59 protein-coding genes (1 of these 59 running past the window's edge) are annotated in these 56,561 nt (G+C 49.9%); 27 read left to right on the top strand and 32 right to left on the bottom strand.

What is annotated here, in order from left to right; translation table 11 throughout:
• The 4 genes from A8707_RS29655 to A8707_RS10985 all read left to right on the top strand — a co-directional run.
• Nucleotides 1-851, top strand: partial view of a U32 family peptidase gene (locus tag A8707_RS29655; RefSeq protein WP_231948021.1) — the 3' portion only. The gene continues 385 nt to the left of window position 1, outside the view; only the last 851 of its 1,236 coding nucleotides appear in the window; its start codon lies off the left edge, out of view; it ends in the stop codon at nt 849-851.
• An 11-nt stretch (nt 852-862) separates the two neighbouring features.
• Entirely contained in the window at nt 863-1,654 is a 792-nt protein-coding gene (locus tag A8707_RS10995) for a DUF6816 family protein (protein WP_068816915.1), read from the top strand.
• Nucleotides 1,655-1,662: 8 nt separating this feature from the next.
• Nucleotides 1,663-2,256: a Uma2 family endonuclease gene (locus A8707_RS10990; RefSeq protein WP_068816913.1), complete on the top strand. Its 594-nt coding sequence runs from the start codon at nt 1,663-1,665 to the stop codon at nt 2,254-2,256.
• A gap of 308 nt (nt 2,257-2,564) precedes the next feature.
• On the top strand, nt 2,565-2,879 hold the full coding sequence (locus A8707_RS10985; protein WP_068816912.1) for a slr1957 family protein: 315 nt from the start codon (nt 2,565-2,567) through the stop codon (nt 2,877-2,879).
• Between the two features lie 22 nt (nt 2,880-2,901).
• Here A8707_RS10985 and A8707_RS10980 read toward each other — a convergent pair whose 3' ends face one another.
• Both A8707_RS10980 and A8707_RS10975 read right to left on the bottom strand, forming a co-directional pair.
• Nucleotides 2,902-3,348, bottom strand: coding sequence for a GNAT family N-acetyltransferase (locus tag A8707_RS10980; RefSeq protein ID WP_197484727.1), 447 nt, complete (start codon nt 3,346-3,348; stop codon nt 2,902-2,904).
• A 152-nt stretch (nt 3,349-3,500) separates the two neighbouring features.
• Entirely contained in the window at nt 3,501-3,884 is a 384-nt protein-coding gene (locus tag A8707_RS10975; RefSeq protein ID WP_068816908.1) for a hypothetical protein, read from the bottom strand.
• Between the two features lie 202 nt (nt 3,885-4,086).
• Here A8707_RS10975 and A8707_RS10970 point away from each other — a divergent pair, with 202 nt between their 5' ends.
• Entirely contained in the window at nt 4,087-4,749 is a 663-nt protein-coding gene (locus A8707_RS10970; protein WP_068816906.1) for an SDR family oxidoreductase, read from the top strand.
• An 88-nt stretch (nt 4,750-4,837) separates the two neighbouring features.
• On the opposite strand, the gene A8707_RS10965 is transcribed toward A8707_RS10970, so the two are convergent.
• Complete coding sequence (locus A8707_RS10965; RefSeq protein WP_068816904.1) at nt 4,838-5,287, bottom strand: hypothetical protein; 450 nt, start codon at nt 5,285-5,287, stop codon at nt 4,838-4,840.
• A 97-nt stretch (nt 5,288-5,384) separates the two neighbouring features.
• On the opposite strand from A8707_RS10965, the gene petN reads away from it, so the two are divergent.
• Both petN and A8707_RS30200 read left to right on the top strand, forming a co-directional pair.
• Nucleotides 5,385-5,474 (top strand): cytochrome b6-f complex subunit PetN, encoded by a 90-nt coding sequence (gene petN, locus A8707_RS26825; protein ID WP_073069140.1) that lies wholly within the window; start codon nt 5,385-5,387, stop codon nt 5,472-5,474.
• A gap of 18 nt (nt 5,475-5,492) precedes the next feature.
• Nucleotides 5,493-5,627, top strand: coding sequence for a hypothetical protein (locus A8707_RS30200; protein ID WP_269452705.1), 135 nt, complete (start codon nt 5,493-5,495; stop codon nt 5,625-5,627).
• Nucleotides 5,628-5,713: 86 nt separating this feature from the next.
• On the opposite strand, the gene A8707_RS10960 is transcribed toward A8707_RS30200, so the two are convergent.
• From A8707_RS10960 to A8707_RS10955, 3 genes are all read right to left on the bottom strand, one after another.
• Nucleotides 5,714-7,132, bottom strand: a complete 1,419-nt coding sequence (locus A8707_RS10960; RefSeq protein ID WP_231948017.1) for an ammonium transporter — start codon at nt 7,130-7,132, stop codon at nt 5,714-5,716.
• A 318-nt stretch (nt 7,133-7,450) separates the two neighbouring features.
• A complete protein-coding gene (locus A8707_RS30465) occupies nt 7,451-7,990 on the bottom strand; it encodes an ammonium transporter (protein ID WP_331711704.1) in 540 nt (179 codons plus the stop codon).
• Nucleotides 7,987-9,051, bottom strand: a complete 1,065-nt coding sequence (locus tag A8707_RS10955) for an ammonium transporter (protein WP_331711703.1) — start codon at nt 9,049-9,051, stop codon at nt 7,987-7,989. The genes A8707_RS30465 and A8707_RS10955 overlap by 4 nt, the downstream gene beginning before the upstream one ends.
• A gap of 427 nt (nt 9,052-9,478) precedes the next feature.
• Between A8707_RS10955 and smpB the strand changes: the two genes are divergently transcribed.
• Nucleotides 9,479-9,946, top strand: a complete 468-nt coding sequence (gene smpB, locus A8707_RS10950; protein WP_068816900.1) for an SsrA-binding protein SmpB — start codon at nt 9,479-9,481, stop codon at nt 9,944-9,946.
• A gap of 159 nt (nt 9,947-10,105) precedes the next feature.
• On the opposite strand, the gene A8707_RS10945 is transcribed toward smpB, so the two are convergent.
• Nucleotides 10,106-10,306: a chlorophyll a/b-binding protein gene (locus A8707_RS10945; protein ID WP_068816897.1), complete on the bottom strand. Its 201-nt coding sequence runs from the start codon at nt 10,304-10,306 to the stop codon at nt 10,106-10,108.
• A gap of 633 nt (nt 10,307-10,939) precedes the next feature.
• Between A8707_RS10945 and A8707_RS10940 the strand changes: the two genes are divergently transcribed.
• The gene (locus A8707_RS10940) at nt 10,940-11,266 is read left to right on the top strand and encodes an STAS domain-containing protein (RefSeq protein ID WP_068816895.1); all 327 of its coding nucleotides are present in this window, start codon (nt 10,940-10,942) and stop codon (nt 11,264-11,266) included.
• A gap of 118 nt (nt 11,267-11,384) precedes the next feature.
• Here A8707_RS10940 and A8707_RS10935 read toward each other — a convergent pair whose 3' ends face one another.
• The 9 genes from A8707_RS10935 to A8707_RS10895 all read right to left on the bottom strand — a co-directional run bounded on the left by A8707_RS10935 (nt 11,385) and on the right by A8707_RS10895 (nt 28,955).
• Nucleotides 11,385-12,239, bottom strand: a complete 855-nt coding sequence (locus A8707_RS10935; RefSeq protein ID WP_068816893.1) for an alpha/beta fold hydrolase — start codon at nt 12,237-12,239, stop codon at nt 11,385-11,387.
• Nucleotides 12,240-12,323: 84 nt separating this feature from the next.
• The gene (locus A8707_RS10930) at nt 12,324-13,592 is read right to left on the bottom strand and encodes an AAA family ATPase (RefSeq protein WP_068816892.1); all 1,269 of its coding nucleotides are present in this window, start codon (nt 13,590-13,592) and stop codon (nt 12,324-12,326) included.
• Entirely contained in the window at nt 13,589-15,388 is a 1,800-nt protein-coding gene (locus tag A8707_RS10925) for a tetratricopeptide repeat protein (RefSeq protein ID WP_068816890.1), read from the bottom strand. Before A8707_RS10925 ends, A8707_RS10930 begins: the two co-directional genes overlap by 4 nt.
• 68 nt (nt 15,389-15,456) lie before the next feature.
• Nucleotides 15,457-18,489 carry an excinuclease ABC subunit UvrA gene (gene uvrA, locus A8707_RS10920; RefSeq protein ID WP_068816888.1) on the bottom strand — a complete coding sequence of 1,011 codons (3,033 nt, stop codon included), beginning with the start codon at nt 18,487-18,489 and terminating at the stop codon, nt 15,457-15,459.
• A 219-nt stretch (nt 18,490-18,708) separates the two neighbouring features.
• Complete coding sequence (locus A8707_RS10915; protein WP_231948016.1) at nt 18,709-22,113, bottom strand: HEAT repeat domain-containing protein; 3,405 nt, start codon at nt 22,111-22,113, stop codon at nt 18,709-18,711.
• Nucleotides 22,114-22,572: 459 nt separating this feature from the next.
• Nucleotides 22,573-23,919 (bottom strand): guanine deaminase, encoded by a 1,347-nt coding sequence (gene guaD, locus A8707_RS10910; protein WP_068816884.1) that lies wholly within the window; start codon nt 23,917-23,919, stop codon nt 22,573-22,575.
• A 108-nt stretch (nt 23,920-24,027) separates the two neighbouring features.
• A complete protein-coding gene (locus tag A8707_RS10905) occupies nt 24,028-24,681 on the bottom strand; it encodes a hypothetical protein (RefSeq protein WP_197484726.1) in 654 nt (217 codons plus the stop codon).
• A gap of 121 nt (nt 24,682-24,802) precedes the next feature.
• A complete protein-coding gene (locus tag A8707_RS10900) occupies nt 24,803-26,497 on the bottom strand; it encodes a CHAT domain-containing protein (RefSeq protein ID WP_068816882.1) in 1,695 nt (564 codons plus the stop codon).
• Between the two features lie 139 nt (nt 26,498-26,636).
• Nucleotides 26,637-28,955, bottom strand: a complete 2,319-nt coding sequence (locus A8707_RS10895) for a PP2C family protein-serine/threonine phosphatase (protein ID WP_082906323.1) — start codon at nt 28,953-28,955, stop codon at nt 26,637-26,639.
• A gap of 161 nt (nt 28,956-29,116) precedes the next feature.
• Here A8707_RS10895 and pedR point away from each other — a divergent pair, with 161 nt between their 5' ends.
• From pedR to A8707_RS10865, 6 genes are all read left to right on the top strand, one after another.
• The gene (gene pedR / locus A8707_RS10890) at nt 29,117-29,395 is read left to right on the top strand and encodes a photosynthetic electron transport-dependent transcriptional regulator PedR (RefSeq protein WP_068816880.1); all 279 of its coding nucleotides are present in this window, start codon (nt 29,117-29,119) and stop codon (nt 29,393-29,395) included.
• Between the two features lie 63 nt (nt 29,396-29,458).
• The gene (locus A8707_RS10885; protein WP_068816878.1) at nt 29,459-29,719 is read left to right on the top strand and encodes a hypothetical protein; all 261 of its coding nucleotides are present in this window, start codon (nt 29,459-29,461) and stop codon (nt 29,717-29,719) included.
• A gap of 18 nt (nt 29,720-29,737) precedes the next feature.
• Nucleotides 29,738-31,021 carry a histidine--tRNA ligase gene (hisS, locus tag A8707_RS10880; RefSeq protein ID WP_068816877.1) on the top strand — a complete coding sequence of 428 codons (1,284 nt, stop codon included), beginning with the start codon at nt 29,738-29,740 and terminating at the stop codon, nt 31,019-31,021.
• 115 nt (nt 31,022-31,136) lie between these two features.
• A complete protein-coding gene (locus A8707_RS10875) occupies nt 31,137-31,607 on the top strand; it encodes a photosystem I reaction center protein subunit XI (RefSeq protein ID WP_068816875.1) in 471 nt (156 codons plus the stop codon).
• 146 nt (nt 31,608-31,753) lie between these two features.
• Nucleotides 31,754-33,817, top strand: coding sequence for a hypothetical protein (locus A8707_RS10870; RefSeq protein WP_068816873.1), 2,064 nt, complete (start codon nt 31,754-31,756; stop codon nt 33,815-33,817).
• A 132-nt stretch (nt 33,818-33,949) separates the two neighbouring features.
• A complete protein-coding gene (locus A8707_RS10865) occupies nt 33,950-34,078 on the top strand; it encodes a photosystem I reaction center subunit VIII (protein WP_068816871.1) in 129 nt (42 codons plus the stop codon).
• Between the two features lie 101 nt (nt 34,079-34,179).
• On the opposite strand, the gene A8707_RS26820 is transcribed toward A8707_RS10865, so the two are convergent.
• From A8707_RS26820 to A8707_RS10845, 6 genes are all read right to left on the bottom strand, one after another.
• Complete coding sequence (locus A8707_RS26820) at nt 34,180-34,299, bottom strand: photosystem II reaction center protein J (protein WP_074382496.1); 120 nt, start codon at nt 34,297-34,299, stop codon at nt 34,180-34,182.
• A gap of 69 nt (nt 34,300-34,368) precedes the next feature.
• Nucleotides 34,369-34,491: a photosystem II reaction center protein L gene (locus A8707_RS26815; protein WP_074382495.1), complete on the bottom strand. Its 123-nt coding sequence runs from the start codon at nt 34,489-34,491 to the stop codon at nt 34,369-34,371.
• Between the two features lie 9 nt (nt 34,492-34,500).
• Nucleotides 34,501-34,635: a cytochrome b559 subunit beta gene (gene psbF, locus A8707_RS10860; RefSeq protein ID WP_068816869.1), complete on the bottom strand. Its 135-nt coding sequence runs from the start codon at nt 34,633-34,635 to the stop codon at nt 34,501-34,503.
• Nucleotides 34,636-34,661: 26 nt separating this feature from the next.
• The gene (gene psbE, locus A8707_RS10855; protein WP_068816867.1) at nt 34,662-34,922 is read right to left on the bottom strand and encodes a cytochrome b559 subunit alpha; all 261 of its coding nucleotides are present in this window, start codon (nt 34,920-34,922) and stop codon (nt 34,662-34,664) included.
• A 164-nt stretch (nt 34,923-35,086) separates the two neighbouring features.
• A complete protein-coding gene (locus A8707_RS10850; protein ID WP_068816865.1) occupies nt 35,087-36,094 on the bottom strand; it encodes a photosynthesis system II assembly factor Ycf48 in 1,008 nt (335 codons plus the stop codon).
• A gap of 51 nt (nt 36,095-36,145) precedes the next feature.
• Nucleotides 36,146-36,481 carry a rubredoxin gene (locus tag A8707_RS10845; RefSeq protein WP_068816863.1) on the bottom strand — a complete coding sequence of 112 codons (336 nt, stop codon included), beginning with the start codon at nt 36,479-36,481 and terminating at the stop codon, nt 36,146-36,148.
• A gap of 265 nt (nt 36,482-36,746) precedes the next feature.
• Between A8707_RS10845 and ndhC the strand changes: the two genes are divergently transcribed.
• From ndhC to atpC, 5 genes are all read left to right on the top strand, one after another.
• Entirely contained in the window at nt 36,747-37,109 is a 363-nt protein-coding gene (ndhC, locus tag A8707_RS10840; protein ID WP_068816861.1) for a photosynthetic/respiratory NAD(P)H-quinone oxidoreductase subunit C, read from the top strand.
• Nucleotides 37,100-37,837 carry an NADH dehydrogenase subunit K gene (locus A8707_RS10835; protein ID WP_068816859.1) on the top strand — a complete coding sequence of 246 codons (738 nt, stop codon included), beginning with the start codon at nt 37,100-37,102 and terminating at the stop codon, nt 37,835-37,837. Before ndhC ends, A8707_RS10835 begins: the two co-directional genes overlap by 10 nt.
• Nucleotides 37,830-38,360, top strand: a complete 531-nt coding sequence (locus A8707_RS10830; RefSeq protein WP_068816857.1) for an NAD(P)H-quinone oxidoreductase subunit J — start codon at nt 37,830-37,832, stop codon at nt 38,358-38,360. Before A8707_RS10835 ends, A8707_RS10830 begins: the two co-directional genes overlap by 8 nt.
• Nucleotides 38,361-38,585: 225 nt before the next feature.
• Nucleotides 38,586-40,043 carry a F0F1 ATP synthase subunit beta gene (gene atpD / locus A8707_RS10825; protein ID WP_068816855.1) on the top strand — a complete coding sequence of 486 codons (1,458 nt, stop codon included), beginning with the start codon at nt 38,586-38,588 and terminating at the stop codon, nt 40,041-40,043.
• 77 nt (nt 40,044-40,120) lie between these two features.
• Entirely contained in the window at nt 40,121-40,534 is a 414-nt protein-coding gene (gene atpC, locus A8707_RS10820) for an ATP synthase F1 subunit epsilon (protein ID WP_068816853.1), read from the top strand.
• A gap of 327 nt (nt 40,535-40,861) precedes the next feature.
• On the opposite strand, the gene A8707_RS10815 is transcribed toward atpC, so the two are convergent.
• Nucleotides 40,862-42,256, bottom strand: a complete 1,395-nt coding sequence (locus tag A8707_RS10815; protein WP_068816851.1) for a type IV pilus twitching motility protein PilT — start codon at nt 42,254-42,256, stop codon at nt 40,862-40,864.
• A 270-nt stretch (nt 42,257-42,526) separates the two neighbouring features.
• Between A8707_RS10815 and A8707_RS10810 the strand changes: the two genes are divergently transcribed.
• Nucleotides 42,527-42,715, top strand: a complete 189-nt coding sequence (locus A8707_RS10810) for a hypothetical protein (RefSeq protein WP_068816849.1) — start codon at nt 42,527-42,529, stop codon at nt 42,713-42,715.
• A gap of 6 nt (nt 42,716-42,721) precedes the next feature.
• On the opposite strand, the gene ctpC is transcribed toward A8707_RS10810, so the two are convergent.
• The 3 genes from ctpC to A8707_RS10795 all read right to left on the bottom strand — a co-directional run bounded on the left by ctpC (nt 42,722) and on the right by A8707_RS10795 (nt 46,308).
• Nucleotides 42,722-43,987, bottom strand: a complete 1,266-nt coding sequence (gene ctpC / locus A8707_RS10805; protein WP_068816847.1) for a carboxyl-terminal processing protease CtpC — start codon at nt 43,985-43,987, stop codon at nt 42,722-42,724.
• Between the two features lie 115 nt (nt 43,988-44,102).
• The gene (locus tag A8707_RS10800) at nt 44,103-45,347 is read right to left on the bottom strand and encodes a hypothetical protein (RefSeq protein ID WP_068816846.1); all 1,245 of its coding nucleotides are present in this window, start codon (nt 45,345-45,347) and stop codon (nt 44,103-44,105) included.
• Nucleotides 45,348-45,639: 292 nt separating this feature from the next.
• Nucleotides 45,640-46,308 carry an L-threonylcarbamoyladenylate synthase gene (locus A8707_RS10795; RefSeq protein ID WP_068816844.1) on the bottom strand — a complete coding sequence of 223 codons (669 nt, stop codon included), beginning with the start codon at nt 46,306-46,308 and terminating at the stop codon, nt 45,640-45,642.
• 51 nt (nt 46,309-46,359) lie between these two features.
• On the opposite strand from A8707_RS10795, the gene larC reads away from it, so the two are divergent.
• Nucleotides 46,360-47,730 (top strand): nickel pincer cofactor biosynthesis protein LarC, encoded by a 1,371-nt coding sequence (gene larC / locus A8707_RS10790; protein ID WP_331711702.1) that lies wholly within the window; start codon nt 46,360-46,362, stop codon nt 47,728-47,730.
• A 57-nt stretch (nt 47,731-47,787) separates the two neighbouring features.
• On the opposite strand, the gene A8707_RS10785 is transcribed toward larC, so the two are convergent.
• Entirely contained in the window at nt 47,788-48,411 is a 624-nt protein-coding gene (locus A8707_RS10785) for a DUF6658 family protein (RefSeq protein WP_068816842.1), read from the bottom strand.
• Nucleotides 48,412-48,459: 48 nt separating this feature from the next.
• Entirely contained in the window at nt 48,460-48,852 is a 393-nt protein-coding gene (locus A8707_RS10780; protein ID WP_068816840.1) for a DUF6658 family protein, read from the bottom strand.
• Nucleotides 48,853-49,170: 318 nt separating this feature from the next.
• On the opposite strand from A8707_RS10780, the gene A8707_RS10775 reads away from it, so the two are divergent.
• Nucleotides 49,171-50,115: a putative bifunctional lysylphosphatidylglycerol flippase/synthetase gene (locus A8707_RS10775; protein ID WP_068816838.1), complete on the top strand. Its 945-nt coding sequence runs from the start codon at nt 49,171-49,173 to the stop codon at nt 50,113-50,115.
• A gap of 26 nt (nt 50,116-50,141) precedes the next feature.
• Here A8707_RS10775 and A8707_RS10770 read toward each other — a convergent pair whose 3' ends face one another.
• The gene (locus tag A8707_RS10770) at nt 50,142-51,644 is read right to left on the bottom strand and encodes a hypothetical protein (protein ID WP_231948015.1); all 1,503 of its coding nucleotides are present in this window, start codon (nt 51,642-51,644) and stop codon (nt 50,142-50,144) included.
• Nucleotides 51,645-52,615: 971 nt separating this feature from the next.
• Between A8707_RS10770 and ndhL the strand changes: the two genes are divergently transcribed.
• From ndhL to trpA, 3 genes are all read left to right on the top strand, one after another.
• Entirely contained in the window at nt 52,616-52,828 is a 213-nt protein-coding gene (ndhL, locus tag A8707_RS10765) for an NAD(P)H-quinone oxidoreductase subunit L (protein WP_068816836.1), read from the top strand.
• Between the two features lie 61 nt (nt 52,829-52,889).
• On the top strand, nt 52,890-53,204 hold the full coding sequence (locus A8707_RS10760; RefSeq protein ID WP_068816834.1) for a DUF3007 family protein: 315 nt from the start codon (nt 52,890-52,892) through the stop codon (nt 53,202-53,204).
• A gap of 83 nt (nt 53,205-53,287) precedes the next feature.
• Nucleotides 53,288-54,088, top strand: coding sequence for a tryptophan synthase subunit alpha (gene trpA / locus A8707_RS10755; RefSeq protein WP_068816832.1), 801 nt, complete (start codon nt 53,288-53,290; stop codon nt 54,086-54,088).
• 88 nt (nt 54,089-54,176) lie between these two features.
• On the opposite strand, the gene psaX is transcribed toward trpA, so the two are convergent.
• Together psaX and lipA are read right to left on the bottom strand one after the other, a co-directional pair.
• A complete protein-coding gene (psaX, locus tag A8707_RS26810; RefSeq protein WP_074382494.1) occupies nt 54,177-54,320 on the bottom strand; it encodes a photosystem I protein PsaX in 144 nt (47 codons plus the stop codon).
• Between the two features lie 94 nt (nt 54,321-54,414).
• The gene (gene lipA / locus A8707_RS10750) at nt 54,415-55,350 is read right to left on the bottom strand and encodes a lipoyl synthase (protein ID WP_068816831.1); all 936 of its coding nucleotides are present in this window, start codon (nt 55,348-55,350) and stop codon (nt 54,415-54,417) included.
• 178 nt (nt 55,351-55,528) lie between these two features.
• On the opposite strand from lipA, the gene A8707_RS10745 reads away from it, so the two are divergent.
• A complete protein-coding gene (locus A8707_RS10745; protein ID WP_068816829.1) occupies nt 55,529-56,071 on the top strand; it encodes a response regulator in 543 nt (180 codons plus the stop codon).
• A gap of 81 nt (nt 56,072-56,152) precedes the next feature.
• On the opposite strand, the gene A8707_RS10740 is transcribed toward A8707_RS10745, so the two are convergent.
• A complete protein-coding gene (locus A8707_RS10740) occupies nt 56,153-56,455 on the bottom strand; it encodes a DUF5615 family PIN-like protein (protein WP_331711705.1) in 303 nt (100 codons plus the stop codon).
• Nucleotides 56,456-56,561: the final 106 nt, after the last annotated feature.

Below are 56,561 nucleotides of genomic sequence, written 5' to 3'. Positions count from 1 at the left end.
TTCCTCATCGCACGGTGTCGGCTCCCAGTCTTCTCGTCTTAGTCCGCAGTTTGAGTCAACTTCGAGCCGCGTTAGAAACCGATATTCAGACGCTTTACTGTGAGTTTGAAGATCCGCGTGCTTATAAACAAGCGGTGCAGATGGTGAGAGAGAGCGGAGACAAAAAGATTTGGGTTGCGCCGCCGCGAATTACAAAATCTGGAGAGAATTGGATTTTGCAACAGGTGCGCGATTCTCAAGCCAATGGCTATCTGGTGCGGAATTATGATCAGCTTCAGTTTTTTAAGTCCGATCGCTGCATCGGAGATTTTTCGCTCAACGTTGCCAATGCCCTGACCGCAGACTATCTAATTCAGACCTTTGGATTGGAACGAGTCACCGCGTCTTATGACTTGAATATCGCGCAACTGCAAGACTTATTAACGAGCGGTTCGCCTGATTGGTATGAAGTGACCATTCATCAGCATATGCCGATGTTTCACATGGAACACTGCGTTTTTTGCGCCTTCATGTCCGACGGAACCGACTACACCAACTGCGGGCGACCCTGCGAAAAGCATGAAGTGAAGTTGCGCGATCGCGTCGGCACCGAACACATTCTCACCGCCGATGCTGGATGCCGCAACACAGTTTTTAACGGCAAAGCCCAAACGGGCGCAGAATATTTGCAATCACTTGCAAAACTAGGCGTGAATCACTTTAGGATTGAATTTGTCAACGAATCTGCCGAACAGGTCAAACACACGATCGAATGCTATCAAAAGCTGTTAAACGGAGAAATCAACGGCTCTCAACTTTGGCGATCGTTAAACCTACAAAATCAATTAGGGGTGACACGCGGCACTTTTTAGAGACATCTTTAATGAAATTTATCTATCCCCTACTGCTTCTCGTTTGGCTATTTTGCAGTCCTCCTGCCCAAGCAGAAACCCTAGCAGAGCGAGTTGCCGCATTTCCCGATTGGCAAAGCAAACCCACTGCACAAGCTGCCGAAGGAGATTTAGCCTACCCGGATTGGTTAGCCGGAACTTGGCACGTCAAAAGTACCCTCGTTGATTTGGTAGCACCGTTTGCACCCGACATCATTACTCCAGGATTTGAGAGCAATCGCGAGTATCTTAATCAGCCTGTCGCGTTCGATGTGCGGTTCGTCCAGCAAAGCATTGCGTCTAACAATCCGATTCTGAGAGCGCTGAAATTGCCATCAAAATCCAGTCAGACAGAAATCGTTGCCGATCGTGCCTTTAACGGCTTGAATTTAGCAAAAGCCTATCTGGGCGATCGAGCCGTTCTTGCCGTCAAAGTCGATCCGAGTTCTCCCAATCGTCAGATTACGTTGCTGCACGGCGATCGTCAGTTGATCTCGATCATCAATTCAAGAGCAGTCGAAACTCCCGCCCCTGATCAATTCATCACGACCGAAATCTTTCAGCAAGTCTTTCGCGGTACGTCTCAGCCTTATCTTAATCAAGTCGAGACCACGACGGCTTATCAGAGAGGAGATACGATCGAGGCTGACCAAATCACGGCGGTTTATCTCTCTCCTCAAGACCCCAGTTATTTCAAAGTTGGAGAAACCCCTGTCGCCCTTTATCGCTATCGTCTAGACTTTCTGCCGATAGATGAGAGAAAATACGAGACCATAAAGCGTTAGGAGTTGAAATGCAAGCTCAAGAGCAACGCTACTACACGCCTGAAGAATATTTAGACCTCGAAATTAACTCAGAAGAACGTCATGAATACATCAACGGTAAGATCATTCTAAGGACAGGCGGCACACCTAATCACAATACAGTTGCACTCAACCTCAGTGCTGCTCTAAACGTTGCTCTCAAGCGCCAGCCTTACGAAGTGTTTATCACCGATCAGCGTCTCTGGATTCCTGAAAAACGAATTCACACCTATCCTGATGTGATGGTGATGGCTCAACCGATCGAGTATTCAGAAGGACGAAGAGACACATTAATCAATCCAGTGGCGATCGCAGAAGTGCTATCGAAGTCTACAAAAAACTACGACAAAGACGAAAAGTTTGCTGCCTATCGCACGATTACAAGTTTTCAAGAATATGTCCTGATTGATCAATACACCCTGCACGTTGAGCAATATTGCAGAACTGACTTCAAGAAATGGACGTTTCTAGAATACGATCTTGAAGATGACACGCTAGAATTTGCCTCCGTTCCGTTTCAAGTCGGGTTAACAGATCTTTACGATAAAGTCGATTTTGCAACAGAAGAATCCGCAGAACCGTAACGCAGTGAAACAGCACGTTACAGAAGATTTCACAGAAGGGTAAGAAAGTAAACTTTATTGTCTTTGGCACCCATCACAGAGTTAGCTCTGCTATCGTCAGTGGAATAGCGGTATCGAATTTGGCATTTTCATTGGTTCACGAACGTATTGAAGAATGCGAGACTTTCTGAGTCACTAGCGACTCTCTCACATTCAAAGCAACCTCTCTAAATATTTCAACTATCAAAAAAGTTTTAGCCTTCTCGCTTAGTTCCTGCAAGCGACCTGAATTTTAGTCTTCCGAACCTACTACTTCTTTCAATTTAGATATGAATCATTATTGCGAACAATGGATTTCTGACTGGTGCCAAGACAACGGATGGACAGACTGGTTTCGAGAGCGATCGGGCTATTGGGCATTTCCTCCCAATGCAGTCATGCCCGTGCCGATTCCAACTCAAGTGTTAAGAGCCATCAAAGCCGAACGAGGACTCACCGTTAGCGAACGAGTCTGGGGTCTATCCGCCGTGGTTAGCACGATCGTCGCTGCCGCTTCGGGCTATTTCTTCGAGTCACCGATGCCGATCGTTTTAGCATTTGCCTTTTGTGCAGTTGTGGTTGCTCGGATGGAAGACGACGATTAACGCAAAATCAATATTGTCATATTTATATTTCTCTCCACTCACGCCGCAGGACGCTATAGATACAGTCGTCCCAGAGTTCTCCATCTAATTCATGGTGTTCTCGCAATACTCCATCTTGATGGAAATTTAGTTTCTCAAGTAGCCTGATCGATGCAGTGTTAAATGCAGCGGTTTGACAATATAACTTATTTAGGGTTGTTGTTGAAAACAGATGAGTGATGGCTGTGAGCAGCATTTTTGTACCGATTCCTCGTCGTCTAAATTTGGAATTGACCGAGTAGCCAAACTCAGCAGATTGATTACGAGCGTTGATATCAAAATATTCAAACCGTCCGACCAGTTCATCAATTCCATCCATCCCGAATGAAAACGTGACAACCTCATTGCTTCGAGGAACTCGCTTACCGTTGAGGATCGGGCGACAGGTTCGCTCCTCAAGGCGGCTAAACTGGCTCTCTGCTGCAAGCATATAATTATGCTCATCGGATGCTAGTTCAAAATGCATAACTGTCACAGATCTCTCAAACAGTTGCCCTACTAATTGCTTTCGACCAGCATAACGCTGACCGATCAATTGCGAACGGATATCACCACCCGTAACGCAAGCGGCATAAGTTGGGTTTAACCATCGTCGATCGTGGTTGCCGAGACCTCAACCGCATCGACATCGATCGTACCCGCCAGCGTCATTCGCTTAAAGTGTCCGTGTTCGACCTGCAAGGCTTCTCCGCAGTTAGGGCACTGAATCGCCGCCCCATTAAAGCCCGTAGATTCATGACTGCAAACCGGACAAGCATCCTGCACGACATTTTTTCGCAACCACCAGCGAAAACCCAAAAACGCCACGATCGGAGCAAGCATCAGCAGTGCCAGCAGCACAAAAAACGACTTGACTAACCAGCCCAGCCCCAGCGCCGCCAATAACCACGCAAACCCAATAATGGTTAAAATGCGCCCAAAGCCAGTAATACTTAATTGAAGATTGTTGAGGCTGTTCTGGTTCACAGCAAACTCCTATAAACTCAAAGTCACGATCGGTCTTCCTTAATCTAACCAGAGACAATCAATTTTAGTAGACGGCTTTCTCTACCTAGATCAGGTTTGATTTCCGATCTAGATGCCCTGTTGATTAAGAATAAGTGATCTCGCGAGTTTGCTGACCACTCTCCGCAAAAGTTTAATAACCACTAATCCCAGAAACCCAACTATGTCACACGTTTTTTTAGCCGGAGCCAGTCAGGGGGTTGGACGAGAAATTCTCAACGGGCTGCTGGCTCAAAATCACACCGTCAAAGCCTTTGTGAGATCAGAATCGGTAGCGGCTGAATTGCAGACAATGGGCGTTGAAACGGCGATCGGAGATGCCTTAAATCCTGAACAAATTACTCAAGCGATGTCAGGAAGCCCGATCGACCTCGTGATTAGCACGATCGGAGGCAAGCCCCAAGACGGAGAGCGCTCCGACTACAAAGGCAACCAAAATTTGATTGATGCTGCCGTCAAAGCGGGCGTGAAGCGATTTATTTTAATCACCTCGATCGGCAGTGGCGAGAGTGCAGCGGCTCTTCCTCCTCAGGCGTTTGCAGCGTTAAAAGACGTATTGGCAGAAAAAGAAAAAGCCGAACAGCATCTAATCGCCAGTGGCTTAACCTACACCATTATTCGACCCGGCGGACTGAAATCTGAACCCGCGACTGGAAATGGTGTCCTCACCGAAGATCCCAAAATTGCCGGAAGCATTCACCGGGCAGACGTGGCTCAACTGGTTTGCCGTTGTGTGAATAGCGATCGGGCGAACGATAAAACTCTCTCAGCGCTCGATCGTGCTATGACCTATAGCCCTGCCCCCTTTGAGGAATTCACTCCTTAAAGGGCAAAGTTGAGCCATCTCAGACAATCTTTTTCTCTGTCCTTTACGATATGGGACTATCAAAAGCTTGAGCTAGACCACAATCTGCTCAAGACTTGAAGGGTCTGACCCAGCCATTGCTCATCGTTCGATCGAGCACCACACGCGCGATCGCAAACAGCAAAATACTCTCTAGTGCCATCACCACAAATGGCAACAAAACGCCCTGCGTCATCACACCCACATCAATCTGCGCCAACCCGCGCACCAGCCCAAACGCCAAAACTACACCCGATTTGAGATGTGAGTTTTGGTCTTGCCGAATTACATAGCGGTAGGTGATGCCAAACAACACGCCTGCAATCACCGCGATCGCGCCACTCACTAAAAAACTAATCCCATCTGCCGTTTGCAGACTTGACAACGGCTCAAACCGAGTTGCCAAAATTAGGCGATTGATCAAAGATGCACCCGTGAACGCGATCGCCACCGCTAGCGATGCTACTACTCCCGCCTTGATTGACTCAATTCGCTCTACAAACGTCATGTCTGAATTCATGCTGCGCGGACGATTCTCAAACCCAAGGTAAAGCTATCACGCCTTTGAATTATGATAGTGATTAGCATCCTTTCGTAATGTTTTTACTATCGAAGCTATGGATATTTTGACTTTGGGTTGGGTTTCAATGCTGGCTGTGTTTACATTCTCAATTTCAATGGTCATCTGGGGTCGCAACGGCTTCTAATTACCGTGTGGGGGCATTGTGGAATCGACAGAATTTAGCGTTCTCGTGATTGTTGCGTTTGTGTTGCTAATCAGCGTCACAGGGGGAATTGCCTACCTGACCTTAAATGATTGGCGCGATCGCCGACGACAAGAAAAAGCAAGAGGCAAATAACCTCTTTAAAATCATCAAAGGCTCCCGATTTCAACGAATTGGGAGCCTTTGATTTTAATCATTCACCTTCTCGAAAACCAGACTTTTTAAGATTCGCTACGAGTCAAACCAAAGCCAGAAGAGAATTCCTCGCCATAGCCTTCCTCGCCGTGTTCACTGATATCAACACCCTGCAACTCAACATCAGGATTCACTCGCAGCCCGATCGTGGCATCGAGAGCCTTGAGAATCACAAACGTGCCGATTCCTGCAATAGCGTAGGTAATCACGATCGCAATTAGCTGAGTCCCCAGTTGACCCGGATTGCCATAAAACAACCCATCGCCGCCCGCAGAGTTAACCGCCTTGGTTGCAAAAAGTCCAGTCAAAATTGCGCCTACTGTTCCGCCAACCCCGTGAATTGGGAAGGTGTCGAGAGAGTCGTCAAACTGGATTTTTGCCTTAAAGCTAACTGCAAAGAAACAAGCCGTTGCCGTGATCGCACCAATCAAAATTGCGGCAACGGGGGTTACAAACCCTGCGGCAGGCGTAATGCCCACTAGCCCTGCAACCGCACCTGTCGCGATGCCAACTGCTGTAGGTTTGCCTCGCAGCACCCATTCTAAAATCACCCACACGAGCGCTGCTGCCGCCGCCGCCGTGTTAGTCGCCACAAACGCCACCGTTGCCAATGCGCCAGAAGCCAGTGCGCTTCCTCCATTAAAGCCAAACCAGCCAAACCACAGCAAGCCTGCACCCAGCAAAATGAAGGGGACGTTGTGCGGTGCAGCAGGTTGATCCGGATAGGTTTTGCGAGGACCAATCACCCAAGCCGCTACCAATGCCGACACACCCGAACTGATGTGTACGACCGTTCCGCCTGCAAAGTCGAGGGCATTTATGCCGCCATACAAGCCGAGGAAGCCGCCTTTTGCCCAAACCATGTGAGCAAAAATCGGGTAAAGAATGCTCGACCAAAGCACAATAAACCAGAAGTAAGCCTTGAAGCTAACGCGCTCGACGATCGCCCCAGAAATCAGCGCTGGGGTGATGATGGCAAACATCGCCTGATAAATCATGAATGTTTGGTGAGGAATCGTCGCCGCATAAGACACGACTGCATCGGGTGGAGTACCTTTCAGGTAGTCAGTGGTTTCTAGCCCGACCCCATTTAAGAACAACCACTGCAAGCCCCCAATGAACGGAGTTCCGGGTGCAAACGCGAGGCTATAGCCCCACAAGATCCACGAAGTGCCCACAATGCCCATGAGAATGAAGCTCATCATCATGGTGTTGAGGACGTTGCGCGTTCTGACAAAGCCACCATAGAAAAAGGCAAGCCCAGGAGTCATCAACAGCACGAGGGCTGCCGAGATCAGCATGAATCCCGTGTCTCCCGAAACTTGAGCCGCTGCTGCCGCATCTGTCGCTGCTTTGATCGGATCGTCAGCAGCCAAGGCACTTGAAATTAAAGGACCATTCAGCAGTGCTAACGCTGCCAGCCCCGTCATTAAGATTTTATTCAACACTAGACTTTCAACCTTCAACGCCAAGAACTCTAATTCGGCAATAGACCGAACTTAATTGATATGATTGAATTCCACAGCTTTACACCACTTAATTCTGTATAGCTAAATACTTTTTCATTTTTATCAACCGACTGTTACCTTTTTTACACCTCTTTAGAAAAGAGTTTATTGAAAGAATCGTTGGGTCACTTAGTCAAATGAATTTCGCTCAAACAACGACGGAAGGGGAGTATAAGTCGTCGAACCATACTCCCCTTTCTGACTTGATGAGCCAAAAATCTGCTCTTTTCAATTCTCCTCAGGCTTAGGAATCTCTTATGGGTAAGGATTTGTCACATTTGAGATGTCGCCAGACGAAACATTCGCTCGGCTCGAAGACATTCCTGACGTATCTTTCGCGAAGCCTGCGTATGCCTCCATCCCGTGTTCGCCAATGTCCAACCCTTCAAACTCCTCCTCAGCGCTGACACGAATGCCCAAAGTCGCCTTGAGCGCAAACCAGAAAATGCTAGATAGCAAAACGGTAGCCCCGCCCACAGAAATGGTTCCTAAAAACTGTATCCAAAGCTGACCGATGCCGCCCCCGAACAACAGTCCGGCGGCGGGTGCAGGTGCCGCCCCAAACTGTCCAGCTTGACTAAACAAACCAAGCGCTAACGTGCCCCAAACGCCATTAACCAAGTGAACAGAAACCGCACCAACCGGATCGTCAATGTGCAGCTTGTCAAAAAAGCCCACGGCAAACCCAACTAAGATGCCCCCGATCGTGCCAATAATCGCTGCCGAAGTGACACTGACAAACGCACAAGGAGCCGTCACTGCAACCAATCCTGCCAATAGACCATTGATAATCATTGAGAGGTCAGGGAGAGGTCAGGCTTGCCCAAAACCACCCAGGCAGTGATGGTGGCTGCAAGTGCCCCAAATGCCCCAGCAGTGTTGGTCGTCAACGCAATGTGAGCAATCAGTGAGCCATTGCCTACACCCATCGTCGAGCCGGGGTTAAAGCCAAACCAGCCTAGCCACAGAATCAGCGCTCCTAGAGTGGCAATGCTCATGTTGTGAGCAGGCAACGCATTTGCAGAGCCATCTGCGTTGTACTTGCCGATTCTGGGTCCAAGAAAGGCGGCTCCCATCAAGGCAGCCCAGCCGCCAACTGCGTGAACGACCGTCGAGCCAGCAAAGTCATAAAAGCCTAAACCTGCCAGCCAGCCGCCGCCCCAAATCCAGTGCCCGGTGATGGGGTAAGCGATTCCGACCAGCAGCAGGCTGAAGATCAAAAAGTCAAGAAATTTGATGCGCTCTGCCACTGCGCCCGACACGATCGTGGCGGCTGTTCCAGCAAATACGAGTTGGAAGAAGAATTTTGCGCCGAGCGGAACGCCCGTCCAGTTCAGCGCTGAGAAAATGCCCTGATAGGCATCTCCGATCGCGGGGCTGTTGTCTGCACCCGACAGGAAAAATCCGCCGCTGGCACCCAAAAAGCTATTGCTGTTGCTGAACATGATTCCAAAGCCGATCGCCCAAAATGCCACGGTTGAGAGCGCGAAGACGACTAGGTTTTTCGTCAGTACGTTGACTGCGTTTTTCTGGCGACACATGCCCGTTTCGAGCTTACAAAATCCAGCATTCATGAAAAACACCAGCATGGCGGCGATCATCACCCACATGGTGTCAATGCCGACTTTCAGTTCGGCAGTTGCCTGAGAAATACTTTCTAGCGTCGGCGGGGTTTGGGTCATTCCGGCGTAGCTCCACCCCAGCACGATCGTCAGTGCAATGGGAATGCAGGCTTGCCAGCTTGGAGTCAACCGTTTGGCATACCAGCTTGGAGAGAACCATTTAGAAAATCGACCGAATGACTGACGTTGCCGTGGGACAGGCTGAACTTTTTCGAGCATTGCTCGGTGCATCATGACAAGCTTTTCTGGGTGAGTGAACAGACGAACCTAGTAACAAAGAGGGGACAGTTCCACCTAAGACACTAGGGCGTACATAAAAACAAAGACATAAATGAGGGTCTTCAAGTTACTTCCAAAGAATTCAATTTTTAGATGAAGTTCTTTAGAATTAATCAAATAGTGAATGACTTAAAGGTTCTAAATTGTCTTAATTGCTACAGTCTGTGGGTCTTTAGAATTACGATTTGTGAGGACTAAGCATTGACTTTTCTCAATTGTTTAAGAAGCTACGATCGTGCTGAGTTATCAAATCTAGAAATGGGTTGACAAAACCGCTTTTGATAGTAAACTTGTACTAATCCTTGATTCATCACTCTTTAGAGAATGCTCCTACTGACCTCCAGGGGCATTTTTTTTTGATTTGACGGTTTAAACTGAGAGCATGAGTGAAAAGAGCGAAAGTTTCAAAATTGTTAGCGACAACCGTCAAGCTCGGTTCCAGTATGAGATTCTGGAAACCTATGAAGCTGGGATTGAGCTAGTTGGGACCGAAGTCAAATCGATTCGGGAAGGGAAAGTCAACCTCAGAGATGGCTTTGCCCTAATTCGTGATGGGGAAGCGCTGCTGTTGAATGTGCATATTTCTCCGCACCGAACTGCCAGCCAATTTTTTAACCACGATCCTCGTCGCACTCGTAAGCTCTTACTTCACCGAGAGGAAATCCGTAAGCTGCTGGGCAGAGTAGAGCAGCAAGGCTTAACGCTCGTGCCTCTCAAGATGATTATGAAGCGGGGTTGGGTGAAGGTCGATATCGGTTTGGCGCGGGGTAAAAAACTTTATGACAAGCGAGAAGACATCAAAAAGCGTGACGACCAGCGAGATATGCAGCGAGCGTTGAAAAACTACTAAAACAGTTCGCTTAGGTCAGTTCGATCGTCTAAATTCTGGCATTGCTGAATCAGCTACAAAACTCCAAAAAGGGATGACTTGTCCGAGACCGATCATCCTTATTTTTCTTACTTAATGTGAATGGCTGAAAAGCGCTCGATCGCCCGACCTGCGAAGCGCTTATTTGATTAGATGCAGCAAGTCGCGCAGCACGCTAAAGCCAGCTAGATCCCAAACCAGGTATGCCAGAAAGCCAAGCATGGCAAGTCGTCCGTTCCACAACTCGGCTTGAGGAGTCCAGCCGAACAGAAACGCATTGCGGTCTTTGCCGTTGTATTCAGTGGAGACAGGAGGTAAATCAGTACCAGAAGGAGTTTGCATTGTTAAGTTCCTAAAACTCTTTACACTATTAATGCTAGGCACTTTTTTCAGAGTTGCTGTCTATCTACAGAGGCAATCTTGATCCAGTTCTTAGGAGGAGAGAATCGCCAACTCTAAGTTTTAGATGGGTTGACTTCTCCTAACAACATCTATTGACTTCGTGAGGTTAAATGTCAAAGAAAGAAAAGGTAATTTGGAACACAAACTGTTAGAAAGTGTTAGTTTCAGCGATCGCTGTGAGTGCCTTTTAATGCTGTCAGAAAAATCGTCGTTTTTGTAGAGAGAATGAGCAACCAGGAAAAGTCAGACTTAGCCCCTACCAGAACGATATAAGCATTAGATAAGCCCTCACCTATATAAGTATCTTTATACACCAAAAGATTTCTTTCTCTAGATAGATGAGTTAACTAAAAAAATCAGCTTATTGTTCAGAGTGCTAAAAAACATCAATTCGAGAGTAAATCTATTGACATTTTGTTAGCTACTTATCAAACTTTTATTTTGAAGTCTGCCAATATTCTAATAACACTTTCAATCACCCATTTCGTACTTTGTAGCTTTAGATCTGCTATTAATGGATGAGCAGAATGTTTAGTTTCGTGAAGATAAACTTAGTAAATCAGGTGGTAGTGTATGGACTTCTTAACAAAAACTGTCAAATTTCCTGCCTCGATCGACGATGACGCGATCGCTCAGTTCCACCATCAAACCGATTTAGCATTGCAGTCTGATGTCGATGTCTTGCTAATTGACTTCGCAACCGTAGAGTCTACGAGCAGCCACGGGTTGATGGCTTTGGTGACGGCTTATAAGCGAGTTCGTGAGGCAAATAAGCGGCTCTTTCTCCGCTCAGTGAGTGAGCAAGTCAGAATGCTGTTAGAGCTGACTGGAATGGATGAGGTTTTTGAAGTTCTCACAGAGTCTGAGGACATAAACAGTCCTGCTCTCGTCGCCGTATAGCAGAGTTGATAAACTGTTGAAGCCCATCTCCCACAGTTCTTGGTTAGAAAACCGTGGGAGACAGTCTTTGGGTTACAAAGATTACTTGTTTCAGAAGGTCGATGTGAGTCGCCGCAATCTATTTGGGTAAAAACTCGCGGATGTATTGATTGACAAGCTGCGGCTGCTCTTGCTGCACCCAATGACTGCAATGAGGAATATATTTGATCTGAAAGTCTCGCACATAGGCTTCTGTGCCATAGGTCAACTCTTTACCCAAAGCGGTGTCACTCTCACCCCAAATCATCAGAGTCGGAACGTCTAATACGCTCCAGTCTTGGCTTGTGAGTCCTTGCTGAAAGATATTGCGGTAATAGTTGAGAGCAGCCGTCACTGCGCCGCGCTTAGCAAACGCATCTTTATAGGCATCTAGGTCTTCTTGAGTGAAAGCAGTTTTGTTGACCGCCATTCCCAAAAATGCCGATTCTAGCGCTTTATAGTCATCGAACTGAATCAGCATTTCTGGCACAAACGGAAGCTGAAACAAGAACATATAGGAACTGCGAAGAAGCTGCTGAGGAGTGCGAAGCCCTTGGGCAAATTTGGCAGGGTGAGGCAGATTGAGAATAATCAGTTTTTCGACCAGGTTGGGATAGGCATAGGCGAAATTCCAGGCGATCGCGCCTCCCCAATCGTGTCCCACTAGAATGCAGCGATCGTAGCCCAATCCTTCAATTACGCCCTTGACATCGGCGATAAACTCGGTCATCACATAGGCTTCTTTGTCGTCAGGTTTGTCGCTGTCGTTATAGCCACGCAGGTCGATTGCCACCACTTTGTGATCTTTGGCAAATTCGGGAATCTGCTTGCGCCAGGAATACCAAAATTCAGGAAATCCGTGCAGCATCAGCATTAGAGGACCTTCACCTTGAGTCACATAGTGTAGGTTGATGCCGTTGGTGTGAATGCAGTCATGTTGCCAAGTTTCGAGCATGAGGGATGAGTGATAAGGGTTAGTTGAAGTTTAGCGACTAATCCCGATCGGCGTTCCTATAGCTTTCGGACTAAATTATCGATTTTAACTCCCGCCGAGTGAAAGAAACTCATCGTCAGAAGGGGGCAAAGGAATCGGTGCAAATGCTTTGGCAGCGTCTTGATTTAACTGGTGAGCGAGATCTGCTTCTTCCAGTCTTTCTAAAATAAGATAGGCATCACTAAAACTGCGGAAGCCTATCTGTTCGAGATCATCCATCGTTATTGTGTCATCAGAAAGAGTACCCCGTTGTAGCAATAGCACACGAACCCGTTCTTCTTGCACAGTCAAAGCCGCTTGCTGATGTAAGGTCAAGGCAGCAGCCCGCAACCCTTGTTCTAGTACGTCTGGAGTAATCACCTTTGCCTGAAGGTCAGCAGCCGTTGACAGGACTGTGTTGCCCAAGCGATTAAAGAGACGAGGCTTGCCGAGAGAGACCTCACAGAATCGTTTTGCTGTTTCTGGCAGGAAGGGCAGAACACAACGCGGGTCTTTAGGATCAGTGCAATTATTGTTAATCCGGGCGCTACTGAGGTAATTAATCAGCATCTGATAAGTCGTTGGCAGATCCAGTTCTTCTAGCTTTAGTTGCAGGTCAAACAAGCCGCGTTCACTGGTCAGCAAGTCTCCAGTCATGCCCATTGGGTGTCCGGTTAGCAAGAACCAGGCTCGTCCCTTCAACATGCCCTGAGCATCGTGCATCAGTTGGCGCACGACGCTGGGGTTTTGCTTGTCGAGGTCATCAATGGCGATCACAACCCCTTCGGGATATTTTTCTTGTGCCCGCTCCAGCAGGGTTTCCAGGCTCACAGTGGGGTACTGCGGTTTGGTAATGGGTAAATCCTTCTCGCTCAACTCGGCACCAAAAACCATATTTGCAGAGGCTTTTGTGCTGCGTTCTTTCAGTGCCTGTTCGGTTGGAATACCCATTTGGTAAAGCTGACTCTGTGCCCAATTGTCGTCTGGCATGGCTCGTGCTACTGCAATCAAGGCGGTAGTTGCCAAGTCCAGATTTGCGGGGAGGGAGATGTAGGTCGTCAACATCTTCGGACGCTTCCGGCGCAAGACTGATAGGACTTCTAGTAAAAAGGCACTTTTGCCAATGCCCAGCCGACCATAGACAAGAATTCGGCGACGTTCACGGCTCTGGAACAGATTAAACATCTGACGCAGTTCATTCTGTCGTCCTGTGAAGATGCGCTGTAAGGTTTCGCTTCGCAGGTCGATCGGGCTTTCGGTGAAGGGGATTTCCTTGAGTCCTAATCGCTGGATGTTGCTAGACGATTGATCAAAAATGTCGTCGGCAGTGGTCATACGTATGCCTCGGTCGTTTGCCGTTCCATTGCGCGTTGGGCAGCTTGGTAAATAATATCGACTTCAGCCGCTTTATCGGGCTGTTGCAACTGATGATAGCTTTCACGCGCTTTATCGAGTTCGGCGAGACCTTTTTCTAAATATCCTTGCGACACGAGGACACTTCCCAGTCCGGCACGGCTTTTGGCGATGCCTAGTTCATTTTTGAGGTGGTCGTAGAGACGGAGAGCATCTCGATAATAAAGACGGGCGTTGTCCCAATCAGAGAGGGTTTCGTGAGCGCGTCCTGTTTGGAAAAGGGCGTTAGCGTGAGCTAGAGGATCGTCTCCGGTGCTGAGTTGCCGGACGCTGTTGAGCAAAAGCTGGAGTCCTTCTTGCCATTTGCCTTCGCGCACTAGGCGACTGCCCAAAATGGATTGAGTGGTCGGTAGGGCTTGCCAGATTTGTTTTCTGTCGTAATGTTCGGGACTAATCGCGTCTAAGGCAATCTTGTAGGCTTGCAATGCCTGCTCTAGGTCGCTGGAATTTTGGCTGTGTTCATAGCGACGGGAGAGGGCAATGCCCAGCCGATATTGGGAGTTGATGAAGTTAGGACTGTTGGGAGCAGCAACGTCTAGCGCTGCCTTTAGCAGGGCAATGGCAGTCTCTAGATCGGTATCACTCTCAGTCAGGGAGGCACGTTGCATCAGAACTGCTGCTAGGTTCCCTTGACTCATTGCCCAATCTTCTGGGAATGCCTCACGGGTTCTCACCTGTAAAGCTAATTCGTAAGCCGCGATCGACTGTTCTAGATTCTCTGCCCGATCCCCTCGGATGCGATCGCTGTAAGCATTTCCCAGATTGTTTTGCGTCATTGCCCACTGTTCTGGGAATGCCTCACGGGTTCTCACCTGTAAAGCTAATTCGTAAGCCGCGATCGACTGTTCTAGATTCTCTGCCCGATCTCCTCGGATACGACCACTGTAAGCACTGCCCAGATTGTTTTGCGTCCCTGCCCATTTTTCTGGGAATGCCTCACGGGTTCTCACCTGTAAAGCTAATTCGTAAGCCGCGATCGACTGTTCTAGATTCTCTGCCCGATCCCCTCGGATGCGATCGCTGTAAGCAGTTCCCAGATTGTTTTGCGTCATTGCCCAATCTGCTGGGAATGCCTCACGGGTTCTCACCTGTAAAGCTAATTCGTAAGCCGCGATCGACTGTTCTAGATTCTCTGCCCGATCCCCTCGAATGCGATCGCTGTAAGCAGTTCCCAGATTGTTTTGCGTCATTGCCCAATCTGCTGGGAATGCCTCACGGGTTCTCACCTGTAAAGCTAATTCGTAAGCCGCGATCGACTGTTCTAGATTCTCTGCCCGATCCCCTTGAATGCGATCGCTGTAAGCATTTCCCAGATTGTTTTGCAGCCCTGCCCAATCTTCTGGAAATGCCTCACGAGTGCAAACCTGTAAAGCTAATTCGTAAACCGCGATCGACTGTTCTAAATTCTCTGCTCGATCCCCTTGAATGCGATGGTTATGAGCAATTCCCAGATTGTTTTGCGTCTCCGCCCAATCTTCTGGGAATGCCTCACGAGTTCTCACCTGTAAGGATAATTCGTAAGCCGCGATCGATTGTTCTAGATTCTCTGCCCGATCCCCTCGGATACGGTTGCGGTAGGCAATTCCCAGATTGTTTTGCGTCCTCGCCCAATCTTCTGGGAATGCCTCACGAGTGTAAACCTGTAAAGCTAATTCGTAAGCCGCGATCGACTGTTCTAGATTCTCTGCCCGATCCCCTCGGATACGATCGCTGTTCATATCGTCTAACTCATAACTGGATACTGCTTCAACCTGCTTTGGACATTTTCCCTGTCAGTTGTCCCGTCTTAAGCCGTAATCGGAGCCACCGGATACTGCTCTAGAACGTGCTTGAGATATTGTCCCGTGTAGGAAGCCGGATTTTGTGCCACCTCTTCGGGAGTGCCGATCGCCACGATCTCGCCGCCCAAGTCGCCGCCTTCAGGTCCTAAATCAATAATCCAGTCTGAGCAGCGAATCACATCCATGTTGTGCTCGATCACGAGGACAGAGTTGCCTTTATCTACGAGGCGTTGCACCACGTCTAACAGCTTGTGAACGTCATAGAATGATAAGCCTGTGGTCGGCTCGTCAATCAGGTAGAGGGTTTTGCCCGTGGCGCGGCGCGAAAGTTCTGTCGCAAGTTTGACTCGTTGAGCTTCACCACCAGAGAGGGTTGGGGCGGTTTGTCCGAGTCGCATATAGCCTAAACCGACATCAGCTAAGGTTTGCAGACGAGCCGCCGCTTGAGGAATGTTTTTAAAGAACTCGGCGGCTTCTTCGACGGTCATCGCTAAGACATCCGCGATCGACTTGCTTTTAAACTTCACCTGCAATGTGTCTCGGTTATATCTCGCGCCTTTGCAGACTTCGCACTGGACATAAACATCGGGCAAGAAATTCATCTCGATCACGTTCACGCCCTGACCACTGCACGCCTCACAGCGTCCGCCTTTGACGTTAAACGAGAACTGTCCTGGTTTGTAGCCTCTGGCTTTTGCCTCGATCGTCTCGGTAAAAATATCTCGAATCACATCAAAAACGCCTGTGTAAGTCGCAGGATTCGATCGCGGAGTGCGCCCGATCGGGGATTGGTCAATCACGATCGCTTTGTCGAGCCCGTTCAGTCCTTCAACAGGCTGCATTTCTCTCGGCTGCGGAACTTTTTGTCCAAAGTGGTGCTGGATTGCTGGATAGAGCAGTTCGTTAACCAGCGTTGATTTGCCCGAACCCGACACTCCAGTGATGCAGACCAGTTTGCCTAATGGAATATCGACATCGATTTCTTTAAGGTTGTTGCGGGCAGCACTGCGAATTTTTAGCGATCGACCGTTTCCGGGGCGGCGATCGGCGGGTGTGTGAATGCACTGCCGTTTTGACAAGTAGGCTCCCGTCAAGGATTCTTCAGTGTTGAGCAGCGTTTCTAAGTCGCCCTGAGACACAATCCGTCCGCCGTGAACCCCTGCACCGGGACCAATATCGACGAGATAATCAGCCGCTCGAATGGTTTCTTCATCATGTTCGACGACGATCAGCGTGTTGCCCAAGTCTCGTAGTTTGGTCAGGGTGTTGAGCAGTCGAGTGTTGTCGCGCTGGTGCAGTCCGATACTCGGTTCGTCCAACACATAGAGAACTCCGGTTAAGCCTGCGCCGATTTGCGTAGCGAGACGAATTCGCTGCGCTTCACCACCTGAGAGCGTCATGGCAGTCCGATCGATGGTCAAATAATCCAGTCCCACGTCGAGCAAGAATTGCAGCCGCGCCTTGATTTCTCGCAGAACGAGATCCCCAATTTGCGCCTGACGATCGGTCAACTTTAAGGTATTGACTCGATGCAAACATTCTCGAATCGAAACGCTCGTTAAATCGGTGATGCGAAACTGTCCGAGTCGCACCGCGATTGATTCGGGCTTGAGTCGTTTGCCGCCACAGTCGTCACAGGGCTGGTCGATCAGATATTGCTCTAACTTCTGCTTATAGAGGTCAGACGAGCTTTCTTGATATTGCCGTTCGAGCAGAGGAAGTGCGCCTTCATAGCGACGGTTATAGCCTTTGCTTTCTCGATAGCGCGAGTCTGCCTCGATCCAAATCGGGTCTTTAGAGCCATGCAGCAAGACGTGCTGCTGCTCAGGTGTGAGCTTTTCCCACGGGGTCTGAATCTCGAACTTAAAGGCATCGGCGACGCTGCAAATTAGCGACAGATAATAGGTGTTGTCTTTGTCTGACCAGGGCGCGATCGCCGCATAAACAGGCAACTTCGGATTCGGGATCACCAGATCGGGCGAAAATTTGCGGTGACTGCCCAAGCCATGACAGTTAGGACACGCGCCATACGGGGAGTTAAACGAGAACAGACGCGGGGATAGCTCCTCCATGACTGCGCCGTGTTCAGGGCAGGCGAAATTTTCTGAAAAGACCAGTTCGGCAGGTTGAGCATCGGGTTTCGGTTCATCGACTTGATAGGCTCCACCCTTTTCAGCCGCCTTGAGACTTTGTGACTTGATATCAACAACGTTATTGACCGTCGATTCTTCTTTCATCAAATCGATGATGGCGATCCCGTTGGAGTGTTTCAAACAGGTCGTGAGCGAATCGACCAAGCGTTCTTCGATACCTTCTTTTTTGACGAGACGATCAACGACAATCTCGATCGTGTGCAGTTGATTTTTGTCTAGCTCGATCGAGTCGCTGAGTTCGCGCACTTCGCCATCGACCCGAATTCGCACAAATCCCTCAGCGCTGAGGCTAGAAATCGTTTTGCGATGAGTCCCTTTTTTGCCGCGCACGACTGGCGCTAAGACTTGAAATCGAGTCCGATCGGGCAATTCCATGACTTGATCGACCATCTGATCCACCGTTTGGGGCGAGATGGAGCGATCGCAATGAGGACAGTGTGGCTCACCAGCGCGCCCGTAGAGCAATCGCAGATAATCGTAAATCTCGGTGACAGTCCCAACCGTGGATCGCGGGTTGTGAGAGGTGGACTTTTGATCGATTGAAATCGCAGGGCTGAGTCCTTCGATCGCATCCACATCAGGCTTATCGACCTGTCCCAAAAACTGCCGTGCATAAGCGCTGAGGGATTCTACATATCGTCGCTGCCCCTCTGCAAAAATGGTGTCAAACGCCAGCGATGACTTTCCAGACCCAGACACCCCAGTAAACACAATCAACCGATCGCGGGGTAACTCTAGGTCGATGTTTTTTAAGTTGTGCTGTCGGGCACCCCGCACCCGGATTGTATTGAGAGATGAGGGATTTGAGGGTTTGGCGATCGAGTCTAAGTCGGCGCTTAGATTCTTGGCTTCGGGGCTGTTAGATTTGCTGACACGCTTTGGCATTGAGGACGCGATGAAATAGTCCTTAATGATTCTATCGCTCTCCTTAGCAATCTAGTTGTGACGTACTAGAAAAGTCAGGCTTCAACCCCATGCAGTGTTTGGCATTGCTGAATCTAGAGATGGATTTCCCTCACCCCCAACCCCTCTCCCGCAGGAGAGGACTAGAAATCCTGTTCCCTCTCCTGTGGGAGAGGGCTAGGGTGAGGGCGCAATTCATCGCTAACTATCGTCTCGTCCGGTGCTTATCTCGCCGAGAGCCGCCACGATCGTCTCTGCTTCTCCACTAATTCGCCAAAGGGTGCGGCTAGCTTCCTTGCTGACCAGTTCATATTCCCCTTTAAACGCTTCGATTAAGGCAGGAATGGCGGATTTGGCATCCGGTCCGATGCAGCCGAGGGCGTAAGCAGCCACCCATTGGACTTGCCAATCGTCATCTTTGAGCGCTTGAGTCAATGCTGGAACCGCTGCTCTCGCAAACTGATTAAAGCTAGACAGCACCCAAGCCGCCGTGCTGCGAACGTGAGCAGGTTTAGCTTCGAGTGCCACAATCAGGGCGGGAACTGCCCCGGTTCCTAATTTGCCGAGACTCGCGATCGCTTCTCCACTGACGCGGCGATCGTCATCTCGCAGCCGATCGACTAGAGCAGGAATCGCGGTTCGGGCTTCGGGTCCGATCTGCCCGATCGCTCTCGCAACTTCACGTCGAATCTGCCAGTCGTGTGCCTGAAATTCTCGAATCAAAGCTGGAAGAACCGTTTTTGCCGCCGATCCGAGTTCTCCGAGTTCGCAGATCGCGTCTAGACGCACTTGCAGATCGCCAGTTGCCAGATTAGGCGCGAGACGACGAATTCGCTGTTCAACTTGGGTGCGTCGTAGCGTTTCGGCACTTAAGCCTACTCGTTTACCCAACTCTTCTAAAACGGTGTCAGGCACATCGATTTCGGCACTGCGGGTCATGCAGCAATCGCGCATCGCCAGCAAAAAGCCTTGAATGCTCTCTGGGGCACCCGGCATCGCGTCGGCTTGAATCAGCCACTCTTGCCAAAGGTCTTTTTGGTCACGATAAAGCTCGACGAGATAAAGAGCCGCGAGACATTCTGCTAATGGGTCGAGGGCAAAGCAGATTTGATCTTGGGCAGGTCCGACGGCTTGCACAATTCTCAGCCGCTTTTCTAAATGTTTGAGTCTCGCTTTTACGGCTTCACTGGTTGCGCCCGATCGGGCTTCCATCTCTGCCAAAATCACGTCTCGTTTAGCAGGAGCGGGATAATAAGACTGTCTCAAACACTCCCAGGCGATGATCTGAGCGTCTTTGTGAATAGTGGAGTTGTCCGGTTCATCTGCGTCGGCATCGCGATTGAGTTCATTGAGATAGCTCAACATCAAATCGGGGATGTTGTCTGGCAGATTGTCTTCGCTGACTCCTTCTTCTTTGGCGATCATCTGCTCGGCGTAGAGTTTTGCCAACAGAACGGTGATGTTGCGCTGACCCACTAATTTAGAAAGCTGACTACACGCGTCAAAATATTCTGAGTCGGTGAAGAGTTCGCGCTTGTTGCGTTGCGTCAGATACGCCTCTAAGAACGATGAAAGGCGATTGCCCTCAATCCGCAGTGGTTTGACCGTGGTTTTGGGCACTTCGTCGAGAGTTTCTTCAACTCGTGAGGTCACAATTAGAGCATTTGCCGGAAAGTCAGGGTGTCCGGGGCGAATCTGCTCACGGGTGGCTTCGCTGAGTTCTGAGAGGCGATCGACAATCACGAGAATTCGTCGTTGTCTCAACAACTTTTCTAAAAACTCATCTGAAATCGGTTCGGCAGCATCAATGAGAGCCTGCACCTGTCCTCGAATCGCTTCTCGAAACGGATGTTTATCGGCAGGCAGTTTGAAATCAAGTTCTTGCTCGATTAGAACAGGCAACATTCGATGCCGACAGAGCCGCGACGTGCGATCGTCTGCCATTGCCCATCCTGCCAAATTGCACGCCAAACTGGTTTTGCCGATGCCGCCTTCTCCCCAGATCAATAGACACTGCCGCCCATCCCAAAAGGTTGAGTGCAAATCTTGACTCGCCAATTCTGCGACGGTGTTGCCGCCTAACACAACGGGGATCGGGATATAGACTTTACGATCGCTCACCGTATTTTTATGGGCAAAGGCTTCCCGCGCTACGTCAATATGTTCTGCGACCCAGGCATCTAGCACCCGCGGATGATAGTGAAACATCGCCAAAAACAGCACAAACCGCAGTGGCACCTTGACGCTGCCACCGAGAGGACTAGGAATCTCAAAATCGGTATAGGGTTTGAGCAGATTGTTGAGTTTGAGCAGCCAGAGCGGACAAATCAGCAGAATTAGCCCCCACAGCGACGGCATCGCCAGCAGATAGAGCAACACCCCGGCGATCGCCGGATTTGAGTGACTCCACTCAAAAAAGCGCCCAAACAACCGCGAATCTTTTTGCGTTTTGAGCACGCTCAGCGATCGCCGCACCGCAGTCAACACATCATCATTTTTGGATTCTTCTAAGATCGGTTGGGCAGACGCTAGAGCCGTGTAAGCGTCTGCTAACTCAGTGCCCGTCAGCGCAGAGGCTTTGTCTTGCAGTCTTCCTGAAATGAGATCGAGGGCATTGGCTGAACTGAGTCGCACCTCATAGTTTTCGTCTTTGAGCGTCTTTACCAATTCGGGAAGCGCCGATCGTGCCTCTAGTCCAATTCTGCCGAGTGAAGAGGCGGCTTTCGATCGCACATCTTTGTCTGGGTCAGACAGCGCTTTTATCAACTCAGGAACTGCCGACTTTGCCGCTTCGCCAATACTGCCCAGTGCTTTCGCGGCTAAAGAACGCGTGTTGCGATCGCTGTTTCCGAGTGCTTGCGTCAGAGCAGGAACGGCATCACTGGCGTCGGCACCAATGCGGCTCAGAGTCATCGTGGTGCTGAGGCGAATTTGGCGATCGGGGTCAGATAAGAGTTGAGCGAGGGCTTTGACCGTGGGTTTTGCATCTTGTCCAAAGCGGGCGAGGGCGGCGATCGCGGCGAGTCGCACATCCCTAGACAAATCAGAGAGCGTCGGCACCAGTTCTGGAATGGCGACTTTTGCCTCTGGTCCTAAACTGGGCAGCGCATTGATGGCTTGAGTCCGCACGGCTTCACTGGGATCGTTGAGGGCATCGATCAAATCAGGAACCGCCGCTTTTGCGTTTGTGCCAATCCTTCCCAGCGCTTTTATGGCTGCCTGACGCACCTCGTCACTAGAATCTTTATCCGTTAAGACGCTCCGCAGTTCGGGCACTGCCGCTTTTGCATTCGCGCCAATCCCTGCCAGTGCCTCGATCGCCTTTAGACGAATCGCGGGAGGCGAATCTTGAAGCACCGACACCAAAGCAGGAACCGCCGTTTTTGCATCCGCACCCATCTCTGCGATCGCCGCGATCGCAAACAATCGCACAGATTGCGGCTCTTTGCGGTCTTTGATGACGTGAATCAGTGCCTCGATCGCTGGGGCACCCTCTTTTTTAAGCGTAGCGATCGCTGACTCAGGCGACGAACTGCTTGCCAACTTATGAACCTGCGCCGAAAGGGCAGACGGACTAGTTGCCAGTGCCTTTTGGGGTATTGGCACAATTACTGATGTGCAAAGAAGACTCAACTGAAGAGCTAGAAAAAACGAAGGTCGGTTGCGCGTTGCCATACCAAAACGCCTGCAAGAGGATGAAAGGATCTCGTTGCAGAACTGCTCATCGGCTTCTAGGGATCGTGAATTAAACTAAGATCCGAATTTGCCCTCACCCCAACCCTCTCCCTAGGGAGAGGGAGCAAACTCTGGTTCCTTTCTCCCTAGGGAGAAGGGGTTAGGCGAGGGCTTCGCCCCACTTCGTGAGGAGGGTAAATCCGGCTTGTACAATTCCCGAAGTTGTTTAATTCACGAGCCTATGTAGAATCACAGAAAAGGAATTTCTCTGTTGATGCCGTTGATGAGCCTCGATCGCAGTCCTGACCGACTCATCATTCCCCAAAAGCGCGGACGGATCTCGCAAGCTTCACATTCATACGGACAGTGTGCGGAATTTACGGAGACGGCTCAAAAATCAGGACTGCTACTTTTCTCGTAAGCCAGTTCTCCAGCAATGTAGGTAGCACAAATCGCCCGATCGTCTCCCATAATGACGAGACTGAAAACTTGATCAGCAAGGTCGGCAAGCGAGATGGCGTTGGCGACTGGGTTGCGAACCGCCATTAACGGAGTCGATCGCACATCCAGCACGATAAAATCAGCTTCTTTCCCTACGTCAAAGTTTCCGATCGTATCCCCAAGCGACAGCGCTCTAGCGCCGCCTAGCGTTGCCAAAAATAGGGCTTTGAAGGGGGATAGGGTTTGTCGCCGCAGTTGAGCAACCTTGTAAGCTTCGTGGGCAGTTTTCAGCATCGAAAAGCTGGTTCCCCCGCCGACATCAGTTCCCAAGCCGAGTTTGACAGGATGTTCCACACATTTAGCCTGCTCGATTCTAAACAGTCCGCTCCCCAAAAATAGATTTGACGTGGGGCAAAATGCGATCGCGGCATTGGCTTCTGACAATCGCTGAAACTCCTGATCTGTGAGCTGAACTCCGTGAGCAAAAACGGAGCGATCGCCCACTAATCCCGCCTGATCATAGACATCCAAATAGCCTGTGCAGCGGGGAAAAAGCTCCTTCACCCAGGCGACCTCATCCATGTTTTCTGACAGATGAGTGTGTAGATAAACATCTGGAAATTCTTCTAACAGCTTGCCTGCTAGCCGCAGTTGCTCATCGGTTGAGGTGATGGCAAATCGGGGCGTAACGGCGTAGAGCAGCCGCCCGTGTTTGTGCCACTTCTCAATCAGGCGTTTGCTGTCTTGATAAGACGTTTCGGCAGTGTCAGACAAGAAATCTGGGGCGTTGCGATCCATCATGACTTTGCCTGCAATCATGCGAAGATTTCGACGGCTGGCTTCTTCAAAAAAGGCATCGACTGATTCAGGATAAACGGCGGCAAACACTAGGGCGGTCGTGGTGCCGTTCCTCAGCAGTTCCTCTAAGAAAAAAGCGGCAATCTTCTGAGCATAGGCTTTATCTTTGAACTTTCTCTCAGTCGGAAAGGCGTATTGATTGAGCCATTCCAGAAGTTGCTCACCGTAAGCGGCAATCATTTCGGTTTGAGGAAAATGAATATGCGTGTCCACAAACCCCGGCATGATCAAGCGATCGGGATGCGCCACGATCGCAACCTCTGAATACTGATCTTTAAGCTGCTGATAGTCTCCAAGGGCTTTGACCTTGCCCTCTTCTAAAACGAGCAATCCATCAGCAAAATAACGAACGCTCTCTGATTCAGCCACATAGAACGGATCATCGACAAAATCCAGAAAAGCGCACCGAATGGCAGTCAGCGATCGTTCAGGCAACATGATGACAATCTCAAATCTATAAATGGCAATCGAAGTAATCTATCCCAACAAAAAGGGCGTGACACCGCCACGCCTTCAATGCTAGTCATAAAATCGAACCCTGCAATTTTAGGGGTTGCCTAACTGGTCGATTGCATAGCGCGCGATCGCCAAACTCATCCGCGCTTGTTCCGTTTCAGACAAATCACTCCACGCGATCGGGCGAACGCTATTCACCGTCGCATCGACAACATTTGCACCATCGCTTCGCATCGCATACGCGAAAGGACGCGCCAACACCTGCAAATCATCATCTGCCCACGTCGGTAGGGCTTCTTGAACACACTGCACCAACTGATCTGCCAGAGAGTTAGAAGTCTCAACCACTTTTTGAGCCTGACGCGCGATCGCCGCCAATAGCGTCTGAGGCACCGATGCAAATTTTTGAGCCAGCGTCGTTTTTAAGTCAGTAGCTGCCCACAGTCCGTCAAGCTGGTTAAAGAAAGCGCTCGATCGTAAAGCAACCTCGCTGTCATCCCAGTCCTCTAACGAAAACTCTCGTTCGAGTTCTAAAAGAAATGACTCGGCACCAGGGTCGGTCGGATTCCAGGGATAGGAGATTGTGCTGGTGGGGGTTTCTGCCACCTCAATCTCAACCGTATCAATGGAGTTGTTCGGATTCCACCGTAGGGTCACATCGTCGGTTTGAAGAAGTGCGTTTGCGAAGTCTTGCTCGGTTTGCAGACCTACGATCGAATGAGAACGATTTGCTTCACTTGCCATACTGTAATACCCGCATCCACTGAGTCACTGCTGTTTGTGGTGATATCTACAACTCGCCCGTTACACATTCCGTAACCCAATTCATAAATTAGCCCGATCGGGTGATCAGATTTGGCTGCACTTATGCCGAGTCAGGCGATTCGGGAGCCGTGACCGAAAACTCTAACGTAGAATTTTGCGATCCTCCAAATTTTAACTGCACGCCGGACTGAAGCAAGACTTCTTGATGGTGGACTTTTTGCCAGCCGCCACTCGTAAACACCCAAGTGCCATAGCGAGAAAAGTCGCGCAAAAAGTAGGTCGGTTGCCCGGTATCTTGAGACGCATTGCGATAAAAAATCTCAGCGTGCCTGCGAGAAATTCCCGGTTCTCCAGGCAAAACCAAATCATTATCGTCACTCATGCCGACGCGCATCAGCCCCCCGCGCACCGTCCAGACTTTGGTAGTCACTAGCGATCGTAGGGATGCGATCGCCGATCGTCGCCCAAACTGGCTCGGATTTGGCGGAAATTGAGTCGCGCCTTCATCCAACGGTTTCAGCAATTCACCCTCAAATTCTGGGTGCATATAGAGGACGGGCAGCGTCCAGGCTTGCTGATTAAACTTAAATAATGTCAGGAGATGCTGTCTTGCCACCGCAACGGCTTGGTCGATCGGCATCCGATCTGCCAGCGCCTGAGCAAATGCCTGAATAAAACTCAGAGCCTCCTGATCGGTGATCGGCTCCCGCATTGCCAACACCGCCGGGACTCCGTGATGCAATAGCACCTCCGCTAAACTACTGCGCGGAATCGCCTGATAGGTTTGCTCGTCGGGCTGTGCGCCCCAGCAGGAGTTAAACACCGCCAGCTTGACCCGACAACGGGTGAGCACTTGCGCCAACTCGGTGCCGTTGAGCGTCATATCGGGGCGCAAAAACAACAGCCCACCATCAGGAGCAGGCTCGCCATGCCCTGCATAAAACAGGACGTTGTAGCGCTCAGTTTCCAGCTTTTCAATCAGTTCAGCCGGAGTGGGTTGCAGCAGAATATCCACCTGACAGGGAGCCGCATATTGGTAGGCGTTGCGATCGGAAGGGTTGCCCAATCCTCCTCGATTTTGCAAGATTTGAGACAGCGCAGCGGCTTCTTGCTCTAGCTTGAGTTTTTTGAGGGTTGGCTGACGATCGCGCAACGCCCGCGAAGACAGGTCATCCAACCCTCCTGAAATCGGTGGAACTGCGGGCGCAGCATCCTGTCCCAACACTAGCAAAACTGCTAAACTCTGATCCGTCCGCAGCGGGGGAAGGGCATCAACATCGCTAGTCGTGCGACTAAACAGCACCTGCTGACTAAGCGAAATGGCTTGCTTCCCTGCCTGAATCTGCATGATCTCCCACGGAATTGCAATCAAATCAGGGTCGCGAATGTCGAGACGCAGACGCAGAGGTTTCGCTTGTCCGATCGCAATGCCCTGACTTTGGTCAAAGCTACTTTGAATAGAACCTCCAAACAGCCACCCCCACAGATCAATTCCCAACGTCTGCATCAAGCGCACCCCGCGAGAAACAGGCTGACCTGATGGAGTAGTCGCCTCAGCCACGGGTGCCGGGATCTTCACCTCAGAAACGTGAGGCACTGGGGGCAAACTACGCGCAGAAAATAATTCTTGCCACGCGTGCCAGGTTTGAACCAGTGACTCAGACCAAGTGCAGTCGCGCAAAACATAGCCCCCTTTATAGGGAGCCTCAATCACATGAATCGCAAAGTGACTGACTTCAGTGGCACGAAGACGCTCGATCGCAAGACTTAAACAAGGAATTTCAGGCAAAGACATTCACAACCACAACCAATCCTAACTTCTTAAATAGTAGATGAATCACTCATTCCATGCGGTCTGATCAACCATGACACCCAGTGCTTTATCAGTGTATCGAGCTTCGCTAAACTTTGCGCCTCAAATCTTGGGAGTGGCATCAGGGAGTCGCCGAGGGGAAAGGAGTAGCGGACGAGGCAGAAGGCGCACATCGTCCTAGTTGAACAGGTTTGAGGCTTAGATTTTGGGTGACAAACGGCACGATCGTCCGTTCTTCCTGCCAGCCAAAATCTCCTGGTTTGACGGTGTTAGACATCTTATTGTCAGCCGGGACAGAGCAGACTTCAAGCCCAACCCACAAGATGCGATCATCGGTTGCTTGCTGTTTGACTACTCGCACGATCGTCCCTGGCACTACGCTCCCAACCCGTTGTTCTGCTGTAGAAGGCACTGAGATCTTGGGTTGACGGGTCAATGCAAACAGCACCGGAATTTGAGTGCCGTTACTTGCAGAAGGGCGATCGAGCTGAATCACCTGTCTCGTTTGTAACGCGGGAGTAGTCGAGGGGCTAACCGTAGGAATCGGAGAACTGGCAATCGGAGTCGGGCTAGGTGGCGATAAATTAACCGGGTTCAGCATGGCTCGAATCTCAGGCACTAGCAGCACCAGCAGTCCGCCAATGCCCAGCAGTGACAGCAGCATCACCAACAATGACAAGACCCAAAAAGACGATCGCGGCGGTTGAGCAATCTGAGTTTTCAGAGTAGAGGGTTGAGATGGAAATTCTTCTAAAGGCTCATTGGGCGAGCGTTCAGCAAGTCGTGCAGTCGATCGAGTCCAATCTATCTCTAAAGGAGCGATCGAGGTCTGATTTTGCGTCACCTGACAATAGACCAAGCCCACTGTAACGTTGTCGTGTCCATTGCGAGTATTGGCAATCTCAACTAATCGACGGCTTGCGGCTGCGAGATCAACACTGCCGTCCAAAATTGGGGCAATCTCATCTTGCCAACATTCATCGACTCGATCGTGGTCGCTCAACCCATCTGAGCAGAGCAGAAACACACAATCTTCGTCCAACACAAACCGCTGCACGGTCGGATGCAGAAAGTTAGAACTACTCATTCCCAAAGCCTGAACGAGAGCGCCAGAGGCAGGTTGCTGAAGGGCATCTCGATAAAGGGCATACCCTAACCGAACTTCTCTCGATGCGACATCATCATCTAACGTGACTTGGTAGCATCCCGTTCGGGTAACTCGGTAGGCGCGGCTGTCACCCACATGAGACACCAATAGCTCATGGGCGTGAGCGAGTGCCATGACTAGAGTAGTTCCCATGCGCTGACGTTCTTGGCGATGTTCTTGATCGTTGCGCTGCGAAATTACATCATTTGCGACAAGGGCAGCTTGTTCTAGTCCGCTCACTAAGGTCGCTGCGTCAGTGTGATGGGTGGTTGAGAATAGGTTTTCGGTTTGGGCTTTTAGGGTGGCGATCGCTAACTCCGATGCCACTTCTCCGCCTTCGTGTCCGCCAATGCCATCACAGACAATCAGTAGAGGTTTTGCCGAGGATTTTGAGGCTTGTCCGATCGTCAACTCAACCTGGCTTCCACTCGCCGGATAACACGCATCTTCATTGCTCTGACGACTCGGACCTTGGTCAGTAAACGTCGCAATCTGAATTTTTCGCGTCTGACTCCACCCATAATGAGTCACTCCCTGATCCAGCCGATCCATTAGCTGATCTCCTGTTCTGATCTGCCCCTGGATCATGTGCTGACAAAGTTGAGACAGAAAGCCCGAAATCGAGGAAGCAGCACTTTGTTCTTGCCACTGTTCCCAAAGCTGACCCAACTCTGCCAAAGTCGGACTTTCTTGAGAGTCGGGCTGCACATCTAACAATCGGACAGCAGACGCATCAACCCGCAGCAGATCAGAGTTTAGAAGAGTAGAAGCTACATGCTCTTGACAAAACGGCTCCCATAATCGAGAAATCTGCCACAGCCAATTAAGCTGCCGGAGGGAATGACTTTCTTGCCAAAGACTCGTCAGCTTTGGCATCATGCTGCCAGCCAAATCGGTGCCTTGTCTCAGCGTTGCTCCGTCGGGATAAATCGGCGCATCTTCTAACAAAAGAAGCGTCGAGGTCGATCGCGGTTCTGTCACTACTCCATAGATCTGCGGAACGTGGAGTCGAAGCGGAGACAACCGTAAATACACTTCCCACTTTGCCGGGATTTCAGAGGGGCTTTCGGGAGCTAAACCCGGCTTCGTATCGAGGAGAATTTGACCATTTTTGAGCAGATAGCGATCGCCCACCAACTCCCCAGACGCAAACGCTTCTAACCCTGATCCGACTGCCCACAAATACCGCTTAATCAGCGGCGATCGACACTTGTGACAAAATCTGTGGCTTTCTAGATTGAGAGCCTGACAGAAAAAATTAGAGCACTGAAGAATGGGCTGATCGTTTTGCATTGAGGATAGGGATGGGTGGGTCTCGCAATTTAGCTCGACGGTTCACCTAAAAACGGCTTCTGACATCCTCCATGTTAAACGCAAGCCTTTCGCGCTTGACCAACAACCTTCTAGAATTAAGTCAGAATAAGTACATATACACAGTATAGGAATCAACGATTATGGCAGAGAGCGAATCTCAAGTGCAGGCAACGCTCTCCGATCGGGAACTGCAAGTGATCGAGCTAGTAGCGGCTGGTTTGACAAACCAAGATATCGCTGAAAGGTTAGAAATCAGTAAGCGCACGGTGGATAACCACATCAGCAATATCTTGACCAAGACAGAAACTGACAATCGGGTTTCCCTAGTCCGGTGGGCATTGCAGTGGGGCAAAGTCTGTCTAGATGAGGTCAATTGCTGCGCCCTCCCTCCTTATAAAGGCATCAGCACCGCTAAATGAGACAATCCTGTAGGACGTTTCGCTGGAACGTCTAATTGACACACCTATACAGGAGCACCAAAGTTGAGATATCACGTCCAATGTAAGGAGTTGCCGCTAGCTGTTTATCGAGAAGTTGCCGCCCATTTGTCTCAAGTTGAAGGGGTTGAAACTGGGTTAGTGTCGCAGCGATCGACCCATTTCGACTATCGCCAAAGCCAAATTGAAAGTTTGTGGATTCAGTTTGTAGACTCTGCAACGGCGGCTTCTCAGACGCGAGTTGATCAGATTTTGGCTTACTATGGCGATTGCTATGGTGCCTGGGAAGACGTTCAGGCTGAATAAAGTTTTTACAGTAGGTTCATGAGTTCAATTCAAGCAAGCCGAGGAACGCGGGATATTTTGCCCGATGAGGTGGGTTATTGGCAGCGGGTCGAAGCGATCGCGCGGGATATTCTGACGCGGGCTGCCTATCGAGAAATTCGCACGCCCATTTTTGAGCAGACGACACTGTTTGAGCGCGGCGTGGGCGAAGCCACTGATGTCGTCAGTAAAGAAATGTACACCTTTCAAGATCGGGGCGATCGCTCTTTAACCCTTCGACCTGAAGGCACGGCTGGAGTGGCGCGTTCTTACATCGATCATAATCTTTCTGCTCAGGGAGGCGTGCAGCGGCTCTGGTATGTTGGGGCGATGTTTCGCTATGAGCGTCCTCAAGCGGGACGGCAGCGACAGTTTCATCAACTGGGCGTTGAGGTTTTGGGGAGTGCAGATTTTCGAGCCGATGCTGAAGCGATCGCGCTTGCCACTGAGATTTTGCAAACGCTGGGTTTAAAAGATTTACGACTGGATTTGAACTCGATCGGAGACAGCAGCGATCGCCAAAAATATCGAGAGGCATTGGTCGCTTATCTGACTCCTTTCAAAGAAGAATTAGACGCGGACTCTCAAGATCGTCTGACTCGCAATCCTTTACGGATTCTCGACAGCAAAGATCCGCGCACCCAAACCATTTTGGATCAGGCACCTGGTATCTTAGACTATCTCAGTCCCGATTCTCAACGGCGGTTCGATCGGGTGCAGCAGCTATTGAGTGATTTAGGCATCGCCTGCAACGTCAACTCCCGGCTCGTTCGTGGGCTGGACTATTACACCCACACTGTTTTTGAGATTCAGTCTGACGATTTGGGCGCACAGGCGACGGTTTGCGCGGGAGGTCGCTATGACGGACTCGTTGCCGAACTGGGCGGAGCCGAAACCCCGGCGGTCGGTTGGGCGATGGGATTAGAGCGATTAATCTTGCTTCTGCAACAAATTCAGCCTGCAACGCCTTCCCCAGTGGACTTTTATATCGTGTCCAGAGGTGAGAAGGCAGAGTCTCAGGCGCTAACCTTGGCGCAATCGCTGCGACGATCGGGCTTCATCACCGAACTTGATTTAAGCGGCAGTGCCTTTGGGAAACAGTTCAAACGCGCCGATCGTAGCGATGCGGTTGCCTGTCTGATTTTGGGTGACACCGAGGCAGAAACTAAAACCGTGCAGTTGAAGTGGTTGAGAAGCGGAGAGCAAACGGCGATCGAGCAAACCGCCCTTTTAGAAATGGTTGACAAACTTCGTCAGCAAATATTCCGTTTGAGAGATGACTAGAATAGTGAACTTTTCTAACGCTCAACGCTCGCTTTCAAGAATGTGTCCCCGCACCTGCTTAAGATGAGTGTCAAATTCTTCTGTCACTGTTCAAAGTGCTAGGAAATATTAACTTATGACTGAGCAGCTCATCAAACCCTACAACGGCGATCCGTTTACAGGGCATCTTTCAACTCCTATCAGTGACTCCGCCTTTACCCGTGCGTTTGTCGGCAACTTGCCCGCCTATCGCAAAGGGCTATCTCCTCTGCTGCGTGGGCTAGAAATCGGCTTGGCTCACGGCTACTTCATCATTGGTCCTTGGGTAAAGCTAGGTCCCCTGCGTGACTCTGATGTTGCCAACGCGGGCGGGCTGATTTCGGGTGTCGCGCTCGTCTTGATTGCAACCCTTTGCCTCTCTGCTTATGGGCTAGTGTCTTTCCAAGGAGACGACGAAAGCTCTAGCGATTCTCTTCAGTCTGCTAATGGCTGGAGCCAGTTTACGGGTGGATTTTTTGTGGGTGCAACAGGCAGCGCCTTCGTTGCCTATCTGCTGTTGAGCAATTTCTCCATTATTGATGGCATCTTCCGAGGCGGATTTAACTAACCTTCCTACGGAATCTAGTGTGAGAGCCTGTCTGCCAAAAACATTCAGGCTCTTTTTCAGTGTTTAGGCGAAGACTCAGGTAAAATGCCTGACAGAAACAGGTTAGATTAACAGCCTGAACAATTAGCGCGGGAAGCTCCTCGAACATGGCTGAGATGGAGTATTGGGAATTTCTATTACAAAAAGAAGGCGATCGCTCTTGGTTGCCCCTAGAATCTCCGACTGTGGAAATTCTAGAAGGTCGCTATCGCGTCGTAGCACGATCGAGCCGCAAACAAACCAATGTCGAAGTTCGCATCATGCATCAGGCGACGGAAGAAGTTCCGCCCAAACGCCGCACTCAGAAGCGATCGAATCGCACCAATGCAGACGGGCTAGTTGTGGTGATTCCCTACACGTCTCTCAAATCTGGCACCTGGGAACTCACCTGCTCTGGCGATTTGATGTCAGAGCTGATGGGCAACGGCTGGCAATATTCTGTTCAGTTTGAGGTGTCGCCGATCGAGCCAGACGAAGAGTGGGAACCCAATTGGCAAACCTCCCCCGAACCCGTCGAATCGACCATCGAAATTGCCGACTCCACTCCAGAATCCGCGATCGTTTCCTCTCAGCCGACTGCTGAATCTTGGGATTCACCCGAACTCACGCCCGAAGAAACCCCTGCTGAATCGGTCAACGCGGCTGAATCGTCTGTCGATCGCTTGCTGCAAATCACAGAGCAACTCGCTCAAGAGAGTGGTCAAGCAAGTCAGCTTCCTCCGCTGCAAATCGTGTTGACTCAAGACACCTATATCGCCCGTCGAGGGCAACCGCTAACGCTTTCAGGTCAAATTATTCCAGTAGATCAGTCAGAAACGCCCGTCTTACTCACTCATGCCGAAATCAGAATTTGCTTCCGCGACCCCCAGAGCGCCAAAGTTTTGCTGGAGACTCGCAAACCGATTCTCAATCAATCGATTCCAACTCCGATCACTTGCAACTTGACGCTACCGTCTGACTTCAAGACCCAGTTGATTTTGGGTGAAGTTACCTTTTATGACTTGACTTTAGCCTCCGAGGAGCCATCTGTGTTGGCGAGTCAGTCGTTTACGCTCACTGCCGATGCCGATGAACTATTGGAGACGATCGCTGATCACCCGATCGCGGATGAAGAAGAACTGGAGCGATCGCTAGAGTCTGCCGCCAATGCGGCTGAAAAACCTTCCGAATCTCCCAGCCTCAATCTCACCTTCTTAAATCTTGTTGCGACTCCTAAAGAGCCTCCGAGCTTCAAATATGCCTCAGATCAGCCGTTGCCGCCTCAACTTCACCCGTCAGCCTCAACTTCAGAAGGCAGCAAAAAAGGTCTGGATCTGCCATCGTTTGCTGTACCTGTTAGTGCTGCCAGCGCTGAAGCCGCGATCGTTCCCGAAACTGAGGAGGCGGACTCGATCGAGTCCGCCTCAATCCAACCTCAACTCACGCTCCCACCCGAACCCGAATCTCAGCGACTAGGGGCGATTGCCAAAGTTTCTCCCGTTCAGTCTGCATTTCAAGCTTTAAATATTCAGGGGCGGTTTCTCGATCGGCTGAATTTGTTGGCATCTGACACAGAGTTATCCGAAGAATTAAGAGAGACAATTCCTGAACCAGAAAGCGCGACTTTACCTGAATCGCCTATTGAGGGTGCGATCGTTCCTTCAACATCTTTTGAGACGACCGCGCTGCCACTTTCTCTCGAAGACAAGTTGTTAAGTCAAGAAGTCGTTGTAGAAGATGAGCCACTGATAGAAGCCATCTCAACTCCTCAAAAGCAGCCTCAGCCCTCGGTAAACCAGGTTCCAAATCCCTTATTCCTATCGCTCGATCAAGACGTTCCAACGCCGATTTTAGACCTTGTGGGTGAAGAACTGATCGCAGGTCGATCGATTGCTATTCGCGCTAGGCTTCCCAATCTTCTGCCGCGCTTCTACGTCAAATTCTGGATCAACGATCGCCAAACTCGTGCTTTGTTAGATGGTCCTCGCTGGCTCGTCGATTTTGCGCCTAACGGCTTGGGTGATTTGGAGGCAAGCACTCAGCTAATCGTGCCCTTTGGCAGTCTAGAGATTCAGCTCGAAGCGATCGCTGTCGAAGTCGCGACCCAGCGCGAAAGTCATAAAGTAGTGCTCGATCGTGCGGTCATTCCGCCAGACTTACCCGACCTCTCGCTGGATGAGTTTGATGCTTGAGGCGTTCGGAATACTCAATAAAGTCTAATGAACCTCTCCTGAATGTTAAGAATTCTTAGAACCCCAAATCAGTGAACCCTTTCACAAGTAACTTCAGAGATGGACTCATCTAACAACCCTAGGAAAAACCTTATGACAGGTTCATACGCAGCATCATATCTGCCCTGGATTCTAATCCCCGTTGTTACCTGGCTCGTGCCGATCGTCGTCATGGGCTTGCTGTTTCTATACATTGAGCGCGAAGACCCAACGGGTGTCTAAGCGAGCAGCACACTGACATCAACATTAAAAGCCGCCTAACCTAAATAGATAAGCGGCTTTCTTTTTATTAAACAAATTGCTTAGAACAAGTCCAGATCATCCTACATTGAGGAGCCTAAACCCGCATAAGCCCCGTAAAAGAAAAGACCTAAAACACATAGAACTCCGGTTCCTGCTACGGTTGCAACAATCCAAAGGGGAATTCTTCCACCAGTACCCACAGTTTTACCTCCTAACAAGCGATCGATTTGTAGACCACTCTAAACGGGGTTAGCCGCCTGAATGTTTGATTAGTTGAAGAAATAGCTGGAAAATAGAATGCCGAGCGAAAAGATTGCCAACAAGCCTAAGTAGAGGGACGTTCTATTTAGCTCAACGGGCTGCTGGTTGGGGTTGGGAGATTTAGCTGCCATTGCTTTTACCTATCGTTGAATAAACTGCATGGACGCGATCGCGCCTAAAAAGAAAACAGAAGGAACCGCTAGCGTGTGAACGGCTAACCATCTCACCGTAAAAATGGGATAGACGATCGGTTGATTGGGAGAATTGCTGGTCATAGTATTTGAATCAGTTGGGGGAAAAACTACTTCTTGTCTTTTTCGCCAATGAATTGGTCAACTTGCTGCTTTGCTTCAAAGCGATTGTTGACGATCGGCACTTCTTGCCGTGCGGCGGGAAAATATTCATTGGGGCGAGGAGTGCCAAACACGTCGTATGCCAAGCCTGTGCTGACAAACAACCAACCTGCCACAAACAAAGCCGGAATGGTGATGCTGTGAATCACCCAATAGCGAATACTTGTAACAATGTCACCAAACGGACGCTCTCCAGTAGTACCAGCCATTCAGATTCCTCCACGGACAACAATTAAAAGCCTTATAAACATCATAAGGGACGATAGAAATCCTCACAAGCAAACCCTTTGAATTTACAATTTGTAGGGTTTGGTTTCTTTCAAAACGAGCACTTAAAAACCGCTACCAAAGCCCTTCAAATTAGCACTGGGGATCAGGCAGCTTGCGGGGTTCCCTGATATCTCAGTAACGTTCCTCGCTGACCAATGACAAACCCTTGTTCGGGGCTAAGAAACACAATTCGATACAGGTTAGCCGGAACGTTCTCAACCTCTTTGTCTTTTTGCCAGGTTTTGCCCCCGTCGAAACTGCCGAGCAAGTTGCCGCTTCCACCGACGACCCAGAGCTCATCGGGTGTACGGTAAGCCAGATCTAGCAGACCCCAACTCGTTGAATATTCTGGGTTTTGGACTTCTTGCCAGTCTTCTGGATCAGTAGAAGCCGTAAACTGCACCTGCCCACCCCGCGCTAACATCCACAGACGACCATCTTTGGTGAAGCCCATGCTCTGCACGCGACGAGAGCTATTGCGGTTATAAGGGTGCCAAGCCTGATCGCCCGGTTCCCACACTGAGAAGAAGTTTCCTCTCGAAGACACGGCGACATATTTGCCGTCGGCTGCTCGATCGAGGCTCCTCAGCACGCCAAATGCCTCAGTCACCATTGCTTTCCAGTTGCGACCGCCGTCGGCTGTCCGATAAATTGCGCCCAAGTCGGTCGTCATTTCTGCGGCATTTGCGCCGATCGCCACTACGGTGCTGGGCGCTCCCGGCAGCTTTTCGCTCAAAGGAATCTGTGACCAGGCTTTACCGCCATCGGTGGTGTGCAGGAGGAGGGAAGGCTGTCCCGTAATCCAGCCTTCTTGCCCTGAGAAACTGACGGAACTCAAGCGATAATTCTGTTCGCCTAGATCGAGCTTGCGTAGTTCCCAGGTCTTTCCAGCATCGTCAGTTTCTAAGAGGGATGAGTTTGTGCCGACGAGCCAACCGTGCTTTGAGTCGCCCGTAAAGCTGACATCGAGAAGATTCTCTTCAACGGGGAGTGAAATGATTTCCCAGGGGTTGTTGGCGACGGTCGGCAAAAAAGCTTTGCAGCTAGTGGTCAATAAAGCGACCGCCAATAATATGACAAGTTGTTTCCAGGCTCTCACAGTCCACTGCATCGCTTCTAATCTCTGATAACAATTTACGTTTTCTGTAGCGAATTTGCTCGACTACTGCAACCCATAGAGGCTGAGGAATAACAAGAAGAATAGAACCAACCCACCAAAAATGAGGAGATTTTTTTGCCCTGGCGTTAGTGTGTTGACTCCAAAGCCATACCCCAGATTCTCTTTAAACCCAGATGGGCTATTGAGCGGACCGACGTTCTGAAACCTAGACGTGGGTGCGCCACATACGGGACAACGCCAGCTAGGAGGCAATTCCTCAAACGGAGTTCCCGCGGCGATATTTCGACGATCGTCTCCTTTTACAGGCTCATAAACATAGCCGCAGGCGGCACATTCATGACGATCGAGTGATTTTGGATCAATAACTTCGGTGCTCATAGCTCTAGGAGACGGTAGTGGACTAGAATGCCAATCTTAGAATCTCCGTTAATTATTATGACATTATGACTCCACCTTTTTAAGATCCATTTTTGGGAAATGGTAAGAAGCGACTCCATAGAAAACTATCTATCAACGGCTGGGCAGATTTTTAGTCTTGTGAGTCGTTGAATATACGCCAGAGGGTCACGTCCATCTATAATGTGAGTGTGAAGAAGAAGTAACACAAGCGTTTTCACCCACCCTATGAGAGGCGGCTATTACTGTGTTTGTCCTGACTGGCTACGAATATTTTCTGGGCTTCCTACTCATCTGTAGTTTGGTGCCCGTCCTGGCATTGACGGCTTCTAAGCTGGTGCGTCCGAGTCGTCGTGGACCTGAGCGCCGCACGACCTATGAATCGGGCATGGAGCCGATCGGAGGCGCTTGGATTCAGTTCAACATTCGCTACTATATGTTTGCACTGGTCTTTGTGATCTTTGATGTTGAAACCGTGTTTCTCTATCCGTGGGCAGTCGCCTTTAGTCGATTAGGGCTATTAGCGTTCATCGAGGCACTGGTTTTTATCGGGATTCTCATTATTGGTTTAGTCTACGCTTGGCGCAAAGGAGCGTTGGAATGGTCATGAACTCGGAACTTACTGCAAGAAATGGCGCTGCTGAGGGGTTGATTAACCCGATCGAGCGTCCTGATATCACTCAAGCTCTGTCTGAAAACGTGGTTTTGACGAGCGTTGATGATCTTTATAATTGGGCGAAGCTCTCCAGCCTGTGGCCGCTGCTCTTTGGAACTGCCTGTTGCTTTATTGAATTTGCAGCATTGATTGGGTCGCGGTTCGACTTCGATCGCTTTGGTCTGGTGCCGCGATCGTCGCCTCGCCAAGCAGATCTGATCATTACTGCTGGCACAATCACGATGAAGATGGCTCCGGCGCTCGTTCGTCTCTATGAGCAGATGCCAGAGCCGAAGTATGTCATCGCGATGGGTGCTTGCACCATTACGGGCGGTATGTTTAGCGTCGATTCGCCCACGGCGGTTCGGGGTGTGGACAAGCTGATCCCAGTTGACATCTATCTTCCTGGTTGCCCTCCTCGCCCGGAAGCGATCGTCGATGCCATCATCAAGCTGAGAAAGAAAATCTCAAACGAGTCGATTCAGGAACGAGGTGCTCTTCGTCAGACGCATCGCTATTACAGCACGACTCACCGCATGAAAGCGGTTGCTGAAATTCACGATGGCAGATATATGGCGCTCGCTGATCGCCAAACCCCTGCTGCAGAATTGAGAGAAGCGATGGGTCTGCCGATCGCACCTGCACTCAAGGCAACCGAAAAGGAGGGTCTCGATCGTGGCTGAAGAACTCCAACCGAATGCTTCTGAAACTGAAGCGGCTCCTATTATCGAAGTGGGCAAAACGTCAAAGTGGCTGACTCAAAACGGCTTTGAGCATGAGTTTTTAGGAAAAGATGCCAGCGGCACCGAGATGATCAAAGTTGATGCGGAACTTCTGATTCCGTTCTCGACCGCGCTCTTTGCCTATGGGTTTAATTACCTTCAGTGCCAGGGCGGCTATGATTCTGGTCCCGGTCAGGAGTTGGTCAGCTTTTACCATCTGGCGAAGTTGAGTGATAATGCCGATCGACCTGACGAAGTGCGTCTCAAGGTCTTTCTACCCCGCGAAAATCCGGTAGTCCCATCGGTTTATTGGATTTGGAAAGCAGCAGACTGGCAGGAACGCGAATCGTTTGATATGTACGGCATCATTTATGAAGGGCATCCCAGTTTAAAGCGTCTCTTAATGCCTGCCGATTGGGTCGGCTATCCGCTTCGTAAAGACTATGTTTCCCAAGACTTCTTTGAGTTGCAAGACGCATATTAGCCTTCCAGATGTCTGAGCCGCGTTACGCTACTAAAGCTCCTCGTCAAACTGAGGGGCTTTTGATCTGAAAGGGAGCCTGAGAGGAGATTTGCGTTGATTCTGATTCAACCAACAATCTGCTTAATTATCTGTGACCCCTCAGTGATAAGCTGAAAAATTGCGGATAACACGCAAAGTTTTGTTTTTAATTGTTTGAATCGCTGAATCACACACTAGGGCGTAAGCATGGTCACAACCGCAGAGAAGACGAATATCGGTCATATCACTCAAATCATTGGTCCTGTTTTAGACGTTAAGTTCTCGAACGGCAATATGCCACAGATCTATAACGCCTTGACTATCAAAGGCACCAACGAAGCTGGACAAGACGTGTCAGTCACCTGCGAAGTGCAGCAACTTTTAGGCGACAACCAGGTTCGTGCTGTTGCGATGAGCACGACTGATGGTTTGGTGCGCGGCATGGAAGTGACAGACACAGGTTCACCCATCAGCGTGCCCGTCGGTCCGGCTACCCTAGGTCGGATTTTTAACGTTCTCGGTGAGCCTATAGACAACAAGGGTCCTGTAGATACCCAAGACAGGTTGCCCATTCACCGGGATGCTCCTAAGCTAACGGATCTTGAGACCAAATCCTCTGTCTTTGAAACAGGCATCAAAGTGATTGACTTGCTGACTCCTTATCGTCGGGGCGGCAAAATTGGTCTATTTGGCGGAGCGGGTGTGGGCAAAACCGTCATCATGATGGAACTGATCAATAATATCGCGACCAATCACGGCGGTGTGTCTGTGTTTGCGGGTGTGGGCGAACGCACTCGTGAGGGCAATGACCTCTACAACGAAATGATGGAATCGGGCGTAATCAACAAAGACAACCTGAGTGAGTCCAAAATTGCGCTGGTTTATGGTCAGATGAACGAGCCGCCAGGTGCTAGAATGCGCGTCGGTCTGTCGGGTCTGACGATGGCAGAATATTTCCGCGATGTGAACAAGCAAGACGTGTTGCTGTTTGTTGATAACATTTTCCGCTTCATTCAAGCGGGTTCTGAAGTGTCGGCACTGCTTGGACGGATGCCGTCTGCGGTGGGGTATCAGCCGACCCTGGGCACAGACGTGGGCGACCTGCAAGAGCGCATCACCTCGACCACTGAAGGATCGATTACCTCGATCCAGGCAGTCTACGTCCCAGCGGATGACTTTACTGACCCGGCTCCAGCCGCCACCTTTGCCCACTTAGATGGAACCACCTCCCTATCTCGTGGTTTGGCATCGAAAGGCATTTATCCCGCCGTTGATCCATTAACTTCGACTTCGACGATGCTGCAACCCGCGATCGTTGGGGATGACCACTACGATACGGCTCGTGCGGTGCAGTCTACCCTTCAGCGCTACAAAGAGCTGCAAGACATCATCGCTATCTTGGGTCTAGATGAATTGTCAGAAGAAGATCGGACGATCGTAGCTCGCGCCCGCCGAATCGAGCGCTTCTTGTCTCAGCCCTTCTTTGTGGCAGAAGTCTTCACCGGATCTCCTGGTAAATACGTCTCGCTTGAGAAGACGATCCAAGGCTTCAAACGTATTCTGGCAGGTGAGTTAGATGATCTGCCAGAGCAGGCATTTTATCTCGTCGGCGACATTGAAGAAGCCGTTGCTAAAGCCGCAAAAATGAAGGCAGAAGCAAAGTAGAAACAGGATGAGGGCTGAATTGATTTCTGACAGCTCAACCCTTATCCCTCTCGACTGCTTTTATTTTGGAGGAAATTATGGCTTTAACCGTTCGTGTGATTGCACCAGACAAAACCGTCTGGGATACTAGCGCTGAGGAAGTGATTCTTCCTAGCACAACCGGGCAAATCGGTATTTTGAGCGGTCATGCACCGTTACTCACGGCTCTAGAAACGGGCGTGATGCGGGTTCGATCAGCCGACAAGACTTGGGTTCCGATCGCTCTGATGGGCGGCTTTGCTGAAGTCGAGAATAATGAAGTGACCGTTTTAGTCAACGGGGCTGAACGTGGAGACAGCATCGATCGTGAGGCGGCGCGTGCAGCCTACACCGAAGCTGAATCTCGCTACAGCAAACTTCAGGCAAGTACCAACAAACAAGAACAAATTCAAGCAACTCAAGCCCTGAAGCGTGCTCGTGCTCGTCTTCAAGCGGCAGGTGGTGGAGTCTAATCGGGCATTGCTGAATGCAGATATGAAATGCCCTCCTCACGAAGTGGGGCAAGCCCTCACTAACCCTTCTTCCTGGGGAGAAGGGAGCCAGAACTCCTGTCCCCTCTCCTTTTGGGAGAGGGCTAGGGTGAGGGTAAAATCTGTGCTTCATCGATCGATTCAGCAATGCCGAAAATTGCTCTCATTTGATTTGTGGAATTTGATTACAGAAAAAAGGGGGGACTAATTATGTCCTCCCTTTTTTTGATGTGGCAGATGGTGGGTCATGGCGAAATCGGCGAGACGTTCCACCGGAACGTCTCTACAGCATTGGGCAAATTCACTGTCTTACACCCGACCTCGCAGCATTTGTGCCATCTCATTCACCTTGGGCGACATCTCTAGCGCGACTTCCTCGGTAATCCGCCCATCTTCATAGAGTTTGTAGAGGGACTGATTCATCGTGCACATTCCATCAAACGTACATTTAGGAATAATGGCTTCGATCTCGTCAATCTCACCTTTGCGAATGTAATCTCTAATCGCATCGGTGTTAATCAAGATGTCATGGAAAGCAGCCCGTTTGCCATCAGTGGTGCGGCACAAACCCTGAGCAACGACACTCACGAGGGATTCTGCGAGAGAAACCCGCATCGGTTCTTGCTCACTGGGATTGTACAAGCTAAGAATCCGCTCGATCGTTTTCACAGCGCTATTGGTGTGCAGCGTTCCCATGACTAAGTGTCCGGTTTGGGCAGCTTTAAGCGCGGTGTTCACGGTTTCTTTATCCCGCATTTCACCGACCAAAATCAGATCGGGGTCTTCTCGCAAAGCTGCTTTTAGAGCGCTGTCAAACTTGTGGGTGTGAATTCCGACTTCTCGGTGCTTGATCAGAGCTTTTCGACTTTTGTGGACGAACTCGATCGGGTCTTCAATGGTGATGATGTGTTTGGGCATCTCCTTGTTGATGTAGTCAAGCATCGCCGCCATCGTCGTTGATTTACCTGAACCTGTCGGACCTGTCACCAACACTAAACCCTTATGATAGTGACAAATATCTCTTAGAACCGGAGGCAGATTTAACTGCTCCATCGTCAGAATAGTCAGCGGAATTAAACGCATGACCATCGCCGGACCGTGCAGCGAGTCAAAGATATTAATCCGAACTCGTGCAAACTCATATTGAGTTGCGCCATCAAAGTCGAGCGTTTCTTCAAATTGCCGAATCTCTGCCTCACTGAGAACTTCTCTAAGCCAACTGAAGAAGGTATCACGATCGGTCGTGGGCCACTCAGTGATATCAATCTCACCCCGATTTCGATAGCGAGGCACCTCCCCTACGCCAACATGAACGTCTGAAAACCCCTTATCGAAAGCGTGGCGAATAAGCTGCTCTAAAGTAGGAGAACCCGAACTATAAGCATTGCGGGCAGCACCGGGAACGGTCGGTGGTGGGGCTGGACGATGTCCTCCCATTGAGGAGGTTGAAGACACCAATCCGGCAGACGTTCCGGTGGTTGGGGGAGACGAATTGATGGCGGTAGACGGAGACGAATGATGGGTTGTCATGGGCGCAGTCGGCATTGCCATCGTTTGCGTCAGTTCGTTCGCTAGGGTGGCGATCGTGGGGTCAGTCGATTCGATCGCGGCACTGTGGGACAAAACCCGCATGGGTGGTGGCGCAGGTGGAACACGAGGCGCGGGAGGAGGCGTAATAGACGGACGCTGGGTGTCGGGTGTCATATCTTACAGGGTGCAAAAAAGCCCTAAAAATTATCTGCGAGATTTGATCGAAGCGGAGTCATAAAGTTATCTAGAAGATTCGCGGGGGTAGGAGGCAACTACAATTAGGGGGGCTTTAATTTTATGAAATGCTCTAGGAAATCTTGACGGTCTCGCTAAAAATCTAGACTCCTTAACAAATCAAGGTTTCCCAAAACTCAAAGGCAAGTATCAAACTCGCCGTACTCAGAGATTCGTCAACCACTGGTTAGATCGCCAATCAATAAAGCAATGAGCAATTCAGACGCTTGGTATGTAGTCAGACAAGAAGACGGCTCGTGCAAAGTTGTGCCAGCCGACGAGGTAGCGATTGAGGAGGAAGCGACTCAGCGCGAACAGTGGGGTCCTTTTGAGTCACAAGGAGTCGCGATCGCGCGTCGGGTTGGCTTAATTCGAGCAGGCAAGTGTAAACCCGTCTAACTGGGGTTATTTCTTAGCAGAGGTCTGTTGGTTTAACACCTGTAGCGCTTTGGCAAACTGCGGATCTTCAGGGGTTCCAATCTTGTCGCGATCGCGTCCTAACGCTTGACGCTGTTGGTCGCTCAACTCAATGACGACATCGGGGTCGATTCCATGTTTGTTGATATCGCGACCTTTTGGAGTCAGATACTTCGCGATCGTCACGGCTAACCCTGAGCCATCCTGCAAGCCGCGCACCGATTGCACGAGTCCCTTTCCAAACGTTTTAGTGCCCACAATCGTGCCGCGGCTGTTATCTTGCAGTGCCCCTGAGAGAATTTCGCTGGCACTTGCAGACCCGCCATCGACTAAGACGACTAGAGGTTTGTCGGTCAGGGCGCGGCGATCGGCATTTTCACGATCAGATTCACCCTGACGATTGACCGTCGAGACAATTCCACCGTCTTGAATCCACATTCGGGCGATGTCTACGCTAGCGTAAAGTAAGCCGCCGGGGTTCGATCTCAGATCTAGGACATATCCCGTCACTTGCTGCTTTTCTAGATTCTGGATTGCCTCTCGCATTTCGGGGGCGGCGTTGGCGCTAAACTGCACCAGTCGAATGTAGCCAATATCGCCCGTGGGAGCCTTTTTGAGGCTGTAACGAACGGGATGGATTTCGATTTTGTCGCGTTTGAGCGAGTAGCTAAACTCTTGATTATTGCGGAGAACCGTGAGTTGAACTTGAGAACCTACCGCTCCCCGAATCAGAGTGACGGCTTTGTTGACATCCATGCCATCGGTGCTTGTGTCGTCGATTTTAGTAATGATATCTTTTGCCAAAATTCCAGCTTTTGCAGCAGGACTCCCTTCGATCGGAGAGATGACCGTCAGTTTCTTGGTCTTTTCGTCCGCTGCAAGCTGAATCCCCACCCCTGTTAGTTCTCCAGAGGTGTCAATCTGCATATTTTTATACTCTTCCGGGTCCATAAATCGGGTGTAGGGATCACCCAACTTCTTCAGCATCTCGCGAATGGCATCGTAAGCGTCTTTCTTGCTGGCGTAGTCACGATTGAGATATTGAGTGCGAACCGCTTTCCAATCGACTTGGTGAAACGTGCCATCGACGAAGCTGCGATCGATAATGTTCCAGACTTCATCAACCACTTCTTTGGGATTTTCACGGAAAAATGCTTGAACCTTCGATCGCTGAATCCCAAAACCTGTAACTGTTACTGCCGTGACTGCGGCTGCTGTTGCGCCGAGAACAAGTGCTTTTTTCGTGATCGCCATACCACTCAACCGCAAGATTATGCTCAATTTAACACAGGCTGAGAAGTGCAATCCGTATTGAACGCTAGAGTTTCGGACTTCTGATGCTCCCCATTACACCGCTCGTTAAAACGGATTACTTTGCTTGGTTTCGCACCTGACGAGCAGCTTCTAGCAAACCTGCCCAGCGCTTTTGCAGTTGTTTAGCAGTCCACTTGAGGGTTTGAGTAATTTCCTGATCGCTTGCGGCGGATCGTTTGAGGGTGAGAAGGCGTTTTTGATCGGGAGACAGTTGAGCTAAAAATGCGTCCCATTCGTGGGGAGGTAATCCTAAATTTTGGTCGAGGTCGGCACCTAGCCACTCGTGGACGAGCTTCCAGTTTTGGGAGATAGCGAACTTTTCGACGTGATATTTAAAGCGCTGCTGAAGATAATCGCGCTGACGCGGAGACATATTCAAAATATCATCGATTTCAGGAACGGACAGATCTTGAAGTTTCAGCGTCAAATAATTCGCACACTCCGTTTGTCCCTGAGATTCGAGATATTGAATCAGTTCATCAACGACTCGATCGCGCAACGCTGTTTCTGATGGGTCAACACTATCGGCGACCATCTGCTCTCGAATCATTTTCAGAATCGGCGATCGCCCATAGGCTTCTGCTTCATCTCCTTTTGCGGACTCCATCGCGGTTTCGATGTCAACGGCGATCTCGTGGGGTTGGCGACTCGCAAATCGCTGAGCGCGTAGAATGACTAATTGCTGATTGTGCTGGCTTGGCAGGGTAATTCGTCGCTTGGCATACTGCTCGGTAAACGCCATATATTCAGCGAGCTGTAGCCGAGTGCGAGGCTGATAGTTATCGGCTAATCTATTTTCTCGTCGAAAGGCTCTAAGCGACTCGGTGTAGAAACCTTGCAGGAAATCTTCAATCAGACTACAGCGCGCCTGAAAGCTCAACTGTAAATGGGCAGGCGCGATCGGGCGGTAAACCATTGTGCTGAGAGTGCTATGCAGCTCAACGCGACCTTGCCGAGAATTGAGTCGATAATAGGTTGCACATTTTTGGAGGCGATAACGAGCCAACGTCAGTCGCCAAGAGCTAATTTCTCCAGAAGTCTGAATGCGATCGCTTTTGAGACAAATTCGCTCAACTTCTGTAGCGATGCGATCGGTCACCGCTTGAATTGTTTGACTCGTAATCTGAAGTTCTGCTTCTAGCTCGGTGGCAAGAAGATGGGCTAATTTTTGGGTTTCGAGAGATAACTCGGTTGGAGAGGTTTCGTCAGGGTTGACTCTATTAACGGTTGAAGCATCTGGCTCGATCGCAGCAGTCAAGGTTGCTTCGTGTTGAAGTGAGTTAGCAGATTTAGCATTCATAGCGGGAATCAGACTTTGGTAGTGCACACTGATTGATACACACTGACTTCCAGTGTCTTCCGGCAAGTTTAGCGATATTGGGGTCAGTTTCTCAGTTGGTTGCTTTGAGCAACGCACCGCTGAGTCGGCATGGAACCTAGTCTAGTCAGTGCAAATCCATGCAGAGTCTGCACAGGAAGCGCCTCCGTATAGAAAATCGTCCAGCCTTGTTAAACAACATACTACTGTAGTTCAGTGGACGATCTGAAAACTGGCTGCTAAAAGGAATGAGAGCCTTAGATGAGCAGAGAACTCAGGATTTCTCTGCGATCGCCAGGTCTGCGGTGGCTTCCCATCCCAGCCCTCGACGGATCACGGTGGGTTCGTCACTGGTTAAATCCAAGATAGTTGAACCTTGATAGGATGGCTCTTCTCCAGTGTCAACAATTACATCGACTAGACCTTCGATCGCGTCAAACAGTTCCACTAACGATTGGGTTTCAGTCTGCCCCTTAGCTGGCTCGGTTTCATCACTAGCAGGAATGTGGGCAGAGGTCGAAATCACAGGGTTTCCTAATGACTCTAAAAGAGCTTGACAGAGAGGATGATCGGGGACTCGAATTCCAGTCGTTTTGCGTTTGGGACTCATAACTAACTTCGGTACAAGCTTAGTCGCTGGCAGCAAAAATGTGTAAGGACCAGGAACGAGACCTCGCATGATTCGATAAGCCTGATCGCTGACTTCTGCATATTGAGCAATGTTAGACAGCGACGGACATAGGAACGTTAATGGCTTGTCATTAGACATTTGCTTGAGTTGTCTAACTCGCTGCACGGCTGATTTAGAGTTGAGGTCACAGCCGATCGCGTAAACCGTGTCAGTCGGGTAGAGCATCACAGCACCGCTTCGCAGGGCATTCACCACTTGGTCGATGCCTCGACGCTGAGGATTTGCGGGATGAATTTTGTAGACGGTTGCCATAAGTTAAGACGGGATATCGGGTGTAGGGTGTAGGGAAACGATTTAACTTCTATGGCGATGCATAAAGTTGCTTATCTAGAGTGCCCGACTGGAATTGCGGGAGATATGTGTCTAGGAGCGCTCGTGAGTGTGGGCGTTCCTTTAGACTACCTGACTGCGAAGCTCGATCGCTTGGGTATCGCGGGTGAGTATCGACTTCGGGCAGAACTGGTGCATCGAAATGGGCAGCAGGCAACAAAGGTCTGGGTTGACCTGTTGGATGATCATTCCCATGAGTCTGATCCAGGAACGGCTCACTCTGAGATAGATCACAGCCATTCCCACGGGCATCACCATTCTGAAGCAGGTCATAGCCATTCTCATGATCGTCATTCTGAGGGTCAGCAGAAACCTGTTTCGAGACTGCGGCATTTGCCTGAAATTGAGCAAATGATCCAAACAGCAGAATTGCCTCCACGGGCTGAAGCCTGGAGTCTAGAAGTCTTTCGACAACTGGCAAAAGCTGAGGGGGCGGTGCATGGCGTTCCGGCAGAACAGGTGCATTTTCATGAAGTTGGGGCGATCGATGCGATCGTAGATATTGTCGGCACCTGTTTAGGATTGGATTGGCTAGACCTCGATCGCGTCTACTGTTCGGCACTTCCGACTGGAGGCGGCACGATTCGAGCGGCGCATGGTCGGCTGCCTGTGCCTGTGCCTGCGGTGCTAAAACTCTGCGAGATGAGGCAAGTCCCGATTTACAGCAATGGCATCGATCGTGAATTAGTGACACCAACCGGGGCGGCGATCGTCACCACTTTGGCGACTCGGTTTGGCGCTCCGCCTGCGATGACGCTGCACAAGGTTGGGCTGGGTGCCGGATCGCGGGATTTGCCAATCCCCAATATTCTGCGGCTGTGGATTGGAGAACTGACGGCGGCGGACTGGGTTGATCACACCCATAATTCATCCAAAACTCAAACTGTTGCCACGTCTGACTCGATTTCTGTCCTTGAGACTCAAATCGATGACTTGAATCCCCAAGCGATCGGCTATGTTTTTGAAGCGTTGTTTGCAGTCGGAGCCGTGGATGTGTTTACTCAAGCGATCGGCATGAAGAAATCGCGTCCGGGTGTGCTGCTGACGGTGATTTGTCCCCCTGAAAAGGAGTCTATGTGTGAAGCTGTCCTGTTTCGAGAGACCAGCACATTAGGAGTTCGTCACATGAGTCAGAGGCGATCGATTCTCGATCGCGCCTTTCACCCCGTCGAAACCGAGTATGGAACCGTTCAGATGAAAGTCGCGCGGCAGAAAGACGGCGCGATCATCAATGTGCAGCCAGAGTATGAAGACTGTGCACAGCTTGCTCGTCAACACAGCGTTGCTTGGCGAGAAGTCCATCGAGTGGCTCTTCAAACCTGGTATCTTCAGCCCTCAAATTGAAGACAAATATCCCCGACTTCTGAGAGAAACCGGGGATATTTTTGCTATGAGTCGAAGCTAGAGATCTTTTTGCACTTTCTGGTTAGCGCTCTTCGCCGCATCTTCAGTCGCCTGGGCTGCATCCTTCACAGTGTCTTTGATACTACGCGACGTTCTCTTAGCAGCGTCTCCAGTATTATCTTTGATGTTTTCTGCGGCATTCTTTGCGCCTCTTGCCGTGCGATCGCTGACGCGATCGGCAGAGTTAGAGACCCGATCGCCCACCCCTTTCACATCGTCTGCTGCGTTCTTAGCTCCTTCTTTCACATCATCAGTGAGTTTTCTGACTCTCTCATCTAGAGGAGCACCAGAGCGGAAGTTATCAACATATTGGTCAACACTATTGACTCCTTTCGTGTTGATATCGCGCTCTGCTCGATCGATTAGTGCTTTTGTTTTTTCAGCAGTTCCTTTAGCGGCTTGCCCCGGAGCCGTATCGCTAAAGTTGTTCATGCCGCCTTCATAAGGTTGATTTTGTCCAACCGGATTAGAGCCTGCACTTCCAGTCGTGCCGCCCCGAGGCATTTTCGCTTGAGCATTTCCCGCACAGGCGGTCGTGATCACTAAGAGAACTCCCGCTAGAAAAACGGTGAGCACTTGACGTAAACGAATTGATTTAAAGATAGAAACAAGCTTGTTCATAACATTGGCTCCATTAGATTAAGTGATTTAGGGTAGTAAGCGATCGTTCTACTGACCCAGAGCAGGGTTAGCTTTCGCTTCGGGGCGGGCTGAGGCAGAATCTGCCGTGTCTTTCACAAAGGAAGTTGCGTCTTTAAAGGCTTCACCAACCCGCTCTAAAATCTTCGCGTCTGGGTCGCTCCGCTTCAGCACAGGCTGCTTTTGATTCGGCAAACTTGGTAAAGACTTTTGCTGTTTAGCCCCAATATCAGGACGGTCAGAATCAGGAACATTAGACCCTGAATAAATCAAATCTGAGGAGTTTGCCTTGATCGAACTGTCGGCAATCAGTTGAAAAGGAACCTGTAAACCAGTACTCAATAAAACAACAAATCCTGCTAGAAAAACGGTCAAAATTTCTTTCAATCGCAGACTCTTAAAGAAGAAAGTTAGGCGGCTCATAAAATACTCCTTTTTGCTTCAAACCAGTAGGTTTAAAATCTTTACTGCCAAGATTGATGAAGATTTGCAACTCCATAGGTCACTCTGTTAAACCCGGTTCAGGTCTCAATGAAAGTGATGAGTGATTAGATTTTCATCAATCTAAATTGCTTATCAAGACTACAGATCCAGGGGCTACGATCGCCTCTAGCAAAAGGCTCATTCATCTTCAAACCCACCGCTATACTTTTCTAACTCTGGAGAGATTGCAATTGGGTTCAGACTAATCGTGCTGACAGAGGCGAATTGAACTAAATTGAACCTGTTATCACTTCACATATGCAAGCAGTTCGCTCACGTCTCAAAGCTTCTCTGCGTTGGCTCATCTTGGGTCTAGTGCTATTTTTTTTAGCAAAAACTCTTAAAGACCACTGGCAAGAAGTCGCTGCAATTCGGGTTGATGCGGTTGGATATGCGGGTCTGACGATCGCGCTCGGTGTGACTCTCTTAGCTCACATTTTTGCAGGCTGGGTCTGGAGTTGGATTCTGCAACTGCTCAATCAACCTGTCACTGCGGCTTGGAGTGTGAAAATCTATCTGCAAACCAACCTCGCCAAATATTTACCGGGCAATATTTGGCATTTTTATGGGCGCATCTCAGCCGCAGCAAAAACAGGAATTCCGACAGAAATCGCGATCGTCAGCGTCTTGCTAGAACCGCTGCTCATGGTCGTCGCTGCCCTTTTAATCGCGCTAATCGGGGTTCAGCAGATTGCAGCAGTCTATGGTTGGGTTGCCCAAATTCTGGTGGTGGTTGCGTTGGTTGCTGTGTTGGCGATCGTGCATCCCCGATTTCTCAATCCCTTGATCGGCTATCTTGCCAAGCTTAAGCAAAAAGCGTCAGGATCATCTCAGGCGATAACTGTGCCGATGAAGCGCTATCCCATCCAGCCTTTGTTAGGAGAACTCGGATTTTTGGGACTGCGGGGCATCGGATTCATTCTGACTTTTGGGGCGATCGTGCCGCTTTCCCCTGATCAGTTTCCGGCGGTGATGGGAGCGTTTGCGCTGGCGTGGCTGACCGGATTTGTGATTCCGGGGCTACCAGGAGGCATTGGAGTCTTTGAAGCCGTTGCGATCGCATTGCTCTCTCAAGGAAGCGCCTTTCTGGGGCAGCGCTTTCCGACGGGTGAGTTGCTCAGTGTCCTCGCACTCTATCGGTTTATTAACACCCTCGCTGAAGTCGCAGGAGCCGGACTTGTCACGCTGGACGATCGACGCTAAAAAATTTGAAGGCATTCTCTAAACATCTATTCAGGTTTTTCCGAGTCGATGTCTGCTGGCTCAGACTCATCAGGGGCTTCTAAAACGACATCGCGCTTGAGCTGCGAAAAAACGCGGTAGGTATCTAGATTCTGCTGCGTTTTCGGGATCTGAAGAGGCTCTTGAGCCTTATCCATCTTAATCAAGTTGTACTGCACGTTTTCGGCATAGATAGCAAACGTAACGTTAAAAACTTCTAGAAAGTTAACCACCCACCAACATTCGTCTTCTTGAAATCTTTCGTAATAGTGAATCAGTTCAGCGATTTGTGCTTCTAGATGAGTTCGTGAATTTTTGCAAATCAAGATCAGCTTGAGCAACATAATCACTAATGTGATCGGGCTTCCTTGAGAAACAAGCAGCACAAATAAAGGAGAGGGATCTTTGCGGTTTTCGGTGGTGAGATGCTCGATGATGCGATTGCACGTTCTGAGAATCAACGCGTCGTTGACTAACTCGTAGTCATAATTTGCGTAGAGCGGGTCTAATTTTTCGCTCAGTCTCGATCGCAACGTCCCAATTGATCCGGTTCCATCAACTGACAAAATCAGATATCGCTTTAGCTCATGCTTAAACTCTTTATAAGACAATTGATAGGTCTGATTAATAAAAATATTCGCTAAGTTTGCATAGCTAAACGGACCGCGTTTTGCCACGATCGTCTTAATCAATTGCAAAACGTTGTCACCCAATGCTGTCGGATTTTTTGGCAATCTTTCGGGCGAGGTTGCAGATTGAGATTTAGCGATATACATCGCTAAATTAAACTTAAATTTGTCTTTAAGCTGCATTGACAATGTTCTTGCGGCTTCTCGCTGCTCGATCGGGTTTGCCAAGTCAATATATTGAGGAACGAGCAGATAAGAGGTGTAGCGATTTGACCACGAACCTTGACTAGACTCGTCATATCGAGACGTAAAGAGCTTTAGTTCTTGATAATCTTTGCTTTTTCTAAAGTGGTCAATCCACGCCCTTAAACGCTTGAGAGTTGGAGAAACGGTGTGGAGATCGAGGCTGCTGTCTTCAAAGGTTTCGACTAATTCTTGAATCGGCTTAAAATTTCGACTTGCGTCCCAATTGTTGACGAGAATGTAGCACGATCGCTTCAGCGTATTTCTAAACTCTTCTTCGTTATTGCTGAATACGATCTCGTAAATCGCCGGAATCGCACTAGAGCTAGTCGTCTCGACGTGATAGAAAAAGAGACGCTTAAACTCTAATAAAACTTCTTCAGGAGGCCATTTTTTAACAATCTCTAAGAGAAACTGATAAATGGTCTCTTGGGCCTGTTGAAGGTTGCGTCCTGAACGAGACATTCGCTTGAGCGGTTCTGGTGGGTGCCCATTCATTTGCGCATCTCCGATCGTTCCACTCATCAGAGTACCCAAAGGCTGACTGGGAAGACGATCGGAGGCAGGCTGCACGTTAACGGATTCTAACTGAAGATCGCTGAGATTCCGATCGGGCGTTCCGTCCATTTGTATCAGCACCAGATTGATAAAGCAGGGTAGCTCTTAAAAAAAATGTGTCTCTTGAGTGATGATACTGATCCAAGTGGGAATTTTATCAAAACTCATCAAATTTTCATGTTTATCTTGCGGACAGTCATATCACGACCAAGGAACGCGGATTTGCTAAGGTGCCACTTCTCACCCTCACCCTAGCCCTCTCCCCAAGGAGAGGGAACAAGACTCTCTTCTCCCCAAGGAGAAGAGTTGGCGAGGGCTTGCCCCACTTCGTGAGGAGGGCAGAAGACGCTCACAAGTCTTACAGATTATTTAATCCATGATCCTAAGCAAGGGTTGTGTAAGCTGCCCAGAGCGAGATTTAAAAAATCCTTTCAGCAAAGGAATTAGATTATAGGTCTAATGTATCAAAGACGATGAGTCTCTACAAGAAGCGCCCCAAACCTTAGATTGTTCAGAGCGCTCAGGAACAAACTTCCTAACTTAAAGATGGGGGCAGAGGGACTTGAACCCTCACGACCTTGCAGTCAACGGATTTTCTTACCACTATAGCTTTCACTACCACACGGCAACCGTATGTTTGCAGTCTGGACTATGCCTTTACCTTTTAACGTCCCAAGTCCGTCAGTCAGGCAGGAGCCGTCTAGTCTCTACACCTTCCGAATAGCGTTCTAGTTCGGGTTGGCTCGGCGTTGGCAGTGTTAAAGCGTTCACCGAATTTGACTCCATTCACGCTGGGCATTTCTGCTCAGGTGCTCAATTAAACTAAGTCCGTTGCGTCTACCATTCCGCCATGCCCCCAGTCAACTGTCTGATGACAGCGATGCAAAAACTTACAGCGCTTTTACACATTGAACCATTCCACCACTAATTGGCGCAATGTGCAACTCCTATAGAGACTTTTCGTAGACAAACCCCAGAAAGCCTTCTGGTAAAAAAGCTTGGTCCCGGCTGAAATGACGGTAGGATGAGAGAAATCTAGTTTCTGTAAAAGCATGGACGTTGCACTCCTGTATTTAGTTCTGGGCGGAGCCTACCTGGTTGTGGTTCCGCTTGTGCTCTATTTCTACTTGCAAAAGCGCTGGTATGTGGTTAGCTCTTTTGAGCGTAGCTTCATGTACTTTATGGTGTTTTTCTTCTTCCCCGGAATGCTTTTGCTTGCCCCATTTTTGAACTTTAGACCGAAGCGGCGAGAAATTGAAGCCTAAATCAGGGAGAGTGAAGGGTGGTTTCCCCTTCTCTCTGAGTTATTAATGAATGGGTTGGTAAATGCGGCGAATTGATGCGATCGGAATCAGTCTAGGCATGTTTGTGGCTGGCGGACTGGCATATCTGATATTGCAGTGGGTGGGTCTAGACAGCATGAATGCTGGAATCTGGAGCCAGGTGCTTTTGGTGAGTGCGCTCGTGGTCTGGGTGTTTAGCTATTTGACGCGGGTGCTGTCGAAAGACATGACCTATGACCAGCAGCTCAGAGATTATGAAGAAGCCGTTTTGCAAAAGCGTCTAGAAGAGTTGACCCCCGAAGAATTAGCGTCGATGCAAGCCGAAATCGAGCGAGAAAATCAGCAGGCGAAGGGCTAGAGAATACAGGACGATCGCGGTAAACCTTCCCCCGATCGGCTTAAACTAATGATTTGCATTCCTCTAGTTCGTGAAGGATAGAAATGACTTCAGTTTCTCAGTGCTTTGAGCATCTGCGGGATCATGCTCGCTGCGCCCTGATTCCATTTATTACCGCAGGTGATCCCGATTTAGAGACGACGGCTGAAGCGCTGCGCGTTCTTGATCGCTCTGGTGCCGATTTAATTGAGTTGGGCGTTCCTTACTCCGACCCGTTGGCAGACGGTCCGGTGATTCAAGCCGCCGCGACGCGAGCACTCGAACGAGGAACCCGATTAGACGACGTGCTGAAGATGGTTAAACAGGTTGCGCCGACTCTGCGATCGCCCCTGATTCTCTTCACTTACTACAATCCGATGATCAATCGAGGCATCGAGCAATTTTTGCAAGACATCGCCGCCGCCGGAATCAAGGGTCTCGTCGTTCCTGATTTGCCCTTAGAAGAGTCTGACAGCCTGCTAAAGCCTGCGGCAGCACGCGGCATTGAGGTAATTCTGCTGGTCGCGCCTACGAGTCCGCCAGAGCGCATTGCGGCGATCGCGCATCAGTCTCAAGGGTTTATCTATTTAGTCAGCACTACGGGCGTAACAGGGGTGCGGACTCAGATTCAAGCGCGAGTCAAAGATTTAATAGTAGATCTGCGAAACGTCACTGACAAACCGATCGGAGTCGGGTTTGGCATTTCTCAGCCCGAACACGCTCGTCAAGTCATGGAATGGGGATCAGATGCCGTGATTGTGGGCAGTGCGTTCGTAAAGCGGCTAGCAGAAGGAACTCCGGCGGAGGGGTTGAAGTCGATCGAAGAGTTTTGCAAAAGTCTAAAAGCCTCAATTTCACCTGAGTAGAAGATTCCCCCTAATCTCGTCTCAGGGATTGAGAAAAAACTAGGGGGAATCTCCAACGTGTGAATGGGAGCGGATTTGCGGTCAGCGACTACTTGAGAATTCCGAAGTAGTAAGCTGCCACCACAAAGTTAATGCCTAGAAGTAACAATGCCCAGCCCGTGCGGTATGGGTAGGGAGGCTTACTCGTTTTGATGGTTGCGCCCGTCGGATTTTTTGCTACTTGAGTTGCCATAAGCGTTCTCCAGATTTAGTGACCTTCTTAAAGGGATACCAAAACAAGGACACTTCTGAAGGTAAATTTCGATTAAGCAGTTTGTGAACGAGGCTTATTCGTCTGCCCCAGCGTGATAAGAACTGCGGACGAGAGGAGCTGATCGAACGTGAGAAAATCCCATTTCACGGGCGATCGCTCCCAGGTGATCAAACTCGTCAGGGTGCCAATATTTCCGAACAGGCAGGTGATCGAGCGATGGGCGCATGTATTGCCCGATCGTCAGGCGATCGCAGTTCACCGCTCTCAAATCTGCCAACGTTTCGATCACTTCTGCCTCCGTTTCGCCGTGCCCCAGCATCAAGCCCGATTTTGTAGGAATGGTCGGATTCAACTGCTTGACGATTTGCAGCACATTGAGAGAGCGATCGTACTTTGCTCCGCGTCGCACCGGAGCCTGTAATCGGCGCACCGTTTCAACGTTGTGGTTATAACAAGCCGGATTTGCTGCCACCACGATCGCCACTCGCCGAGCCTGCAACGCTTCAGGAGTTACATTGTCTTCGCGTCCGCCCCAAAAATCAGGGGTCAGCACCTCAATCTGAGTCAACGGGGTAACGCGACGAATCTCTGCGATCGTCGTCGCAAACCAGCCAGAACCCTGATCAGGTAAGTCATCACGCGCAACTGAGGTGAGCACGACATAGCGTAACCCCAGCAGTTGCACCGATTCAGCGACTTTTTGAGGTTCGTCGGCATCTAACGGCATGGGGGCGTGCCCTTTATCCACTTGGCAAAAGCCGCACGCACGAGTGCAAACCGGACCCATCAGCAGAAATGTCGCTGTGCCCTGGGCATAGCATTCTCCCCGGTTGGGGCACCGTCCCTCTTCGCAAATCGTGTGGATCTGACGCTGTTTGATGATGCGCTGCACCGTCGAAATCTCGCTGGCTTTCCCAAGCGGGCGACGCAACCAGTCGGGCATCGCGGTAATAGCGGACGATCGTGATGACACAGAGTTAGAACTTGGGGTTATCGGTTCAGATGACATATTCAAAGTGGGAGTGCTGGGATAGTCGTCCTGCTGATCTGTTCGCTTACAATAATCAGATCACCGCGATTTATTAGCCATAGAGGGTACACTTTGTTTTGACACTCAGCCTATCTGGGTTCCCTCAAACGCTCGTGGTATTTCATTCGTTTCGCCGTCACTCTACAGGAGTTCAGTTGTGGCAAGTCACAAAATCGTGGTCATTGATGACAGTGCCGTTATCCGCACGATGGTGCGTGATATGTTGCCGAAGGGAAATTTTGAGGTTCTAGAAGCCAAGGATGGTGTTCAGGGCATCAATCTGATCCGGCAAGAGCTTCCTAATCTGATTATGCTAGACTTTTTGCTGCCGCGAATGAGTGGTTGGGAAGTCTTTCAGCAGATTCAGCTTCAGCCAGAGCTGCAGAGCATTCCGCTGGTGCTGATGTCTGGGCGCAAAGAAGAAGTTGCGGAGAAACTGCAAGAGCCGTTTGAATATTTCGAGTTTGTCCAGAAGCCTTTTGATCAGAAGATTTTGATCACGGCGATTAAAATGGCGATGACGAAGGCAAAACGTCGCCCTGCTGCGGTGGTTCCTGCAGCTCCAGCGACGACTGAAGGGGGAGCAGGTGCAGATATTCAGGCACTCAATGCCAAAATCGCGAAGATGCAGGCTGAAATCGATGCGTTGAAAAAGCAACAGGGGCAGATTCTAGCCTTCATCAAACAAAAGCTGAAGTAATTAAAATCAGCTTTAGATTGCCTGGATTGTGTAGGAGGGTGTACAAAACTCTCAATGCAATACGGGCAATTTTTTTGAGTTTTAGTCACCGCTAATTTCGACTAATGGTTCGCCTGCTTGCAGAAGTCTTAGTGTTTCTGGCAATGTAGCGATCGAGATTTCTTGCAGCCGAGCATTTGAGGTATTTCTACACGGCAACCAAATAATTTGGGGTGGTGCTCCAAGGCGATCGACCAAATCAACAAAATCGCTGTCTTTGGTCATGAAGATAACTCCTTGAGCTTTTGCTGCCTCAAAAATCTCGAAATCTTCAGCGTCTCTCAGACCAATGCTACGCAGAGCTAATGCTGTTATTCCAAAAGTGTTGGTGATCCAAGTTGCGATCGTAGGCGATATAGCCGTTGCCAGTTAGGTTAGGACATACTATAGAAGTTGAGACCCTCAAATGAGCGATGCCAGCCCCCTACAGCGATGACCTCCGACAAAAAGT

It is taken from the genome of Phormidesmis priestleyi BC1401 (assembly GCF_001650195.1).
GTDB classification, from domain to species: domain Bacteria; phylum Cyanobacteriota; class Cyanobacteriia; order Leptolyngbyales; family Leptolyngbyaceae; genus Phormidesmis_A; species Phormidesmis_A priestleyi_B.
The sequence above is the reverse complement of the archived record's forward strand: the minus strand, read 5'-3'. Positions and strand labels throughout refer to the sequence as shown.

Excerpts from the sequence above, each read along its gene's own strand:
- A8707_RS10870 (WP_068816873.1), top strand. The coding sequence starts at position 31,754 with ATGGCTGAGATGGAGTATTGGGAATTTCTATTACAAAAAGAAGGCGAT.
- A8707_RS10800 (WP_068816846.1), bottom strand. The coding sequence starts at position 45,347 with ATGAATGCTAAATCTGCTAACTCACTTCAACACGAAGCAACCTTGACT.
- A8707_RS10965 (WP_068816904.1), bottom strand. The coding sequence starts at position 5,287 with ATGAATTCAGACATGACGTTTGTAGAGCGAATTGAGTCAATCAAGGCG.
- petN (WP_073069140.1), top strand. The coding sequence starts at position 5,385 with ATGGATATTTTGACTTTGGGTTGGGTTTCAATGCTGGCTGTGTTTACA.
- A8707_RS10895 (WP_082906323.1), bottom strand. The coding sequence starts at position 28,955 with ATGCAAAACGATCAGCCCATTCTTCAGTGCTCTAATTTTTTCTGTCAG.
- pedR (WP_068816880.1), top strand. The coding sequence starts at position 29,117 with ATGGCAGAGAGCGAATCTCAAGTGCAGGCAACGCTCTCCGATCGGGAA.
- A8707_RS10760 (WP_068816834.1), top strand. The coding sequence starts at position 52,890 with ATGCGGCGAATTGATGCGATCGGAATCAGTCTAGGCATGTTTGTGGCT.
- A8707_RS10900 (WP_068816882.1), bottom strand. The coding sequence starts at position 26,497 with ATGTCTTTGCCTGAAATTCCTTGTTTAAGTCTTGCGATCGAGCGTCTT.
- A8707_RS10905 (WP_197484726.1), bottom strand. The coding sequence starts at position 24,681 with ATGGCAAGTGAAGCAAATCGTTCTCATTCGATCGTAGGTCTGCAAACC.
- A8707_RS10940 (WP_068816895.1), top strand. The coding sequence starts at position 10,940 with ATGGACTTCTTAACAAAAACTGTCAAATTTCCTGCCTCGATCGACGAT.
- A8707_RS10865 (WP_068816871.1), top strand. The coding sequence starts at position 33,950 with ATGACAGGTTCATACGCAGCATCATATCTGCCCTGGATTCTAATCCCC.
- lipA (WP_068816831.1), bottom strand. The coding sequence starts at position 55,350 with ATGTCATCTGAACCGATAACCCCAAGTTCTAACTCTGTGTCATCACGA.
- A8707_RS10780 (WP_068816840.1), bottom strand. The coding sequence starts at position 48,852 with ATGAGCCGCCTAACTTTCTTCTTTAAGAGTCTGCGATTGAAAGAAATT.
- psbE (WP_068816867.1), bottom strand. The coding sequence starts at position 34,922 with ATGGCTGGTACTACTGGAGAGCGTCCGTTTGGTGACATTGTTACAAGT.
- trpA (WP_068816832.1), top strand. The coding sequence starts at position 53,288 with ATGACTTCAGTTTCTCAGTGCTTTGAGCATCTGCGGGATCATGCTCGC.
- hisS (WP_068816877.1), top strand. The coding sequence starts at position 29,738 with ATGAGTTCAATTCAAGCAAGCCGAGGAACGCGGGATATTTTGCCCGAT.
- uvrA (WP_068816888.1), bottom strand. The coding sequence starts at position 18,489 with ATGCCAAAGCGTGTCAGCAAATCTAACAGCCCCGAAGCCAAGAATCTA.
- A8707_RS10835 (WP_068816859.1), top strand. The coding sequence starts at position 37,100 with ATGGTCATGAACTCGGAACTTACTGCAAGAAATGGCGCTGCTGAGGGG.
- A8707_RS10995 (WP_068816915.1), top strand. The coding sequence starts at position 863 with ATGAAATTTATCTATCCCCTACTGCTTCTCGTTTGGCTATTTTGCAGT.
- A8707_RS10930 (WP_068816892.1), bottom strand. The coding sequence starts at position 13,592 with ATGACCACTGCCGACGACATTTTTGATCAATCGTCTAGCAACATCCAG.
- A8707_RS10985 (WP_068816912.1), top strand. The coding sequence starts at position 2,565 with ATGAATCATTATTGCGAACAATGGATTTCTGACTGGTGCCAAGACAAC.
- A8707_RS10980 (WP_197484727.1), bottom strand. The coding sequence starts at position 3,348 with ATGCTTGCAGCAGAGAGCCAGTTTAGCCGCCTTGAGGAGCGAACCTGT.
- A8707_RS10990 (WP_068816913.1), top strand. The coding sequence starts at position 1,663 with ATGCAAGCTCAAGAGCAACGCTACTACACGCCTGAAGAATATTTAGAC.
- A8707_RS10775 (WP_068816838.1), top strand. The coding sequence starts at position 49,171 with ATGCAAGCAGTTCGCTCACGTCTCAAAGCTTCTCTGCGTTGGCTCATC.
- psbF (WP_068816869.1), bottom strand. The coding sequence starts at position 34,635 with ATGACCAGCAATTCTCCCAATCAACCGATCGTCTATCCCATTTTTACG.
- A8707_RS10945 (WP_068816897.1), bottom strand. The coding sequence starts at position 10,306 with ATGCAAACTCCTTCTGGTACTGATTTACCTCCTGTCTCCACTGAATAC.
- ctpC (WP_068816847.1), bottom strand. The coding sequence starts at position 43,987 with ATGGCGATCACGAAAAAAGCACTTGTTCTCGGCGCAACAGCAGCCGCA.
- A8707_RS10810 (WP_068816849.1), top strand. The coding sequence starts at position 42,527 with ATGAGCAATTCAGACGCTTGGTATGTAGTCAGACAAGAAGACGGCTCG.
- larC (WP_331711702.1), top strand. The coding sequence starts at position 46,360 with ATGGCGATGCATAAAGTTGCTTATCTAGAGTGCCCGACTGGAATTGCG.
- A8707_RS10845 (WP_068816863.1), bottom strand. The coding sequence starts at position 36,481 with ATGAGCACCGAAGTTATTGATCCAAAATCACTCGATCGTCATGAATGT.
- ndhL (WP_068816836.1), top strand. The coding sequence starts at position 52,616 with ATGGACGTTGCACTCCTGTATTTAGTTCTGGGCGGAGCCTACCTGGTT.
- A8707_RS10955 (WP_331711703.1), bottom strand. The coding sequence starts at position 9,051 with ATGATGCACCGAGCAATGCTCGAAAAAGTTCAGCCTGTCCCACGGCAA.
- A8707_RS30465 (WP_331711704.1), bottom strand. The coding sequence starts at position 7,990 with ATGATTATCAATGGTCTATTGGCAGGATTGGTTGCAGTGACGGCTCCT.
- A8707_RS10935 (WP_068816893.1), bottom strand. The coding sequence starts at position 12,239 with ATGCTCGAAACTTGGCAACATGACTGCATTCACACCAACGGCATCAAC.
- A8707_RS10795 (WP_068816844.1), bottom strand. The coding sequence starts at position 46,308 with ATGGCAACCGTCTACAAAATTCATCCCGCAAATCCTCAGCGTCGAGGC.
- guaD (WP_068816884.1), bottom strand. The coding sequence starts at position 23,919 with ATGTTGCCTGAACGATCGCTGACTGCCATTCGGTGCGCTTTTCTGGAT.
- A8707_RS10925 (WP_068816890.1), bottom strand. The coding sequence starts at position 15,388 with ATGAACAGCGATCGTATCCGAGGGGATCGGGCAGAGAATCTAGAACAG.
- smpB (WP_068816900.1), top strand. The coding sequence starts at position 9,479 with ATGAGTGAAAAGAGCGAAAGTTTCAAAATTGTTAGCGACAACCGTCAA.
- A8707_RS10815 (WP_068816851.1), bottom strand. The coding sequence starts at position 42,256 with ATGACACCCGACACCCAGCGTCCGTCTATTACGCCTCCTCCCGCGCCT.
- psaX (WP_074382494.1), bottom strand. The coding sequence starts at position 54,320 with ATGGCAACTCAAGTAGCAAAAAATCCGACGGGCGCAACCATCAAAACG.
- A8707_RS10875 (WP_068816875.1), top strand. The coding sequence starts at position 31,137 with ATGACTGAGCAGCTCATCAAACCCTACAACGGCGATCCGTTTACAGGG.
- atpD (WP_068816855.1), top strand. The coding sequence starts at position 38,586 with ATGGTCACAACCGCAGAGAAGACGAATATCGGTCATATCACTCAAATC.
- A8707_RS10970 (WP_068816906.1), top strand. The coding sequence starts at position 4,087 with ATGTCACACGTTTTTTTAGCCGGAGCCAGTCAGGGGGTTGGACGAGAA.
- A8707_RS26815 (WP_074382495.1), bottom strand. The coding sequence starts at position 34,491 with ATGGCAGCTAAATCTCCCAACCCCAACCAGCAGCCCGTTGAGCTAAAT.
- A8707_RS10785 (WP_068816842.1), bottom strand. The coding sequence starts at position 48,411 with ATGAACAAGCTTGTTTCTATCTTTAAATCAATTCGTTTACGTCAAGTG.
- atpC (WP_068816853.1), top strand. The coding sequence starts at position 40,121 with ATGGCTTTAACCGTTCGTGTGATTGCACCAGACAAAACCGTCTGGGAT.
- A8707_RS10850 (WP_068816865.1), bottom strand. The coding sequence starts at position 36,094 with ATGCAGTGGACTGTGAGAGCCTGGAAACAACTTGTCATATTATTGGCG.